This window comes from Campylobacter sp. IFREMER_LSEM_CL292 (genome assembly GCF_025771615.1).
GTDB classification, from domain to species: domain Bacteria; phylum Campylobacterota; class Campylobacteria; order Campylobacterales; family Campylobacteraceae; genus Campylobacter_D; species Campylobacter_D lari_D.
The window spans coordinates 229,393-287,063 of the sequence record NZ_JAKMQP010000001.1; the positions used below are offsets into that span (position 1 = coordinate 229,393).

61 protein-coding genes (2 of these 61 only partly in view) are annotated in these 57,671 nt (G+C 29.2%); 12 read left to right on the forward strand and 49 right to left on the reverse strand.

Annotated features, from left to right (window positions below):
- The 8 genes from ilvA to L8T82_RS01185 all read right to left on the reverse strand — a co-directional run.
- Positions 1-37: the 5' end (the start) of a threonine ammonia-lyase gene (gene ilvA / locus L8T82_RS01150; protein ID WP_263725696.1), read on the reverse strand. It extends 1,175 nt beyond the left edge of the window; 37 of the gene's 1,212 nt are visible here — the first part of the coding sequence; it begins with the start codon at positions 35-37; its stop codon lies off the left edge, out of view.
- Positions 30-401, reverse strand: coding sequence for a CoA-binding protein (locus L8T82_RS01155; protein WP_220567274.1), 372 nt, complete (start codon positions 399-401; stop codon positions 30-32). Before L8T82_RS01155 ends, ilvA begins: the two co-directional genes overlap by 8 nt.
- A 74-nt stretch (positions 402-475) precedes the next feature.
- On the reverse strand, positions 476-1,648 hold the full coding sequence (locus tag L8T82_RS01160) for an MFS transporter (RefSeq protein ID WP_263659077.1): 1,173 nt from the start codon (positions 1,646-1,648) through the stop codon (positions 476-478).
- 13 nt (positions 1,649-1,661) lie between these two features.
- Positions 1,662-1,985, reverse strand: coding sequence for a MarR family winged helix-turn-helix transcriptional regulator (locus L8T82_RS01165; RefSeq protein ID WP_133318774.1), 324 nt, complete (start codon positions 1,983-1,985; stop codon positions 1,662-1,664).
- 803 nt (positions 1,986-2,788) lie between these two features.
- Positions 2,789-3,826: a tRNA (uridine(54)-C5)-methyltransferase TrmA gene (gene trmA, locus L8T82_RS01170; RefSeq protein ID WP_263660093.1), complete on the reverse strand. Its 1,038-nt coding sequence runs from the start codon at positions 3,824-3,826 to the stop codon at positions 2,789-2,791.
- Positions 3,827-5,539 (reverse strand): Na+/H+ antiporter NhaC family protein, encoded by a 1,713-nt coding sequence (locus L8T82_RS01175; RefSeq protein WP_263725697.1) that lies wholly within the window; start codon positions 5,537-5,539, stop codon positions 3,827-3,829.
- Between the two features lie 16 nt (positions 5,540-5,555).
- Positions 5,556-6,302 (reverse strand): SDR family NAD(P)-dependent oxidoreductase, encoded by a 747-nt coding sequence (locus tag L8T82_RS01180; protein WP_263659074.1) that lies wholly within the window; start codon positions 6,300-6,302, stop codon positions 5,556-5,558.
- Complete coding sequence (locus L8T82_RS01185; protein ID WP_412175055.1) at positions 6,299-7,546, reverse strand: ankyrin repeat domain-containing protein; 1,248 nt, start codon at positions 7,544-7,546, stop codon at positions 6,299-6,301. Before L8T82_RS01185 ends, L8T82_RS01180 begins: the two co-directional genes overlap by 4 nt.
- A gap of 108 nt (positions 7,547-7,654) precedes the next feature.
- Here L8T82_RS01185 and L8T82_RS01190 point away from each other — a divergent pair, with 108 nt between their 5' ends.
- Both L8T82_RS01190 and L8T82_RS01195 read left to right on the forward strand, forming a co-directional pair.
- On the forward strand, positions 7,655-8,107 hold the full coding sequence (locus tag L8T82_RS01190; RefSeq protein WP_263725698.1) for a methylated-DNA--[protein]-cysteine S-methyltransferase: 453 nt from the start codon (positions 7,655-7,657) through the stop codon (positions 8,105-8,107).
- Between the two features lies 1 nt (position 8,108).
- On the forward strand, positions 8,109-8,987 hold the full coding sequence (locus tag L8T82_RS01195; protein WP_263669813.1) for an EamA family transporter: 879 nt from the start codon (positions 8,109-8,111) through the stop codon (positions 8,985-8,987).
- Here the strand turns inward: L8T82_RS01195 and truA are convergent.
- The 7 genes from truA to glmU are packed head-to-tail and all read right to left on the reverse strand — an operon-like array spanning position 8,941 to position 15,182.
- Positions 8,941-9,675 (reverse strand): tRNA pseudouridine(38-40) synthase TruA, encoded by a 735-nt coding sequence (truA, locus tag L8T82_RS01200; protein ID WP_133318766.1) that lies wholly within the window; start codon positions 9,673-9,675, stop codon positions 8,941-8,943. The genes L8T82_RS01195 and truA overlap by 47 nt on opposite strands.
- A complete protein-coding gene (locus tag L8T82_RS01205) occupies positions 9,675-10,700 on the reverse strand; it encodes an LptF/LptG family permease (protein WP_214100351.1) in 1,026 nt (341 codons plus the stop codon). The genes truA and L8T82_RS01205 overlap by 1 nt, the downstream gene beginning before the upstream one ends.
- Positions 10,697-11,446, reverse strand: a complete 750-nt coding sequence (locus L8T82_RS01210) for a prepilin peptidase (protein WP_220567266.1) — start codon at positions 11,444-11,446, stop codon at positions 10,697-10,699. Before L8T82_RS01210 ends, L8T82_RS01205 begins: the two co-directional genes overlap by 4 nt.
- Entirely contained in the window at positions 11,443-12,111 is a 669-nt protein-coding gene (uppS, locus tag L8T82_RS01215; protein ID WP_263725699.1) for a polyprenyl diphosphate synthase, read from the reverse strand. Before uppS ends, L8T82_RS01210 begins: the two co-directional genes overlap by 4 nt.
- Before the next feature lies 1 nt (position 12,112).
- A complete protein-coding gene (locus L8T82_RS01220; protein WP_263725700.1) occupies positions 12,113-12,733 on the reverse strand; it encodes a hypothetical protein in 621 nt (206 codons plus the stop codon).
- Complete coding sequence (gene coaBC, locus L8T82_RS01225) at positions 12,730-13,893, reverse strand: bifunctional phosphopantothenoylcysteine decarboxylase/phosphopantothenate--cysteine ligase CoaBC (protein WP_263725701.1); 1,164 nt, start codon at positions 13,891-13,893, stop codon at positions 12,730-12,732. The genes L8T82_RS01220 and coaBC overlap by 4 nt, the downstream gene beginning before the upstream one ends.
- Positions 13,890-15,182: a bifunctional UDP-N-acetylglucosamine diphosphorylase/glucosamine-1-phosphate N-acetyltransferase GlmU gene (gene glmU / locus L8T82_RS01230; RefSeq protein ID WP_263725702.1), complete on the reverse strand. Its 1,293-nt coding sequence runs from the start codon at positions 15,180-15,182 to the stop codon at positions 13,890-13,892. The genes coaBC and glmU overlap by 4 nt, the downstream gene beginning before the upstream one ends.
- A gap of 161 nt (positions 15,183-15,343) precedes the next feature.
- On the opposite strand from glmU, the gene L8T82_RS01235 reads away from it, so the two are divergent.
- The 6 genes from L8T82_RS01235 (at position 15,344) to L8T82_RS01260 (ending at position 23,355) form a co-directional block, all read left to right on the forward strand.
- Positions 15,344-17,689 carry an autotransporter outer membrane beta-barrel domain-containing protein gene (locus L8T82_RS01235; RefSeq protein ID WP_263725703.1) on the forward strand — a complete coding sequence of 782 codons (2,346 nt, stop codon included), beginning with the start codon at positions 15,344-15,346 and terminating at the stop codon, positions 17,687-17,689.
- A 145-nt stretch (positions 17,690-17,834) separates the two neighbouring features.
- Complete coding sequence (fliP, locus tag L8T82_RS01240) at positions 17,835-18,569, forward strand: flagellar type III secretion system pore protein FliP (RefSeq protein ID WP_133318758.1); 735 nt, start codon at positions 17,835-17,837, stop codon at positions 18,567-18,569.
- A 65-nt stretch (positions 18,570-18,634) separates the two neighbouring features.
- On the forward strand, positions 18,635-20,383 hold the full coding sequence (locus L8T82_RS01245) for a bifunctional anthranilate synthase component I family protein/class IV aminotransferase (RefSeq protein ID WP_263725704.1): 1,749 nt from the start codon (positions 18,635-18,637) through the stop codon (positions 20,381-20,383).
- Positions 20,380-20,946 carry an anthranilate synthase component II gene (locus tag L8T82_RS01250; protein WP_263725705.1) on the forward strand — a complete coding sequence of 189 codons (567 nt, stop codon included), beginning with the start codon at positions 20,380-20,382 and terminating at the stop codon, positions 20,944-20,946. The genes L8T82_RS01245 and L8T82_RS01250 overlap by 4 nt, the downstream gene beginning before the upstream one ends.
- A gap of 95 nt (positions 20,947-21,041) precedes the next feature.
- Complete coding sequence (locus L8T82_RS01255; protein WP_263725706.1) at positions 21,042-21,299, forward strand: hypothetical protein; 258 nt, start codon at positions 21,042-21,044, stop codon at positions 21,297-21,299.
- 22 nt (positions 21,300-21,321) lie between these two features.
- The gene (locus L8T82_RS01260; protein ID WP_263725707.1) at positions 21,322-23,355 is read left to right on the forward strand and encodes an autotransporter outer membrane beta-barrel domain-containing protein; all 2,034 of its coding nucleotides are present in this window, start codon (positions 21,322-21,324) and stop codon (positions 23,353-23,355) included.
- 53 nt (positions 23,356-23,408) lie between these two features.
- On the opposite strand, the gene L8T82_RS01265 is transcribed toward L8T82_RS01260, so the two are convergent.
- From L8T82_RS01265 to L8T82_RS01350, 18 genes are all read right to left on the reverse strand, one after another.
- Positions 23,409-23,738 carry a Spx/MgsR family RNA polymerase-binding regulatory protein gene (locus tag L8T82_RS01265; RefSeq protein ID WP_263725708.1) on the reverse strand — a complete coding sequence of 110 codons (330 nt, stop codon included), beginning with the start codon at positions 23,736-23,738 and terminating at the stop codon, positions 23,409-23,411.
- Positions 23,732-25,072 carry a class II 3-deoxy-7-phosphoheptulonate synthase gene (locus L8T82_RS01270; RefSeq protein WP_263725709.1) on the reverse strand — a complete coding sequence of 447 codons (1,341 nt, stop codon included), beginning with the start codon at positions 25,070-25,072 and terminating at the stop codon, positions 23,732-23,734. Before L8T82_RS01270 ends, L8T82_RS01265 begins: the two co-directional genes overlap by 7 nt.
- Positions 25,073-25,125: 53 nt before the next feature.
- A complete protein-coding gene (locus tag L8T82_RS01275; RefSeq protein WP_263725710.1) occupies positions 25,126-25,479 on the reverse strand; it encodes a cupin domain-containing protein in 354 nt (117 codons plus the stop codon).
- 1 nt (position 25,480) lies between these two features.
- Entirely contained in the window at positions 25,481-25,837 is a 357-nt protein-coding gene (gene rplS, locus L8T82_RS01280; protein ID WP_012661698.1) for a 50S ribosomal protein L19, read from the reverse strand.
- A gap of 11 nt (positions 25,838-25,848) precedes the next feature.
- The gene (trmD, locus tag L8T82_RS01285; RefSeq protein WP_133318752.1) at positions 25,849-26,553 is read right to left on the reverse strand and encodes a tRNA (guanosine(37)-N1)-methyltransferase TrmD; all 705 of its coding nucleotides are present in this window, start codon (positions 26,551-26,553) and stop codon (positions 25,849-25,851) included.
- Positions 26,550-27,074, reverse strand: coding sequence for a ribosome maturation factor RimM (gene rimM, locus L8T82_RS01290; RefSeq protein ID WP_133318751.1), 525 nt, complete (start codon positions 27,072-27,074; stop codon positions 26,550-26,552). Before rimM ends, trmD begins: the two co-directional genes overlap by 4 nt.
- Positions 27,064-27,309, reverse strand: coding sequence for a KH domain-containing protein (locus L8T82_RS01295; protein ID WP_043019956.1), 246 nt, complete (start codon positions 27,307-27,309; stop codon positions 27,064-27,066). The genes rimM and L8T82_RS01295 overlap by 11 nt, the downstream gene beginning before the upstream one ends.
- A 2-nt stretch (positions 27,310-27,311) precedes the next feature.
- The gene (gene rpsP, locus L8T82_RS01300) at positions 27,312-27,539 is read right to left on the reverse strand and encodes a 30S ribosomal protein S16 (protein ID WP_012661702.1); all 228 of its coding nucleotides are present in this window, start codon (positions 27,537-27,539) and stop codon (positions 27,312-27,314) included.
- Between the two features lie 71 nt (positions 27,540-27,610).
- Entirely contained in the window at positions 27,611-28,948 is a 1,338-nt protein-coding gene (gene ffh / locus L8T82_RS01305) for a signal recognition particle protein (protein WP_220566836.1), read from the reverse strand.
- A gap of 64 nt (positions 28,949-29,012) precedes the next feature.
- Positions 29,013-29,765 carry a pseudouridine synthase family protein gene (locus L8T82_RS01310; RefSeq protein ID WP_263725711.1) on the reverse strand — a complete coding sequence of 251 codons (753 nt, stop codon included), beginning with the start codon at positions 29,763-29,765 and terminating at the stop codon, positions 29,013-29,015.
- On the reverse strand, positions 29,746-30,930 hold the full coding sequence (gene waaA, locus L8T82_RS01315; RefSeq protein WP_263725712.1) for a lipid IV(A) 3-deoxy-D-manno-octulosonic acid transferase: 1,185 nt from the start codon (positions 30,928-30,930) through the stop codon (positions 29,746-29,748). The genes L8T82_RS01310 and waaA overlap by 20 nt, the downstream gene beginning before the upstream one ends.
- The gene (locus L8T82_RS01320) at positions 30,927-31,646 is read right to left on the reverse strand and encodes a zinc ribbon domain-containing protein (RefSeq protein ID WP_133318747.1); all 720 of its coding nucleotides are present in this window, start codon (positions 31,644-31,646) and stop codon (positions 30,927-30,929) included. Before L8T82_RS01320 ends, waaA begins: the two co-directional genes overlap by 4 nt.
- Positions 31,647-31,657: 11 nt before the next feature.
- Complete coding sequence (locus L8T82_RS01325; RefSeq protein WP_263725713.1) at positions 31,658-32,383, reverse strand: Nif3-like dinuclear metal center hexameric protein; 726 nt, start codon at positions 32,381-32,383, stop codon at positions 31,658-31,660.
- Positions 32,373-33,233, reverse strand: a complete 861-nt coding sequence (gene glyQ / locus L8T82_RS01330; protein ID WP_263725714.1) for a glycine--tRNA ligase subunit alpha — start codon at positions 33,231-33,233, stop codon at positions 32,373-32,375. The genes L8T82_RS01325 and glyQ overlap by 11 nt, the downstream gene beginning before the upstream one ends.
- Positions 33,230-33,736: a DUF3972 domain-containing protein gene (locus tag L8T82_RS01335; RefSeq protein WP_263725715.1), complete on the reverse strand. Its 507-nt coding sequence runs from the start codon at positions 33,734-33,736 to the stop codon at positions 33,230-33,232. Before L8T82_RS01335 ends, glyQ begins: the two co-directional genes overlap by 4 nt.
- Before the next feature lie 9 nt (positions 33,737-33,745).
- A complete protein-coding gene (gene purE / locus L8T82_RS01340; RefSeq protein ID WP_133318743.1) occupies positions 33,746-34,240 on the reverse strand; it encodes a 5-(carboxyamino)imidazole ribonucleotide mutase in 495 nt (164 codons plus the stop codon).
- Positions 34,237-35,493 (reverse strand): peptidase U32 family protein, encoded by a 1,257-nt coding sequence (locus L8T82_RS01345; RefSeq protein WP_263659058.1) that lies wholly within the window; start codon positions 35,491-35,493, stop codon positions 34,237-34,239. The genes purE and L8T82_RS01345 overlap by 4 nt, the downstream gene beginning before the upstream one ends.
- Positions 35,490-36,197, reverse strand: coding sequence for a protein phosphatase CheZ (locus L8T82_RS01350; protein WP_263659057.1), 708 nt, complete (start codon positions 36,195-36,197; stop codon positions 35,490-35,492). Before L8T82_RS01350 ends, L8T82_RS01345 begins: the two co-directional genes overlap by 4 nt.
- 214 nt (positions 36,198-36,411) lie before the next feature.
- Between L8T82_RS01350 and glnA the strand changes: the two genes are divergently transcribed.
- A complete protein-coding gene (gene glnA, locus L8T82_RS01355; RefSeq protein WP_133318740.1) occupies positions 36,412-37,842 on the forward strand; it encodes a type I glutamate--ammonia ligase in 1,431 nt (476 codons plus the stop codon).
- Between the two features lie 24 nt (positions 37,843-37,866).
- On the opposite strand, the gene purU is transcribed toward glnA, so the two are convergent.
- The 14 genes from purU to L8T82_RS01425 form a co-directional block, all read right to left on the reverse strand.
- Entirely contained in the window at positions 37,867-38,694 is an 828-nt protein-coding gene (gene purU, locus L8T82_RS01360) for a formyltetrahydrofolate deformylase (protein ID WP_133318739.1), read from the reverse strand.
- A 2-nt stretch (positions 38,695-38,696) separates the two neighbouring features.
- On the reverse strand, positions 38,697-39,800 hold the full coding sequence (locus L8T82_RS01365) for a CCA tRNA nucleotidyltransferase (protein WP_263725716.1): 1,104 nt from the start codon (positions 39,798-39,800) through the stop codon (positions 38,697-38,699).
- A complete protein-coding gene (gene ciaD / locus L8T82_RS01370) occupies positions 39,769-40,206 on the reverse strand; it encodes an effector protein CiaD (RefSeq protein WP_220566843.1) in 438 nt (145 codons plus the stop codon). The genes L8T82_RS01365 and ciaD overlap by 32 nt, the downstream gene beginning before the upstream one ends.
- Positions 40,203-40,451, reverse strand: a complete 249-nt coding sequence (locus L8T82_RS01375; protein WP_087691144.1) for a hypothetical protein — start codon at positions 40,449-40,451, stop codon at positions 40,203-40,205. Before L8T82_RS01375 ends, ciaD begins: the two co-directional genes overlap by 4 nt.
- Positions 40,452-40,512: 61 nt before the next feature.
- Positions 40,513-41,685 carry an MFS transporter gene (locus tag L8T82_RS01380; RefSeq protein WP_263661822.1) on the reverse strand — a complete coding sequence of 391 codons (1,173 nt, stop codon included), beginning with the start codon at positions 41,683-41,685 and terminating at the stop codon, positions 40,513-40,515.
- A gap of 2 nt (positions 41,686-41,687) precedes the next feature.
- Positions 41,688-41,855, reverse strand: a complete 168-nt coding sequence (locus L8T82_RS01385; protein ID WP_087699327.1) for a hypothetical protein — start codon at positions 41,853-41,855, stop codon at positions 41,688-41,690.
- A gap of 2 nt (positions 41,856-41,857) precedes the next feature.
- Positions 41,858-42,193, reverse strand: coding sequence for a chaperone NapD (locus L8T82_RS01390; protein ID WP_133318735.1), 336 nt, complete (start codon positions 42,191-42,193; stop codon positions 41,858-41,860).
- Positions 42,180-43,106, reverse strand: coding sequence for a WD40 repeat domain-containing protein (locus tag L8T82_RS01395; RefSeq protein WP_263659052.1), 927 nt, complete (start codon positions 43,104-43,106; stop codon positions 42,180-42,182). The genes L8T82_RS01390 and L8T82_RS01395 overlap by 14 nt, the downstream gene beginning before the upstream one ends.
- A 4-nt stretch (positions 43,107-43,110) precedes the next feature.
- On the reverse strand, positions 43,111-43,629 hold the full coding sequence (locus L8T82_RS01400) for a nitrate reductase cytochrome c-type subunit (RefSeq protein ID WP_133318733.1): 519 nt from the start codon (positions 43,627-43,629) through the stop codon (positions 43,111-43,113).
- Entirely contained in the window at positions 43,619-44,410 is a 792-nt protein-coding gene (gene napH / locus L8T82_RS01405) for a quinol dehydrogenase ferredoxin subunit NapH (protein WP_263659051.1), read from the reverse strand. The genes L8T82_RS01400 and napH overlap by 11 nt, the downstream gene beginning before the upstream one ends.
- Complete coding sequence (napG, locus tag L8T82_RS01410) at positions 44,407-45,156, reverse strand: ferredoxin-type protein NapG (RefSeq protein WP_133318731.1); 750 nt, start codon at positions 45,154-45,156, stop codon at positions 44,407-44,409. Before napG ends, napH begins: the two co-directional genes overlap by 4 nt.
- Before the next feature lie 2 nt (positions 45,157-45,158).
- Positions 45,159-47,933: a periplasmic nitrate reductase subunit alpha gene (napA, locus tag L8T82_RS01415; RefSeq protein WP_263725717.1), complete on the reverse strand. Its 2,775-nt coding sequence runs from the start codon at positions 47,931-47,933 to the stop codon at positions 45,159-45,161.
- 168 nt (positions 47,934-48,101) lie between these two features.
- Complete coding sequence (gene flgG / locus L8T82_RS01420) at positions 48,102-48,896, reverse strand: flagellar basal-body rod protein FlgG (RefSeq protein WP_133318729.1); 795 nt, start codon at positions 48,894-48,896, stop codon at positions 48,102-48,104.
- A gap of 16 nt (positions 48,897-48,912) precedes the next feature.
- Positions 48,913-49,725: a flagellar hook-basal body protein gene (locus tag L8T82_RS01425; RefSeq protein WP_133318728.1), complete on the reverse strand. Its 813-nt coding sequence runs from the start codon at positions 49,723-49,725 to the stop codon at positions 48,913-48,915.
- A 134-nt stretch (positions 49,726-49,859) separates the two neighbouring features.
- Between L8T82_RS01425 and rpoD the strand changes: the two genes are divergently transcribed.
- Positions 49,860-51,737, forward strand: a complete 1,878-nt coding sequence (gene rpoD / locus L8T82_RS01430; RefSeq protein WP_133318727.1) for an RNA polymerase sigma factor RpoD — start codon at positions 49,860-49,862, stop codon at positions 51,735-51,737.
- Between the two features lie 21 nt (positions 51,738-51,758).
- Here the strand turns inward: rpoD and L8T82_RS01435 are convergent, their stop codons facing one another.
- A complete protein-coding gene (locus tag L8T82_RS01435; RefSeq protein WP_263664387.1) occupies positions 51,759-53,852 on the reverse strand; it encodes an RNA degradosome polyphosphate kinase in 2,094 nt (697 codons plus the stop codon).
- Positions 53,853-54,079: 227 nt separating this feature from the next.
- On the opposite strand from L8T82_RS01435, the gene nrfH reads away from it, so the two are divergent.
- Positions 54,080-54,574 (forward strand): cytochrome c nitrite reductase small subunit, encoded by a 495-nt coding sequence (nrfH, locus tag L8T82_RS01440; protein ID WP_039618639.1) that lies wholly within the window; start codon positions 54,080-54,082, stop codon positions 54,572-54,574.
- Positions 54,575-54,590: 16 nt separating this feature from the next.
- Positions 54,591-56,408, forward strand: coding sequence for an ammonia-forming cytochrome c nitrite reductase subunit c552 (locus L8T82_RS01445; RefSeq protein WP_263725718.1), 1,818 nt, complete (start codon positions 54,591-54,593; stop codon positions 56,406-56,408).
- A gap of 27 nt (positions 56,409-56,435) precedes the next feature.
- Here L8T82_RS01445 and thiC read toward each other — a convergent pair whose 3' ends face one another.
- A protein-coding gene (gene thiC, locus L8T82_RS01450; protein ID WP_263725719.1) for a phosphomethylpyrimidine synthase ThiC crosses the window boundary here: on the reverse strand, positions 56,436-57,671 show its 3' portion. 63 nt of this gene lie beyond the right edge of the window; the window shows 1,236 of its 1,299 coding nt (coding positions 64-1,299); its start codon lies beyond the right edge, outside the window; it ends in the stop codon at positions 56,436-56,438.

Below are 57,671 nucleotides of genomic sequence, written 5' to 3' on the forward strand. Positions count from 1 at the left end.
TTTGCTTTGCTTGATAAATTTTATTTAACTCAATCATGATTTACCTTTTTATCTAATTCTATTTTAATACAACGATCTTGAACGCAATTTATACCAAATTTTTTACATTTTTGCATTATTTCATCGTTAATAATACCAAGTTGCATCCAAAAATTTTTAACATTTTTAGCTAAAAGATCTTCAAAAATTTCATTTGCGTAACTTGCTTTTCTAAACATTACAACCGTGTCAATTTCAGAAGGAATTTCCCTTAAATTTCTATAAACTTTCTCGTTTAAAATAAAATCTTCTTTAGGATAGATAGGATAAATTGTATAAGATAAATCTTGTAAATATTTGCTTACAAAATACGAAGGTTTTTCTTGATTAGGACTAAGTCCTATAATGGCGATATTTTTCATAGAACTTAGTATTTTATGAGTATCACACAATGCTTTTTCCTTATTTTTAAAAAAGCATTGTATCTAAAATAAAATTAACAAAAAGTTTTTTTAACTATTAATAAATAATATAAAACAAGAGCAAACAAAACAAGTACAGCACAAAGTGCATAGACATTAGCAAAACCTATACTTGGTTCAACAATACCCAACAAATAAGGACTAACTCCTATGCCAAAATCCAAAGATAGAAAAAAAGTAGAATTAGCTAACCCCATTTTTTCTTTAGGAGCTAGTTTGATAGCCAAAGCTTGTGCACTTGAAGTAGCATTTGCATAACCTAGTGCACAAAATATACCGGCGATAATAATCATATAAAAATTTTTTGCAAACGCAAGTAAAAGTAAACACAATATAAAACTAAATAATGAAAAAATTATTACAATATTAGCTCCATGTTTATCAAATACCTTTCCAGCAAGAGGTCTAAAAACTATAGAAAATCCAGCATATATTACAAAAAACATAGATCCAGCAAAGCTTAAATTTAAACTTTGAGTATAAGCACTCATATAAGCTATAATAGCTCCAAAAGGACATGCGATCAAAAAAGTAATCAAAGCCAAATTTAAAACTGATTTTTCAAAGTAATTATAAATACTAAATTTTCTTTTTACATGATAATGTTTTTTAAATCTTCTTACTTTTAAAAAAATTGATAAAACCAATGCAAAGATAATACTCACACTTGCAATTAAAAAGCTTAGCTGAAATAAGTTGATAGAGTCAAGCTTTATGGCCAAAAAAGGCCCTAAAGCTGAAGTTAAAACAACACTCGTAGCATAATACCCTATACCAATTCCTCTTTTATTGCTAGGTATTATTCTAGCAATAGCTGCCCCACAAGCACAAGAACAAATTCCATAGCAAACTCCAGCTAAAAAGCGTATCAATACCAAAAAATACACATTATAAAATTTCAAATACATTAAATTAATAAAAAGATAAAATAAAAGTGAAAATATAATCACTTTTTTTATATTAATACCATCAATAATAGAACCAAAATAAAGTCTAGAAAGCAAAGCACCTATAACAAAAGCACCCATTATAAGTCCTGCGGTGCTAGTTTGAAGATTTAAAACACCCAAAACATAATCTGTACTAGAAATAGTACTCATATAAAAAACAAGACAAATAACAAAATTTATCCCAAAAATACAGAAAAAATTTATATTAAATAAATTATATTTCTTACTAAGACCCATGAAAAAACCTTTCTTAAATTTTTTCATTGATATAATCAAGTAATTTTAAAAGCACTTCTTGATCTTGTTCATCTAATATATCTAAGATTTCTTTTTCATATTTTCTTATACAAACATTTGCATCAAAAAAAATTTCTTTACCCTTGGCACTTAAAGTAATGATCTTTTCTCTTTTATCATCAGCTTTTAAAAACTCTATATATTCAAGTTTTGCTAGTTTGGAAACAACTCTAGAAAGTATAGCTTTATCCATTTGATAAAATTCACATATTGGAGCTAAAGTGCTATTTTGATGATGGCTTAAATAAACAAAAACTCTCCAATCACTTGATTTCAATCCAAATGGCTTTAAAATTTCATTGACTTTATAGAGTATTTTTCTATTTGTATAAGTAATTTTTTGAAAAAATATGAGAAATCCTTTGTAAAAATTAATTGATTAAATCAACTATTTTAATAGTAACAAAGATTACATAAATTCTAACTTATATAAGTTTTTTCCTTAAATACATTCTGCATTTAAGATAAAAAATATCAAAAAATTAAAGCTTGTAACTTTGTTATAATATTTTAAATTTACAAATATTTGTAGTATTGACAAACTCAATTTAGCTTAGATTAAACTATGACATTAGAGACTTTATTTATACTAATAAAACTTGCATTATTATTTTATAATGCTTAATATAATTTAACATAAGTCAATAAATTTTACCACTGAGTATTGTAAAATATTAAAAATTATCGCAATAAAGGTTGTAATCATGATCGATATTTATCCTTATATACTAATAATACATTTATTTTGCGCTATATTTTTTATAGGATTTTTATTTACCGATGTATTCTTATTAAGAAAATTAAATTTGGATATAAAAAATACAATTAAAATAATGCCACCTATTGTATTGATTTTATTTCTTAGCGGTTTATATTTAGCTCATTTTCACTTAAATTCATTAAATTGGATATTTATTTGCAAAATATTCTTTGCTTTATGTATTTTTATATTAATACTATTTTCTCTTTTTTATAAAATAATCTTAAAAAAACAAAATCCTTTTCATGCATATATTCATCCTATTGTATTTATTTTTACTATAATTATTGTAATATGTGCAAAATTAATGTTTTATATTGTTATTTGATTTTCAAATAAACACCACATTCAAGATGATTTGTGTTTGCAAATTGATCAAAAAATGCAAATTTGGATATTTTATGAGTTTTGCATAATTTCTCAAGGTTTTCTTTTAAAGTGATAGGATTGCACGATATATAAATGATATTTTCATAATTTTTAATAAGTTCAATCACACTTAAATTAAGTCCTGCTCTTGGAGGATCAACTAAGACATGAGATATTTTAAAACCATCTAAATCTATGTCTTTTAAGCGATTAAATTCCCTTTCTTTTTTCAATGCTTGACTTAACTCTTCACTAGAAAGCCTTGTAAAAGTTATATTTTCAATAGAATTTAAAACGCAATTTTTTAAAGCAAACTCAATATTTTTCTTAGAAATTTCAGTTGCTAAAACTTTTTTAAAATTTCTTGCTAAAGCTATGGTAAAATTTCCATAACCACAATAAAGCTCTAATAAATCTTGCTTAAAATCACTCTCTATACAAGATACAACCCATTCGATCATCTTTTCATTAATAAAAGTATTGGGCTGGATAAAACAATCATTATTAAACTCATATAAAAATTCATTTGTATTGATGTTTAAAATTTGTCTTAAATTTTCTCCATTAAATACAAGTTTTTTACCCCTACTTCTTGCTATGAGCTTGAGATTTAATTTTTCTGCTAATTCTTGTAAATCTTGTGTGATTAGCTCTATATTTTTATGGAAAAGTAAAGTTATACTTAAATCTAATTTTGTAGCTAAAAACTCTACTCCAAAAAGCTTTTCTTTTAAATTTTCATTTAGATTATTTAATAAAATAGGCATATATTTTTGAATTTTTTCATCTGCTATATCAAAATTTTCAATAGGAATTTTTTTCTTATTTTCAAACATTGCATAAGAAATTTTCCCATTTTCATGATGATATATAGAAAATTCCGCCCTAGTTCTATAAGCTTTTAAAGGTGATTTAAAGCACTGAATTTCTCCATCATATAAAGAAGAAAACAATGCTTTGTTTAAAGCAATTTTTTCTTCAAAATGCATTTACGCATCTACCTTTTTGCCAACCACAAAAAGTAAAACTATCATAGCTAAGATTCCAAAAACAAGTCCTAGCCACACATTAAGTCCTAATGCTACCGGTAAATAACCACAAAGTATACTAATAGCACAAACACTCAAAGCATAAGGCATTTGTGTACTAACATGAGCTAAAAGATCACACTTACTTCCCATAGACGAAAGTATAGTTGTATCAGAAATTGGCGAGCAATGATCTCCAAAAATAGCTCCTGTTAAAACCCCTGAAATATTAATAATCATATATTGGTGTAACTCTGCTCCGCTTAATTCATTATGAACCCCAACAGCCATAGCTAAAGGAATAGCCAAAGGCATTAAAATACCCATAGTTCCATAACTAGTTCCCGTTGAAAAAGAAATAATAGAAGCAAAAATAAAAATTGCTGTAGGAAGCAAATAAAGAGGTGTTTTATCTGAAAATAAGTCAATTAAATATTTAGAAGTTCCCAAATCTTTAATCACAGAAGCTAATGACCATGCACAAAGTAAAATAATCACAGTCATAATCATAGTTCTCCAGCCATGAGTCCAAACCGCAATAGCTTCTTTTAAAGTAAATATTTTTCTATACATTCCCAAAATAATAGCTACTATAGTAGCTAAAAGTGCTGCTTGAAATAATACAACTGAAGCATCAGCTGCGCCAAAAGTCTCTCTAAAAGCAAATAAACTAAGCGGTGCTGCATCAATTTGTGCTTTAACACTCACATCATCTAAGGCATTATAACCACTAAAATAAAAACCTATAAATGAAAACACAATCAAGACAGCCAAAGGTATAATAGCATTAGAAGCTTGCAATTTTACATGCTCTTTTGGCTCTAAGACCTTATCTTCTATATTATCAATTTGTTCATGACCATGAGAAAATTTACCCGCTCTAGCTCTAAGCTCAGCTTTTAACATAGGTCCAAATTCCCTACCTGTATAAATAGTCAAAACAACAAAAATCAACATAAAAAGATTATAAAATCTATAAGGTAAGGTTTGTACAAAGATTTCAAAAGCGTTAATTTCTTCTTTTACTACACCTAAATGTGCAAAAGTTGCATTATCAATTAGATCATATCCGCTGCGAATTAAAGAAATTTCAAGTCCTATCCAAGTAGAAATGATAGCAAGACCGGTAATTGGTGCTGCAGTTGCATCCATTATAAAAGCAAGCTTTTCACGGCTTACTCTAAATTTATCTGTTACCGGACGCATGATAGGACCTACGATTAATGAATTGGCATAATCATCAAAGAAAATAAAAATTCCCATGCACCAAGTAGCAAATTGTGAGCTTTTTGCTTGTTTAGCTTTAGTAGAAAGCCAAATAGCTACTGCTTTTGTCCCCCCTGTTTTGGTAATAAGAGCTACAACACCACCTATAGTTAAAACTTGCAATAAAATTCCTGCATTACCCGGACTTGCCATGGCATTTACCACTTTGGAAATAAAGCCTGTAAAAGAAGCAATGATAGCATGGTAAATACTATTTTCAATAAGTCCTAACATAAAAGTACCACTTAATGCACCAATAAATAACGAAAGTACTACATCTTTAGTAACAAAAGCTAAAATAATAGCTATCACCGGTGGTAAAAGCGTCCAAGCTCCAAAAAGTTCTGCATTTGCTTGTGCATCAGCAAATAACAACAAAGGAGCCAATAATAAATAAAAAATTTTCATATTTTTCCTTAAGTTTTTATATTTTTTCGCTAAAAGTTCCTGCCCATGTTTGAGTCACAGGCATAAGCTCTATTTCATTAATATTAATATGCTCAGGTAAGCTAATGATAAAAGTAATAATTTTTGCTATATCTTCAGCTTTGATATATTTAGTATTTTCATAAACCTCATCAGCTTTTTTAATATCACCTTTAAATCTCACTTCACTAAATTCAGTTTTACAAAGCCCTGGAGCAATATTTGTTACTTTTATATTGCTTCCGCGCAAATCCGTTCTTAAAGCTTTAGAAAATTGTGCCACAAAAGCTTTCGTACCACAATAAACATTACCTCCATAATAAGGTACATTAGCTGCAATTGAGCCAAGATTAATTATGTGGGCATTTTTTACTTTTCTAAGTAAAGGTAAAGCAGCTCTTGCTACATATAAAAAGCCTTTGATATTAGTATCTACCATGGCTTCAATATCTTCAATATCCAAAGAATCAAATTCATTTAAACCTAAAGCAAGACCTGCGTTGTTAATAAGCAAAGAAATATTGCCAAAATCTTGAGGTAAATTTTCAATTGATGCAAAAACTGCTTGTTTATCTCTAACATCAAGTTCTATGGGATAAATTTTATCCCCATAAAGCTCTTGTAGTTTTTCTAATCTATCTTTGCGTCTTGCTATAGCTATAACTTTATAATCAAGTTCTATTAAAGCTTTTAAACTCTCTAGTCCAAAACCTGAACTTACTCCAGTTATTAAAGCAGTTTTCATGGTTGTGTCTCTTCATATAGCATCAAATTCTCATTTTCCTTTAAACCAAGTTTTTTTAGATATTTAATATTTTGTTCTTTTTTTGCAATTATGGCAAAATCAAGAGCGTTAAATCCCAAATCATCAATTTCTTTATAATTTGCTTTGTAATCTATAAGTAACTTAAGCATTTTTACATCTGCATAGTTTGCTCCATGCATAAAAATATTTTTAGAAGTATGCTCAAGTGCACATAAAGTAATGAAATATGGCGTATTACTTCCCATACTAGCAATAGAAAGTTTTTCATTATCGTTAATGTATTTTTGATTTACATTAGCTCCATTTTCTAATAAAACTTTTGCAACCTTATAATTGTTGTATTCAACTGCATAAAACAAAGGTGTTTTTCCAAAAGAATTTCTATAATCAATAATAGCCCCATTTTCTAATAAAAGCTTGACATTATCTGCACTATCTAATGCAAAAAACAAAGCAGACTCATAACCTTCATTTATTTTTACACCTAATTTTATAAACTCACTTATAATTTGACTTTCTCTATTGTTTAACAAAGCAGATTTAAAACCATTATTTAATTCTAAATTGCTAATTTTTTTAGAATAAATATATTCTTTTATTTGTTCTAAAGAGTTGTTTTTATTAGCCACAAATTTTTCAAAGTCCGAAATATCTTTAAAGATTTTAGTCTCGCCAACTGCCCAATTTAAAAATTCATTCAAAGCATTACTAGCAAAGTAAATAGCACTTGCTTTATCTAGATTAAATTCGTTTTGAAAATATTTTGTTAAAGGATTAATCGCATTATTATATTCTTTCCAAAATTCCTTAAAGAGCTTAAAATTTCCTATACTTTGATAAGCCCAAAATCTAAAATAAGCTTTTAATTTTGCAAATTTTTCTTCAAGTATTATAGGATCTTGTAAAGTTTTTTGATAAACTTGCGGATCAAGCGCAATTTCTAATAATTTAAAATCAAATTTTCTCAAATCGCTAAAATATTCCCCTCCCATACAGGCACTATTACTTCCTCTAATTTCATTAGCAAGCTCATATAATCTTTTTGTAATTTGACTATTTTTTAAAGAAAAATCGCAATTTAAATCTACTTGAGCAAAATCTTGAGAAACTTGTGGTTTAAACTCTTTAAAAAAATCCATCTTATTTTCTTTGACATACCCACAAGTGTAATCTAAAGCTAATGCATTTAAACTTATAATCAAACTAAATAATAAAATCCTCAAATATTTTCCTTTGATATAAATTAAATCACTATTTTAACTAAATTTTTGCTTTAATAACAATTAATTAATTTAAAATTCATACAATGATTATTTTAAAATGAGGAAAAAATGTATCAAAGTTTTTACAAAGCTAGTTTTGCTTATATTCTTTTGCAGAGCAATGAAAATAAACTTATCAATGTTGATTTTATAACATATAAGCCCAATTTTACTAAAGATAAACACGCTATTTTAGAACAAGCCTTAGAAGAGTTAGACCTTTATTTTAATAAAAAACTTTTTTTCTTTAATACACCCCTAGCTCTTCAGGGGAGCGAATTTGAGCAAAAAGTATATAAAGCTTTAATTAAAATTCCCTATGGACAAACTAAAACTTATCAAGAAATTGCTTCTTTTGTCAATCATCCAAAAGCTTTTAGAGCGGTAGGTAATGCAAATTCTAAAAACAAACTTGCAATTTTTATACCTTGTCATAGAGTGGTAGCTAAAAATCACTTAGGCGGATACAATGGTGGTTTATTTATCAAAGAAGCTTTACTTAAATTAGAAGGTGTGCTTTAAAATGCCAAGTTTATTACTAGCAAGTTTTATTTGGGCTTTTTCTTTTCCATTAATTGGGCATTTTATAACCTTAGAAATGGATAGTTTTTTTGCTGCATTTGCAAAAGTTTTTTTGTCTTTATTAGTATTTTTACCTTTTTTAAATTTTAAGCTGAATTTGCATTTAAAACTAAAACTCATAAGCATTGGAGCTTTACAACTTGGTGTGATGAATTTATTTTATTATCATTCTTTTTTATATTTAAGTGTAAGCGAAGTGGCACTTTTTACGATTTTTACACCTTTTTATGTTGTACTTTTTTATGGGCTTTTTTCAAAAAATCTTAGATATTTATATTTTATAAGTATTTTTATATGTATTGTAGGTGCTTTTGTAGTTAAATTTGATAATATTAACTCTAATTTTTTATATGGCTTTTTACTTATTCAAGGAGCTAATTTAGTATTTGGCACTGGACAAAGTTTTTATAAAATTTTATTAGAAAAAAATACAAATTTAAATCAAAAAGAAGCTTTCGCTTATTTTTATTTAGGCGCAACCAGTATAACCCTACCTGCTTTTTTATTTTTTGGAGATTATAATAATTTACCATCCAATTTAAGTTCTTGGATAGCTTTGATTTATCTTGGGACTATTGCTTCAGGACTTGGATATTTTTTATGGAACAAAGGCTCCACTGAAGTAGATAGCGGGGTTTTAGCCTTGATGAATAATGCTATTATACCTATAAGTATTTTTATCAATATGAGTATTTTTGGAGTAGATGTAGAGCTACTACCTTTTTGCATAGGAACCTTGATCATTCTTTTTTCATTTTTTATACATAAAAAAATCATGCATTATTATAATAAGAAATCTTACTCAAATACAAACCACTAGCAGGAGCTAAAAATCTACAATGAGCTTTTTTGGCATTGATTTGATCTAAAAGCTCATTTTTGCTCATTTTTCCTTCTAGTACTTTTAAAATACTTGCCATCATCATTCTAATTTGAGATCTTAAAAAACCATTTGCTTCAAAATAAAACACAGTGTAATTTTTATAAGCATAAACTCTAGTTTTATACATTTTTCTTATACTTGTTTTATTATCAGAGCCTTCTTTTTGAAAGAGTTTAAAATTATGCTCTCCTTCAAATAAAAAAGCAATTTCCTTGGCTAATTTAATATTTATTTTTGGATAAAAATACACATATGAGGCTAAAAAGGGATTATATTTTCCATGACTTATAATATAGCGATATGCTCTTTTTTGCACATCAAAACGCACTTGGAAATTTTCTTGCATTCTTTGGATATGCTTTATATGTATAAATGGGTGTGCAAAATGATTGATTTTATTTTTTAAATATACAAAATCTTTAAAATGTTCTCCCGCTTTTACGCAAGCGACTGCATTAAATGCATGCACACCTTTATCAGTTCTTGAAGCAAATAAAGGCTTTTCATAAATACCCAAATGCGACAAGGCCTGCGCTAAGGTATCTTGAACACTAAGCTTATGTGGCTGGGTGGCTGAACCTTGAAATTTAGAACCATCATAAGAAAAAGTTAATTTTAAAAGCATTAATACTTACTTGCAATTTTTGCTTTAAAATAAAACAAAGAAGTAATTAAAAAGCTTGAAAAAATCACAGCAATAGCTACAAAAGGAGGATTATAAAAACTAATCAAAAGCGTAAAATAAGCAAAAATAATCACAAAAATTCCAAAATAAGCAAAACCTTTTTCATAACGATAAGTTACTATACCAAAAGAGAGTGCAAAAAGCACGCTAGCTAAAGGAAATAAAGCTATAAGAATATAAATAACAAATTCTTTTGCTTTTTCTTTATTGCTTGTTACATCAGACCAATACCCATAAAAACTTTGAGTATTTAATTCTTTAGAAGAAAGTTTGCTTTTAATTAATAAATTTTTAAAACTAGAAATATGCCAATCTTCTTCTTTAATCTCATAAGCTTTTCCTTCGTCTAGTTTAAAAGTAATAACACCATCATTTGTTTCTAACTTTCCTTCTTTGGCTAAAATCACTTGTTCTTTATCTTGTGGGTTTTTCTTTGGATGATACATTATGATATTTTTATAAGTTTCATCAGAATTTTTAGCATCAATAAAAACAAGCCATTCTCCATATCTTTGTCCAAATTCCCCTGTTTTTATACTTACTTTAGCACTAATTTTTTTATAATCTACAAAATTATCAAAAAGTTCAAAAGATATAGGTATAAAAACCAAAACCACCACAAGCATAAAAGCACTTACCAAAGCTGCAATTTTTGCAAAAAAACTTGCTATCATGCTTGGAGCTATACTCAAAGCAAATAACACTGTGCTTTCATTTTCCCTAGAAAGCCTATAAAAGGCCAAAGTCAAAGCTATGAAAAAAGATATGGGTAGAGTAAAAATTAATATCTTTGGTAAAAGAAAAATATATAATTTGATTAATTCAAAAAAAGTAATTTCAATATAAGCAGTAATTTTAGCAAGTTGTATAAAAAAAATAATCGAAACAATAATAAATAAAGTAAAAAATAAAGATAACATTGTGCTTAAAAACTGATTAAGCAAATACTTATAAACTAGTTTCATAATATACTTTCTACACTTAGATTAATCAAAATTCCACAAAATAAAAAAGGAATCATAGGCATTTGATAATCTTTCTTGGCTATTTTTATAAACATCAAAAGACTTAAAAAACTTGCAATAAATAAAATCAAAAAGCCTTTTTCATAGCCAAAAATTCCAAAAATCAAAGCTATTATTATAACATCACCTTCCCCTAAACTTTCTAAAATTTCATCTCTTTTTTTAAAATTTTTAATAAAATTAATCACACTTTTTAGTATGAAAATTAACCCCGCCCCAAAACACACTCGAAACAAAAAGCTATCTTGAAAATCCTCTAAATTTAAACCATTTTGCAAAAAATCAAAACAAAAAGCTAAAACAAACAAAATCCAAAGCCAAAGCTCACTCACTGCTTTTAGATAATAATCCATCCAAGAAAGTGCTAATAATACAGCTAGCATACAAGCAAAAATTAAAATTTGAAAAACATCTTCGATTAAATAAAAAGCAAAGACAAACAAACACGCACAAATAAATTCATTAAAAGGATAAATCAAAGAAATTCTTTCTTTACAAAAAGCACATTTGCCTTTTAAAAATACAAAAGATAACAAAGGAAAAAGATGATAAAATTTCAAAGTTTTAAAACACTTAGGGCATTTTGATCTTGGGCTTATTATGCTTTCTTTATTAATCGTTCTTAAAATCAAAACATTGACAAAAGAACCCACACAAAGCCCTAGTAATAAAAATAAAAATATCATTTACCAAAGGTTCTTTTGCGTTTTTTAAACTCAGTAATGATATTTGTGATTTCTTTTTTAGTAAGTGCAGGAAATAAGGTTTGACTAAAATAAATTTCTGCATAACTTGATTGCCATAATAAAAAATTTGAAATTCTTTTAGCACTCCCTACCCTTAAAAACAAATCCACATCTTCACTTAAGTCAAGATTTGCTTGTATATTTGCTTCATTAATTTCAAGATTTTTTTCAATCACCTTTTTAACCGCTCTAACTATTTCATCCTTACCTCCATAAGAAATAGCTAAATTTACGCATAATTTTGTGTAATTTTTAGTTTGCTCTTGAAAATTTTGTATTTTTTTCAAGGTTAATTCATCTAAAAGACTTAAATTTCCTATAGCCTTAAAACGCACTTCATTAGCTATAAATTTATTTAAAGATTCATCAAGATATTTATTTAATAGTTTAAAAAGAAACCCCACTTCTTCTTTTGGTCTTTGCCAATTTTCTGTACTAAAAGCATAAAGGGTTAGATTTTGAATTTTTTCATCTATACATACTTCTATAATTTTTTCAACAACTTTAGCACCTTGACTATAGCCAATTTTTTCTAAAAGTCCATTTTTTCTAGCCCATCTTCTATTGCCATCCATTACTACAGCAAGATGCTTTAGCTCATTCATTCTATCCCTTTATATCCATCAATCTTTTAAAAACAAACATAGGATTGAGCGTATTAATTACTTCAAATTTAAAATACTCGTTTAAAAAATGTGCTACTTTGGCAAAAGGTGTTTGTATGCGTATGATTTTACCATTATCAATTATAATTTTTAAAGCACCAAAAATTTCAAAATACAAATATACCTCTAAAATATTTCCATTTTTCTTAGCTTCAAATAAAGCTCTATTTCCCTCATAAACAAAAGGTATATGATAAATTCCTTCAAAAAATGCAAAAAACATTTCCTTATAAATTTCAAACTCATATGCGCTTTTGCTTTCCATAAGTTTTTGGATAATGAATTTTTTATACCAAGCTTTTTCATCACCTTCTTGTAAAAGCTTTTCTATAAGTTCAGCTCCCTCTTCAAAAAGTCTAATTTTAGGCTTTTTTAAAAGATTTTTAAAAGAAATCACGCCTTTATCTTCATAAACTTCAGCTAAATACTCCTCCCCTACTTCAAGCTCTATCAAACTTTTTGTTTCAAGCTTTTTAGTGTTTAAAAGCAATACATAGCGATTATATGCGCGTTTTTCTAAAATTTGCATTCTTACAGGTAAGGTTGAGTTGATGATATTCACCAAAGTTTCCTTAATTCTTGTGCTAAAATAAAACCAAGTTTTTCTTTGCTTTGTTTGGAACTTTGAGAGATACTATCTTTAGTGATAAAACAAATGCTATTTTCATCACTTCCAAAGTTCATTTGCTCATTTAAGACATTTAAACACACCATATCTAAATTTTTACTAACTAAAGATTTTTTAGCATTTTCTAAAGCATTTTGCTCATCAAATTCCATCTTAAAGCCTATTTTTTTGCCTTTAAAATCTAAATTTTTTAAGATATCCTCATTAAGCTTTAATTTTAAATCAAGTCCGTTTAAATGCTCATTTTTCTTAATCTTACCCTTGTAAGCCTCAAGAGTAAAATCACTCACAGCAGCAGCCATAATTAAAGCATCAAAATCTTTGTATTTTTGCAATTTTTCTTTTAGTTCTAAAGAAGATTCAAATTTTTCTAATTTATAAGGTGTTTTAAACCCTACTGAGCTAACTAACACTACTTTAGCACCTAAAAAATACAAGGCATCAGCAACCGCCTTTGCCATTTTTCCACTTGAGAAATTACTAATACATCTTACATCATCAATTTTTTCTTTAGTGCCACCACCACTTACAATAAAACTTTTATCTTTAAAAAAATCTTCTTGCATTAGACTTCTTTTTAAAGCATTTATAATACTATCAAGCTCAGCTAAAGCTCCTAGGCCCTCATCTTTACAAGCTAGAGTTTTAACCATAGGATCAATGATAATATAACCTTGCTCTTTTAAATTTTTTAAAGAATTTTGAGTGCTAAAATGTAAATACATGTTTGTATTTGCAGCGGGTGCGATTAAAAATGGTTTATTTTTATCTACTGCTATTAAAGTTTGAATAAATAAATTATCTGCTATACCATAGTTTAATTTATTAATAGAATTTATACTAGCAGGCGCAAAAAGCACACAATCGCAAGTCTTGCTAAAAGCTATATGATTATTAGTATTTTGCCAACTTTCATTATCTTCACATAAAATTTCATCCGCTAAAGCTTCAAAGCTAAGCTTAGTGCCAAATTTTAAAACTCCCAAACTTAGTAAAACTTTAACCCTAAAACCTTCTTTTTTTAATAAAGAAATCAGCTCATAAGCTTTATAAAAGGCTATGCTTCCACTTACTGCTAGTAAGATTGTTTTCATTTTTTACCTAGTTTTTTATAGTAAAAATCTTCTATAATTTGCGTCTTTGCTCTATTAATATACAAAGAGCCTTTTTCTACATCCTTACACACGGTGCTTCCTGCTGCGATGATTACCTCATCTTTTATCTCAACCGGAGCGATAAATTGCGTATCTGAACCTACAAAAACATTTTTACCTATTTTGGTCTTATGTTTTTTAACCCCATCATAATTACAAGTGATAGTACCACAACCTATATTAGTTCCCTCGTCTATCTCACAATCCCCTAAATAACTCAAATGTCCTGCTTTAACTCCATTTAATAAAGCATTTTTACATTCTACGAAATTTCCTATATGGGTATTTTTAAGCTGGCATTTTGGACGCAAATGTGCTAAAGGCCCTACATCGCTATTTTCTACTATACTATCTTCAATCACACTTGAACTTTTAATGATAGAATTAATGATTTTTGATTTTCCTTCTATACGCACATTTTCATACACCTCACACTCACCTACAAACTCAACTTCATCTGAAATAAAAGTCGTCGCAGGCATGTGAAAAATCACTCCTTGCTTCATCCATTCTTTTTTAATCGCTTCTTGCATAAGATCTTGAGCTAGGCAAAGCTCAATTTTATCATTTACCCCCATAAAATCTTGCTCATTTACAAACACCGCATCGATTTCATAGCCCTTTTCTTTTGCTAAATAAACCGCATCGGTTAAATAATACTCTTTAGCTTTATTATCATTTTTTATCAAAGGCAATACTTCTTTTAAAATTTGTGCTTTTATAGCATAAACACCACTATTGCAAATGTTTATAGTAAGTTCTTCTTTGCTTGCATCTTTTGTTTCTACTATTTTTTGAATTTTATTTTCTTTTAAAACTATTCTTCCATAACTTTTTGGATCTTTTGCCTTAAAAACTGCCACATTAAAATCACTCTCATTTAAAGCTATTTTTTCTAAATCATCTGCTTTAACTAAAGGCATATCGCCACATAAAATCAACACTTTTTCATGCTTACTCTCATAATTTCTTAAAGCCCCTGCAGTACCTGGAAAATTTTGCAAGTCTTGTTCTAAAAAGCGTGTATTTGGAAAATGCTCTAAAACAACTTGTTCAACCTTTTCTTTTTGATGAGAAAGCACCACACATACATCATCACTAATTTTATATGCTTGTTTTAAAACATGTAAAATCATTGCTTTTGAGCAAATTTTTTGAAGCACTTTTGGATTTTGTGATTTCATACGCGTGCCAAGTCCAGCAGCCAAAATAAGCACAGAAATTTTCATAATTTACCTTTGTTTTAAAAATTATTGCTTATTTTAACAAGCTAAAGTAAAAATTCTTACTAGTTGTTATTTGTTTTTTACAGATTTTCATTTACTTTAAACTTAAATTTATGGGGGGGGTATAATGCTTTTTTCAATTTAAATTTACAAGGAGTAATCAAATGAAACTTTCTTATTACACAAGTAAAGTTTTAATGGGAGTTAGCATTAGTGCTTTATTAAGCAGTGCTGCTTTAGCTCAAGAAATAAATCATGAAAATTTTTCTAGTTATTTTAGTTATAAAGATGGAATTTGGAGTTTAGATTCTAAACAAAACATAGAATTAAAAATAAGCCCTTCAGATATTCAATCTTATTATATTGGAGAAAATAATGATAAGCCTATAAATGAATTTAATATCAAAACAAATGGTGTTTTAACCATAGGATCTGATTCAGATTGGGTAGATCTAGGTGAAACTTCAACTAATGAAGCACGATATGATTTATATAGTGTTAATTTAGAAGCAAAAGAAATTATTTTAAATAAAGATCAAACTTCTTTAAAAGCAAATAAAGCTTTTAATATAAAAGGAAATGTTACACTAAAAGGTAGCTCACCTATAACAAATGATAATATAAGCAACGAAGAACTTGATAGACCTAGTTTAGATGTATGGAATGGATATGGCGAAAAAGATGGCTATATGAGCATACAAGGAAATTTAAATGTAAATAATTCTTTTATTGGTATATTTGATGCAAATAAAAAAGGTGGCTTAATCTCTGTAGATGGAGATGTAAATATAAAAGATTCAGCTATAGGTATAAGCACAAATAGTGTTTCAAATTTAGGTATAAACAACTATGTAGCTATAAAAACAACAGGCAATTTTAACCAAGATATAGATAAAAACTTAGTAACGGCACTATATACTAAAGATATAACGAGCATGCTTGAAACAAGTAATTTACTTCCAAAAAATGTATTTTTTGAAGATACTGATTTGGCTCAATTTACAGATTATAAACTTAGTGTTTCTAATGATGGCAAAAGTCTTTTAATTAGCGGTGGTGCTAATGAAAATGTAAGAGATTTATCAAAAATATTAAAATCTGAAATTGATATTAGAAAAGAAGCTTTAGATAGCTTTAATAATATAAAAGAAGATATTAAAAGAAATGAAAATTTAGAAAATTCTGGATTTGGAACCTACCAAAAACCAGGATATATTGGCGATGATGCTATGCTTGAGGCCATAGCACAAGCAGAAAAAGAACTGCAAGAACAAATTAAAAAATTAGAACAACAAATCCAAGATATACAAGATAATGGTGGAAAATTTGATGGTGGTGATTTAGTTGAAAATATGAAAGATATTAGCTTAGAAAATAAAAATTTAGCTGTAAATATGCTAAATAGTATTTTAGATTCTAAACTTAGCAATGATGCTATCGCAGCACTCACTCTAGATACCACAGGAAAAAATCTAAACACACTTACCACAAATACAAAAGCAAGTGCAAAAGCTATAGTAAATAATGCTCAAAATTCTTCTGTTAATTCATCTATAGGTGTAGCAAATGACCTAGCAATTGGAACAAGAATAGCAAAACTTTCAAATCCTTATCAAGATAAAGCTTTAGTAGAAAAATTTGCTACAACCCATATAGCAGCACTAGCAAGCGATGTTTATAATTATTATGGAAATTCTTCATTTAATAATAGCTTTTGGGGTAATGTTTTTGGTGGTGCAAATATCATAGATGGAGATAGTGGTGCTTTATATGGATTTACACTAGGTGCTGATAGAAAAATCAATGATAATGCTTTGCTTGGTTTTTACTTTACTTATGCTGATTCAACTATCAAAGATGGAGTTATGGAACAAAAATCAGATAACTATCAATTTGGTATTTATTCTTTAATTAATCCAAACGATCAATGGGAAATTAATCTAAGAGCTTACGGGCAAATTTCTCCAACAGATCAAAGTGTTGTAATGTTAAATGATTCTAATAAGGCTGATTTTGATAGTAAATTCTTTGGTTTAAGTGCTAATGCCGGTAGAATTTTTAATCCAAATTCATCATCATTATTCATCAAGCCTTTTGCTGGTATAAATTACTACTACGCACACACTCCAAGTTATAAAGAAAGTGGTATGTTTGCAAAAGATGTTCAAAGTATGACAAATAATTCCATATCTTTAGAACTCGGTGCTGAATTTAGAAAATATATGAGCGAAACATCATATTTATTTATCACTCCAAAAATAGAACAATATGTAATGAATAATGGAGATGATTATGTAGCTGGATTTGTTGGATCAAATTCAAATTTTATCATCAAAGGTAATGATAAGAAAAAAACTTATGGACAAATCATCATAGGTGGAAATGTAGATATTAGTGAGCAATTTAGCTTAAATGCAGGTGTTGGAGCTAAACAAATACTAGCTGGTAAAACAGATGGTAAAAATGAAACTTATGTAAGTGGTCAAGTAGGTTTTAAATACAAATTCTAAAAAAAATATTTTTTGAGAAACTCCTAAATGCTAGAGTTTTTCACTCTAGCATTTTAAAAATAAACCATTAATTCAATCATATAAATTGCATTTTTAAGAGTAAAATTGCTAAAATAATGCTTTTAATTTTAACCAAGGAAATATTTTGAGGGTTTTACTAGTTTTATTTTTATCAAGCCTAGCTCTTTTTGGCGCTGAAGCAACTATACCAACTGTAAATTTAAGCCTTAGTGCCCCAAATAGCCCTCAACAGCTCGTAACAACTTTAAATATAATTATAGTTTTAACTATACTAGCACTTGCTCCAACTATCATCTTTGTAATGACTTCATTTTTAAGACTTATAGTAGTTTTTTCTTTTCTAAGAACTGCTCTTGGCACACAAACCATGCCTCCGAATACTATCTTAGCGACACTAGCTTTGATTTTAACTTTTTTTATTATGGAACCTGTTGCTACAAAATCATACAATGAAGGCATAAAACCCTATATTGCTGAACAAATAGGCTATGAAGAAGCCTTTGCTAAAGGCGTTAAACCTTTTAAAGATTTCATGTTAAAAAATACCAGAGAAAAAGACTTAGCACTTTTTTATAGGATCAGAAATTTAGAAAATCCAAAAACCATAGATGATGTTCCTTTAACGGTTTTAGTGCCTGCTTTTATGATAAGTGAACTCAAAACTGCTTTTGAAATAGGCTTTTTGCTTTTCTTGCCATTTTTAGTTATTGATATGGTAGTAAGCTCAGTGCTAATGGCTATGGGTATGATGATGTTACCACCTGTTATGATTTCCATGCCTTTTAAATTGCTTATTTTTGTTTTGGTAGATGGATGGAATTTGCTTATACAAAATCTCGTCAAAAGCTTTTTAACTTAGCAATTTAGAGCAAAAATATGTGTATTACTAGCTTTATTTGTATTTTTCTAAATCAAAGATTTTAAATGGCATTTGCTATATTTGGAAAATACCTTTATGATGATCTTGCCTTCACTCTTAAAGCTCACACTCAAAAAGAAAGTAAAAAAGCTTTCAAAATCATAGAAAAATATAAAAATCAATATTATTTTTTAGGCTATATTCAATATGAATTCTATAAATATCTAGAAGATAAAAATTATAAAAGCAAAGAGCCTTTTTTATATTTTTTTGCTTTTAAATCAAAAAAAATCTTTACAAACGAAGAAAAAAATTTAGACTTTTATCCAAGTTTTTCATCCAATTTAAACCAAGAAAAGTATTTTGAAAACTTTGACAAAGTCAAAGAAGCCATAGCTAAAGGTCAAAGTTATCAAGTTAATCTTACTCAAGAACTACATTTACAATCAAATCTTAATGTGTATGAGAGTTTTTTAAGCCTTTATCCTAAGCAAAATACCCCATATAAAGCTTATATGAAAAATGAATTTTTAGAATTGGCTTCATTTTCACCTGAACTTTTTTTTAAAATCAAAAATAAAAAAATCATCACAAAACCCATGAAAGGCACAATCAAACGCTCAAATAATCCAAAAGAAGATGAAAGTCTAAAAAACTTTTTAAAATGCGATGAAAAAACTATTAGTGAAAATGTAATGATAGTTGATTTATTACGCAATGATATTTCAAAACTCATCAAAAAACATTCTTTAAAATGCGAACTTTTTAAGGTTAAAACCTACCCTACCTTACACCAACTCATTTCAAAAATAAGTGGGAAATTAAAGCCAAAAAATGATTATTTTAAAATTTTCAAAGCCCTTTTTCCATGTGGATCTATCACAGGTGCACCCAAAATAGAAACTATTAAACTCATAGAAAATTTAGAGCAAAGAAAACGCGGGATTTATTGTGGAGTGATAGGTTTAATCCATAAAGATAAAGCAAAATTTAGCGTAGCCATACGCACTTTAGAGAAAAAAAATAATGATGATTTTTTAAGATATGGTGTGGGAAGCGGACTTGTATGGGACTCACAAAAACAAGATGAATTTGAAGAATTAAAACTAAAAAGTAAAATTTTAAAACCTAATTTTTATTTATTTGAAACAATGTATTATAAAAATCATTCTATTTTATTTTTCAAAGAACATTTGACAAGAATTTTAAACTCAGCTAATTTTTTTGGCTTTGATACTCAAAGATTAAAACATGATTTTAAAAATATACTAGAGAGCAAAGATAAAAAATTCCATTTTAAATCTTTACAAAATTTTAACAATTTTGTTTTCAATCATCATCATTTTTTTACAAAAAGTAATTTTACTCAAAAAGGCTCAAAGGCTATTAAATTAAAACTTTTTGAAAATGGCCTCTATGAGTTTGATTTTAGCAATATACAAGAAAATTCAAGCAAAAAACTACTCATAAATAAAGACATCATAAAAGTAAATCTTTTAACACACCATAAAACTTCTCTGCGTAGTTTATATGAGACAAATTCTCATCTATGGAAAGAAAATATTTGCTATGACATAGTTTTTTTTGATGAAAAAGGCATACTTTGTGAGGGTTCAAGAAGTAACATTATTATAAATTTAAATGATGAGTATTTTACCCCTTATGCTAAAAACTGCCTAAATGGTATTTATAGACAAACACTCTTAAAACACAAGCTCATCAAAGAAAAAGATATCACTAAAGATGAGCTTTTAAATGCTAAAGAAATTTATGCTATTAATTCTTTAAGAGGCTTAAAAAAGGTATTTTTGTGAAAGTTTTGATTATAGATAATTATGATTCTTTTACCTACACCATAGCCTTTTATTTAAAAGAATTAAACATTGCTTATAAAATTATTAAAAACGATAAAATCAAAAATCCAAAAAAGCTTAAAAAATATGATTTTACTCATCTTTTAATCTCCCCTGGACCAAATTCTCCAAAAGAATCAAAGTTAAGTTTAAAAGCTATAAAGTATTTTAAAAAAGATAAAAAAATTCTTGGAATTTGTCTAGGACACCAATGCATAGCACATGCTTTTGGTGGTAAAATTTCTAAACTTCCAAATCCAACTCATGGTAAGGTAAAAACTATAAAATTTAAACCAAACCCACTTTTTAAAAACCTTGAGCAAAATTTTAAAATTTGTTTATATCACTCTCTTTATGTTAATCATATAGGTGAAAAATGTGAAATTTTAGCCCATAGTGAAGATAATATCATCATGGCTTTAAAACATAAAAAATACGATATTTATGGAGTTCAATTCCACCCTGAAGCCATACTGAGTCAAAATGGCAAAAAGCTACTTAAAAACTTTCTTACTTTGCAATAATCTAATATTTATATTTTTTTCATTTACTTTAAACTTAAATTTATGGGGGGGGGGTATAATGCTTTTTTCAATTTAAATTTACAAGGAGTAATCAAATGAAACTTTCTTATTACACAAGTAAAGTTTTAATGGGAGTTAGCATTAGTGCTTTATTAAGCGGTGCTGCTTTAGCTCAAAATATTGACATACAATATACAGGTTTTGATCAAAATAATGCTAAGAATTATTTTAATGAAGAAACCAATGGAAATTTTACATTAAAAAATGAATACACCAATAATGATTTAACATTAAATATTAAAATATGGGATATTCCAAATGAATTATTAGAAAAAAAACTCTCAATTATATGATAAAGCTGGTGTTAAAATTGACTTGGGAAATAACAATCTTACAATCAACAACATAGATATGCATTCTAACACTTCTACAGATGAAGATAAAGCTGCTTATATAGGAAATTTCAATATTAGTGCAAAAAATATTTATGCAAATGATATTATTTTTCAAGCATTACATAAAGAATCTGTTATCAATGGAAATATCTATTTACAGGGAAGTAAAGATGTTGATATAAAAAATATAGCTGGTGCTCATGATGATAGACGAGGTTCTACTATTTTAATAGGAAATGGTATAGCTGGAACAAGTGGCTCCTTAAGTATAAATGGAGATCTAAATGCAGATAAGACTGGTTTTGTTTATCAAAGTGATAATAGAAATCAAGTAGCTATAAAGGTTAATGGCAATGTTAATATCACAAATTCTATTTTTTCTGTGGGAACATCTAGCTTTAGCAATCTAAAATTAGATAACTTTACCTTTATACAAGCAGACAACTTCAATAAAAACATCATAGAAAATCAAATAACAGCTAGCCTTGGTAAAGATATTTATAGTGTTTTAGAAAATAAAGAAAAACTTGAAATAGATGAAACACTTGTGCATATATTAGATTTAAGTAAATTTGTTAATTACAACCTTTCTATTTCAAATGATGGAAAACATCTTTTAGTAAATGGAGGAGCCAATGATAATATAAACAATAACAAAATGATTTTAGAATCTGAAAAAGAATATTTATCTTATTTCAAAGAAAGACTAAAAGAAGAATTAGAAAGTGATAAATGTAATAATGATATAAAAAAATGTGAAAATATTTATAACGCACTTAATGAAATTAAAAATAAAATACAAAATATTAATGAAATTATAGCAAGCAATAGCAATGTTGGAAGTGGAGAAATCTCTAATGATGATTACATTAAAAACGATTCTAGTGTTTCAACTTCTAACAAAGACTTTGTTTCTAAAATTTTAGATGGACTTAAAATTGGTGGAGATTTAAATGCAATAGGTAGTATTAAATTTGATAAAGTCGGAGAACAAGTAGCAAATGATATAAAAGATTCAGCTAAATCTATCTCGAATGTAAATCAAGCCTCATCGGGTATAAACTCGACTATCAATGTATCAAATGATGTATCCATAGGTTCTCGTGTAGCTATGTTAAATAATCCTTATGGAAATTACGCTACAAAATTATCTCAAATAAGATTTGCTACTAATGATTATAGAGGAAATTATGTTGATAATTATAATAACAGCATTTGGGGTAATGTAATAGGCGGTGCAAACATCATAGATGGAGATAGTGGTGCTTTATATGGAGCCACTATAGGTATGGATAGAAAAGTCAATGATGATGTTATTATTGGTGCTTATTTTACTTATGCAAACGCTGATATAAAAGATAATCTTTTAACCCAAAAATCAGATAATTTCCAATTTGGTGCTTATTCTAATATCCATATAAGTCCAAAGGTAGAAGTTAATGTTAAGGCTTATGCTCAAATTTCTCCAACAGATCAAGATATTGTAAATAGAGGATTTAACACTACAAATAGTGCTGACTTTAATAGAAAATTCCTTGGTTTGAGTGCTAACATGGGATATATTTTTGATTTTAGTAATAATACCTTATTTATCAAACCTTTTGCCGGAGCAAACTACTACTATGCATATACCCCAAGCTATAAAGAAAATGGAATTGCAGGAAAAGATGTCAATAGCGCTAGCAATAATTCTATTTCTTTAGAACTTGGTGCTGAATTTAGAAAATATATGAGCGAAACATCATATTTATTTATCACTCCAAAAATAGAACAATATGTAATGAATAATGGAGATGATTATGTAGCGAGTTTAAATGGAGTAGCGCTACCTAGCGTAAAAAGTGATGATAAGAAAAAAACTTATGGACAAATCATCATAGGTGGAAATGTAGATATTAGTGAGCAATTTAGCTTAAATGCAGGTGTTGGAGCTAAACAAATACTAGCTGGTAAAACAGATGGTAAAAATGAAACTTATGTAAGTGGTCAAGTAGGTTTTAAATACAAATTCTAAAAAAAATATTTTTTGAGAAACTCCTAAATGCTAGAGTTTTTCACTCTAGCATTTTAAAAACTCTCATATTCTTTAGCTATAAAAACTTCATCATCTTTTACAATTAATGGGCGTTTTATAAGCGTTGGATTTTGCAAAATCATCACTTTAATTTCATCTTGGTTTAAATTTTGAAGTTTTTCTTTATTTAACCCTAATTTTCTAGCACTCATACCCGCTGTATTTACAAGCTCTAAAACACTCTTTTTACTAAGCCAAAAATTTAAAGTTTCTTCATCTAGCTTTTTAATATCTAAAAATTCAAATTCAATTTGCTTAGAATTTAAATAATCCATGGCCTTTTTAACACTATTACAATTTTTAATACCATAAAATTTTAACATTTTCTTGCCTTTTTAACTAAGTCTGCTATGATAAATGCTAATTCTAAAGCTTGGTCAGCATTTAATCTTGGATCACATTGTGTTTCATAGCGTTTGGAAAGTTCTTCTTGAGTGATATTTAAAGAGCCTCCTACACATTCTGTTACATTTTGCCCTGTCATTTCCAAATGTACCCCACCAGGATACGCTCCTTCACTCATAGCTATCTCAAAAAACGCACGCACTTCTTGAATAATTTTATCAAATTCTCTTGTTTTAAAATTACCTGATTTAACCGTATTTGCATGCATAGGATCTATGCTATAAAGTATATTAAACCCTTCTTGTTTTAACTCTTTAAATAATTTTGGCAAGGCATTTTCTATCTTATCACATCCCATACGGATGATGAAATTTAATCTTCCTGCTTCATTATGTGGATTTAAAATACTTACTAGCTTTTTTATCTCACCTAAATCATAATTAGCACTAAGCTTAACACCGAGTGGATTTTTTACTCCACTTAAAAAATGTACATGTGCTTCATCTGCTTTTCTAGTACGCTCACCTATCCAAAGCATATGTGCTGAACAATCATAAATTTCCCCGCTTAAACTATCTACTCTAGTTAAAGCTTCTTCATAAGGCAAAAGCAAGGCTTCATGAGAAGTATAAAAGGCTGTTTGAGAAAGATTTGGGGTATCAGTGATACCACAAGCTTGCATAAAAGCTAAAGCTTGAGTGATTTTTTCACTAAGTTCATTATATTTTTTCCCAAGCTCTGCTTTTTTTAAAAAACCCAAATTCCACTTATGCACTACTCTTAAATCTGCTAAACCACCTCTTGAAAAAGCTCTTAATAAATTTAAAGTTGTAGCACTTTGATAATACGCTTCTAGCATTCTTTTAGGATCGGCTATTCTTGATTTTTCATTAAATTCAAAACCATTAATAATATCCCCACGATAACTTGGAAGTGTTACTCCATCTACTTCTTCAAAATCACTACTTCTTGGCTTTGCAAATTGTCCTGCAACACGCCCTACTTTAACAATAGGACAAGATCCTGCAAAAGTAAGTACTATGGCCATTTGAAGCATAACTTTAAACATATCTCTTATATTATCAGCACCAAAATTTACAAAACTCTCTGCACAATCTCCTCCTTGGAGTAAAAATGCTTGAGAATTTACAACCTTAGCAAGGGATTTTTTTAACTTATCTACCTCACCTGCAAAAACAAGTGGTGGTAATTTTTCTAATTTTTTAACAACATCTTGTAATTCATTTTCATCAGGATATTGCGGCTGTTGCTGAATTTTATAATTTTTCCAAGAATCTTTAGTCCATTTCATAGCTTAACTTCCTAATTTTAAGTAAGCTAAAATTATACAAAATGAGACTTAAATTAAGATTTCAAAACGCTCTCAACGCGTTCAAGGCTATCTTGTTTATATAGAGTTAAACGCACTATAGAATCTTCTAGTGCTAAAAGATTATGAATTTCATTAGCTTTCAAACTAATGCTATCTAAAGATTTAAGTAGAATTTGCTGATTTAAAACTCCAAAATCAATAGAGCCTTTTAATACTTGTATAGTAATATCAAAAGGTGCTTTATGATCTTTCATAAAGCTATCCTTTGACATATTTATGCATATTTCCTTAGCATAAGCATTTTCTATTTTTTTAGATATATTTATGCCATTTTCAATTTCTTGTTTCCAAGAAATTACTTCATGCATTTGAGTTCTAAATTTCATTTTATTTTTTAAGTTCTTTAATACGAGCAGCCTTACCTCTTCTATCTCTTAAATAGAATAATCTAGCACGGCGTACACGACCTCTTCTTAATACTGTAATACTTTCTAAACTTTCACTATAAATAGGGAAAATTCTTTCAACACCTACATTGTTAGCGCCTATTTTACGCACAATGAAAGTTTCATCTACACCATTTCCTCTACGCGCTATACAAATACCTTCAAAATTTTGAATTCTTGTTTTATCGCCTTCTTTAATGCGAATAGCAAGTCTTAAAGTATCTCCAGCACGAAATTCTGGAACATTTTTACCTTCAATTTGTTTTTGCTCAAATTGCTCAATGTATTTATTTTTCATAACGATATTCCTTAAAATTTGCGTTCATGCTTTTGATACAAATCAGGACGAAAATATTTCGTTTTGCAAGACGCCAAAGTAGTTTTTAAAGCTGTGATTTTAGCGTGATTTCCCTTTAAAAACTCTGAAGGAACATAAAATTTTTTATTTTCCTTTTCAAAAACAAATGGCTTAGAAAATGATGGTGCTTCTAATAAATCATTTTCAAAACTTTCTTCACTTAAACTTTCACTATTTCCAAGAACATCTTGAATATTTCTACTAATAGCATCACACATCACCAAAGATGCTAACTCTCCACCTGTAAGTATAAAATCTCCTATAGAAAACACTTCATTAGCAAATTCTTCCACAATACGCTCATCTAAACCCTCATATCTACTACATACAAAACAAATATGCTCTTTGACGCTTAATCTTTTAGCATCTATTTGCTTAAAAGTTTTAGCACATGGTAAAAGAAAAATAAAATGCGTATTTTTATCTTGGCTTTTAATATGCGTTAAACAATCATATAAAGGCTGAGCTTGTAATAAAAGTCCCGCACCACCGCCTATTTTATAATCATCTACTTTTAGATGTTTATTTGTAGTAAAATTTCTAGGATTAACAAAATCAAATTCTAAAATTCCTTTTTCTTTTGCCCTTGCCAAAATAGAAGTTTTAAAATAAGGCTCAATAAGCTCTGGGAATAAACTTACAAAAGTATATTTCATGAATTTTCTAAAATATCTAAAGCAGATTGTGTGAATATTTTTTTATTTTCTATATCAACTTTTTGAATATATTTATCAACATAAGGAATATAAAAGTTTTTAACCTTTGTCTGTAGTTTTTCATCGCATTTTATACAGAATAAAAATCCAGCTCCATTTTCTAAAATATCTTCAACTATACCTAATTTTTGTTCATTTTCAAAAATTTCACAGCCTATAATATCAAAATAAAAATACTCATCTTTTTTTAACTTACAAGTTTCTTTTGTAGTTTTTATGCTTTGAAATAGTGTAATATTAGTTAGTTTTTTTGCAGATTCTAAATTCTCAAAATCTTCAAATAAAACCAAAGATCTTGTTTTATCGAAAGCTTTTATGGTGTAAATTTTTTGATTACCATCAAAAAATTTAGCACCTGCTTTAAACTGCTCATAAAAATCACTTAAATTATGTAATTTTACATAACCTTTCAAACCAACACTTTTCCCAAGTTTAGCAACTTGGACCAAATCATTCTTCAATAGCTTTTACCGTTATACGATATGAAGTTGCATCTTTAACTTTATAAGCCATAATAACTGTTTTTATTGCGTTGATTAATTTCCCATTTTTTCCGATCAACTTACCAGTGTCAGTTGGATCAACATAAATGATAATTTCAGCAAAATTGTTTTCTAAATTTTGTTTTTGTATATCAACTTTTTCAGGAAAATCAACAATTAATTTTGCGTATTCTCTTAAAAAATTTTCAACCATTTTTACTTGCTTGTAATAGCTGCTACTCTATCGCTTAATTTAGCACCTACGCTCTTCCAATAAGCTAAACGCTCAGCATCAAATTTTACTACTTCAGGTTCAACCATAGGATTATAATATCCAATGCTTTCTATCCAACTACCATCGCGTCTTTTTCTACTATCAGTTACAACTATACGATAAAATGGTCTTTTTTTGCGTCCCATTTTTGTAAGTCTGATTACTGTCATTTTAATACTCCTAAAAAAATTAAAATTTTGTTATAGATATTTTAACTCATATATCCATAAAAAAGCTTTAATTATTGCGGTCTTTTAGCTTGCTGCAACATATTCATAAAATTTTCCATTCCTTTTTTGTTTGAAAATTTCTTTGCCAACTTAGCCGCATTACTAAATTGTTTTAAAAAGCGATTTACTTCCATTTGAGATAAACCAGCACCCTCTGCAATACGACGCTTTCTTGCGTTGTTTAACAAATCAGGATTTTCTCTTTCTTTTGGCGTCATTGATGAAATCATTGCTTTAATATGAATAATTTCTTTAGAATTATCCAAATCAATATCTTTAATATTTGCTGCCATAGATGATAAACCAGGTATCATACCAATGATTGATTTCATACTACCAAGTTTTTTAACACTTTCCATTTGATTTAAAAAGTCATTGAAATTAAATTCACCTTTTTTGATTTTTTTATTAAGTTTTTTTGCTTCTTTTTCATCTATAATAGCGGCAGTTTTTTCAGCCAAAGTCGCCAAATCACCTTCACCCATGATACGATTAACAATCCTATCAGGGATAAATACTTCTAAATCAGCTACTTTCTCACCAACACCAATAAATCTTAAAGGCACACCAATTTGTTTAGCTATACCTAGCGCAACACCACCTTTAGTATCTGCATCAAATTTACTTAAAATAACCCCAGTGATTTCTAAAGCTTCATTAAAGCTACTTGCTGTTTTAACTCCATCTTGACCACTCATAGCATCAGCTACATAAAATACTTCATCAGGATTTAAAATAGCTTTTACTTCTTTAAGCTCATTCATCAAAGCTATATCAATTGCCAAACGGCCGGCAGTATCTACAAGCAAAACATCATACATAGAATTTTTTGCTTTTTCTAAAGCTTGTTTAGCTACATTTAAAGGATTACTTTCATTTTCTATGAAAAATAAATCAAGCTCATTAGCTTGAGTGAGTTGTCTTAATTGCTCTACCGCAGCTAATCTTTGCAAGTCACATGCAGCAATTAATACTTTTTTATTTCTTAGCTTTAAGTAATTAGCAATTTTTACCGTAGTAGTAGTTTTACCACCACCTTGCAAACCACACATCAAAACAACCGTAGGTGGCTTACTAGCAAATACAAAACCTTGATTTTTACCTTTAACACTAAGAATTTCTTCTAAATTTTTCTTAATTGAGTCTAAAAATTGCTTTTGGCCTATGCCATTAGTTTTTACATCATTTTCTACCAAAGTAAGTAATTCTTTCGTAACTTTATGATGTACATCTGCTTTTAAAAGGGCTTTTTTTAAAGTGTCAAGAGCATTTTTTAAAGCTTTTTCATCATCAACAAAACGAAGTTTATTAACCGCGGATTTAAATGACTCACTAACTATTTCAAACACTTTATTTTCCCTTTATTAAAATTTTAAAAAGCTAAATTATAAACCCTTTTAGCTTTAAACGCCTTTAAAAATTTAAATTTTTTATTTCAAAACCATAAGCATTAAAACTCTCATCAAGTAAAGCTTTAAATTGATAATTAAAAATATGCGTTTCATAAGAATGCAAATACATTCTAGGAGAGCTATTTTTTGCATATTTTTCATCGCCAATAATACCATGTTTTATATGATTTAAATGCACTCTGATTTGATGTGTTCTACCTGTTTTAATGACTGCTTTTATTAAAGTTTTTTTTGCATTTACCATTAAAGGTATAACCTGAGTATGAGCTTCTAAGCCAAATTTATCGATTTTACTAAAAGCTCCGGATTTATTTTTTATAGTAGTTATTTTTTCACAAATTTCAAGTTCTTCAGCAATTACTCCATCGACAATAGCTAAATAGCTTTTATAAACATTTTGTTTTTTATACTCTTGAATGCATTTTAGTCTAAATTCCTCATCTTTGCTTAAAAGCAAAACTCCACTTGTTTCTTTATCAAGCCTGTTAATTAATTTAGCATTATAAACACCTTCTAAATTCTCGCTAATTTCCCCATAAGGCTTATTTAAAACTATGATTTTATCATCTTCAAAAAGTATTTTTGCTTTTTTTATTTTTTGCACGACAAATCTTGTTTTTGAGCTCATCAAAGCTCTAGCTATAACAACCTTTTTTCCCATAGCAAAAACACAACCTTTATCAATCAAATCTTTTGCTGCATTATTAGAAATTTTTTCTTGCATTGCAAGCAATTTATAAGCTTTTTCTTGCATCTAAACCTTCTTTTATACTTAATATAATTTCATTTAAATCATTTTGCTCTTTGACTCGTGCTTGTGATAATTTTTGCTTTAAAAAATCATTTATATCTTTTACACTCTCACAAATATACAAATCATCAACTTCTTGATATAAACTTTCTTGATTAAAATAATATTTCCCCGAGATAATAACATTATTCCATCTAGCCGCTTCTATAGGATTATGCCCACCTATATTATTTAAAAAAGAGCCGCATAAAAAAACCACATCACTAATCTTATAAAAACTTTCTAGCTCACCCAAAGTATCTAGTAATAAACACTTGGTCTTAAAAAAATTTGCAAAATCATTTTCACTTAAAGTAAAGTCTGAAAATTTTTGCATATTATAATGATTTTTTTGGCAAAAATCTTTTAAAATCCCCTCAACCTCGCCAAAACGCTCCGGATGTCTTGGAGCGATAATTAATCTATCATTTTCTTCTAGTTTAATCTCATTAAGCAATAATAGTTCTTCATTTTCATGCGTACTAGCAAATATAATAACCCTAGCCTTAGGTTTTGAATAATTTTTCACTTGTTCTTGTTTTATATATGCTTTGATATTTTTATATGCTGCAACATTTTTAGCACCCAAACACTCTAACCTTTCTTTGTCTTTTTGACTTTGCGCAAACACAACATCAATATATTTAAAAATCAAACGATAAAAAAAGCTAAAACGCTTGTAGTTTTTTAAAGATCTATCACTAATCCTAGCATTTAATAAAATAACTTTTGCATTATAAAATTTAGCCATCAATACAAGCATAAGCCAAAGCTCTGCTTCAAAAATAATCAAAACTTTGCAAGGTTTCATCCAAAATGGTATAAAAATTTCAAATGGTAAAAAATTTACTTTTTTAGAATGTCTTAAAGCTTCATTAAATCCGGTTTGCGTGATAGTTGAAATTTTACAAGTTGGAAAAAGTTTTATTAAGGGAACAATGCTTTTAATCTCCCCAAAGGAGCAAGCATGAAAATATATATCTCCTTGTTCTTGTTTTAAGTTTTTGTAAAGAAAAAATCTAGATTTTAGAGATACTTTATATTTTTCTTTACAAAAACTTAAAATCAACAAAAAAGGAACTGCGATTACATATATAATCACAGCAAAAATGTAATAAAAAAAAATCAATTTTGATTTTCTTCTTTTTCTTTATATAAAATTCTTCCACAATGCGGACAAGTTACGATTTCATCACCTTTTAAAACTGCTAAATAAGTTTTATCATAAATTCTCATAAAACAGCCATAACAAGCATGTTTTTTCACAGGAACTACAGCACTATTTCCCGCCCATTTTCTAATTTTCTCATAAAAAGTTAAAACTTTTTGATTTATTTCGCCAACCAGCTTTACTTTTTTATCATAAATCTCTAATCTTTCTTTTTCAATATCAACTAATACAACTTTTGTTTGAGCATCTATTTGATCCACTTCATTTTCAAGTTCAGTTCTCTTAGTTTGCAATTCTTGTATAAATTTTTCTTTGTTTTCTAAAATTTTATCTAATCTTTCTATCTCTTCATTTGCTGCATCAAGTTGCTCTTTAGCTATATCTTCTTCGATTTTTAAAGCATTTGCTTCTTTTTCAGTTTTCACTGCAGCACTTTTTTTGGCTATTTCTTTAATTTTCACACCAAATTCTGCAATATGGTTATTGTTTTGTATTTTTTGATTTTCTATATCTTTAATATCTTTTTCAAAACCTGCAATTTCTTCTTCAGTTTTATCAAGCAAATTACGCTTTTCTTTTAAATCCTTTGTAGCATCTTCTACTTTATTTGCAAAACCATCTAACTCTTTATCAATTTGCGATAAAGCTATAAGTTGTTCTAAATATTTATTCATTGATTTTTTCCTTAAAAATATTGAAATGGATTTTTTGAAACTGATATTATAACTTCTAAATGAAATTTTTGCAAATCTTTTGCTAAAATTTCACCAAAGTATGACTCACTTTCATAGTGACCTATATCAATCAAATTGAGTTTATTATGATAACTTTCTAAGGCCTGATGATACTTAAAATCTCCACTTAAAAAACAATCTGCTTTTACACTAGAAATCAAATCTCCACCACTGCCTGTACATATTGCTAAAGTTTTTATTTTTTCTTGATGAGCATTAACAACCCTAATATGATTAAGCTTTAAACACTTTTTAACATGATCAACTAATGTATCTAATTGAAAATCTACATCACAATAGATCAAAAATTCATTTTGTTCTTTGATCTTAAAACCCAAAATTTCGCTAGTAAAATAAGTATTTAAATGACTTAAATCAAAATTTGTATGCATAGCAATCAAGGCTATATTTTTTTGTATCATTTTTGTAAGAAGATTTTGCGGATAAAGCACTCCACTTAAATTCTTCAAACCTTTAAAAATTAAAGGATGATGGACTATAAAAAGTGAATTTTCGCTTGCATTTTCAATTGAATGCATATCTACATCAAGCGCAAGATAAATCTTATTTACATCTTGATCGAAATTTCCAAGCAATAAACCACTATTGTCCCATGAACTTTGCGTATTAAATGGACTAATAGTATCTAAATAATCATAAATTTCTTTAATTTTCATCTAAACTTTCTTTATATACTAAAGCACAACTTTTAGATAACTCTCTAATTTTAAGCATAAAATCTTGTCTTTGAGTTACTGAAATAGCTCCTCTTGCATCAAGCAAGTTAAAAGTATGTGCTGCTAACATACAATAATCATATGCTGGTAAAGCAAGTTTTGCATATAATGCATTTTTACACTCATTGTAAGCATTTTCAAATTGTACATTTAAAGTTTTTACATCACTTACTTCAAAATTATATTTACTAAATTCAAACTCGCCTTGCTTATGAACATCTTTATAGGTAATTTTTTCGCCGTTAAATTCATTCCAAACTATGTCATATACATTATCTACATCTTGTAAATACATTGCAAGTCTTTCCAAGCCATAAGTAATTTCAGCACTAACTAAATCTACGCTTATACCACCAACTTGTTGAAAATAAGTAAATTGTGTAACTTCCATACCATCAAGCCAAACTTCCCAGCCCAAACCCCAAGCACCTAAACTTGGACTTTCCCAATTATCTTCAACAAAACGAATATCATGTGATTTCAAATCAAAGCCTAAATTTTCTAAACTTTTTAAATATAATTCTTGGATATTATCAGGACTTGGTTTAATTAAAACTTGAAATTGATAATAAGCACCCAACCTATTAGGATTTTCACCATATCTTCCATCAGTTGGTCTTCTACTTGGTGCTACATAAGCAGCCGCCCAAGATTTTTTACCTAAACTTCTTAAAAAAGTTGCCGGGTGAAAAGTCCCTGCACCTGCTGGAAAATCATAAGGTTGCATAATAGCACAACCTTGCTTTTGCCAAAATTCTTGTAAATTTAAAATCATTTGAGAAAAAGTCATTTTTCTTCCTTTAATTCTTCAGACTTCTCAGGCGAATTTGCATATAATTCCACTGTTTTATTCCACATCATTTTATATTTTCTTTTTAGAAATTCAACTTCATTACGCGCATATTTAAGTTGCTCGTTAAGATTTTCTATAGTTTTTCTATCCTCATCATAAAGCTCTTGCATAGAATAAAGAGCATCTTTTAAAAATTTATTTTCACCCTTTAAAGCTTCTAAGGTTTCATCCTTAGCATCAAGAACTTTTTCATGTAAATTTAAAATAGTCCCTATAGTTTTTTCTACAAAACTTTCTCCTGCCAAGGTCATAGAATTTACCATAGCAGGTTGCTTTGAACTTGAAGGAACTACGCTAAAAGTACCTTGATTAGCTTCTATATAAATTTTACCTTCTTCTTCTTTGAAATTTAAAGCACCATTTGCTATCATTCCTTTTACAACATCTTCGGATAAATGAACTAACTGACAAAATTCTTTTAATTCCAAGTAAGTTTGCATATACGCTCCTTAAAGAAAAACTTCAATTGTATTAGAATCTTGGATTAATTTTTCTTGTTGTTTTTGTCTATCTTCTAATAATTTTTGTGCTAAAGACTCATCTTCTATTGCTAAAATTTGCACTGCCAAATAAGCTGCATTAATAGCCCCTGCTTTACCTATAGCCACAGTTGCTACAGGAATTCCACTTGGCATTTGCACAGTAGAAAATAAAGAATCCATGCTAGCTAAATTACTTCCTGGCATAGGTATACCTAAAACAGGTTTTGTTGTATGTGCTGCAACAGCTCCTGCTAAATGAGCTGCCATACCCGCTGCAGCAATAAATACTTTTGCGCCTTTTTCTTCAGCATTTTTGATGTATTCTTGGGTTCTTTGAGGGCTTCTATGAGCTGAAGTGATCAAGACTTCATATTTTACATCAAATTTTTCCAAAATTCCTAAAGCTTCTTTTACTATATCATAATCACTCTTACTTCCCATCAATATGGAAACAAATTTCATTCAACACTCCTTCTTAAAAAGCTAAATTCTGGAAGTTTAAATGGCAAAGTAATTTCATTTTCATTACCACTATGAATTTCACTAAATTCTTTATTGTTTTTTGCTAATAATTGTTTAAACACTATGAATTTTTTTCCTTCATTTTCATATACTAAACCTAGTTTATTTTCCCCTAATTCTATATTAGAATCAACCGGAGCTAGAATTTCATATTCTTTGTTTAATTCTATCTTACCCTTACATTTAAAAAATTCACCATCTTCGCTAATAGCATGCACTTGATGGGTTCCTTCTTCTATGCTTGTATTATGATTTATTGAATCGGTTTTTTCATAAGCTCTTGAAACTAAATATCCATCTGTAAAACCTCTGTGTTTTAAAGTATAAATTTCTTTTTCATACTTAGCCGCATCAAAAGTATTTTGCAATACATCTTGCACTGCCATTTTATAAGTTCTTGTAGTCAAAGCTACATAATACTCACTTTTCGTTCTTCCTTCTATTTTAAAAGCATGAATGCAATCTTCTTGCATAATTTTTTGAATATACGAGCTTAAATTTAAATCTTTAGAATTAAACACATGCGTGCCATTCTCATCTTCTTCAAGTCTAAAAAGTGTATTAGTTTCTGGGTTCTTTGCATAAAGTTCATAGTTAAATCTACAATCATTTGCACATGATCCACGATTACTCATGCGTCCACTTTGCACTGAGCTTATCAAACATCTGCCAGAATACGCAAAACACATAGAACCATGGACAAAACTTTCAAGTTCTATGTCACAATTATTTTTCAAATCTTTTGCATCTTTTAAACCAAGTTCCCTTGCTATAACAACACGCTTAGCTCCCATATCTTTATAAACTTGAGCGTCTAAGTAATTTAAAATATTAGCTTGGGTTGATACATGAAGATTGATTTCAGGTGCAAGCTCTTTAACCAAACGCATAGCACCTACAGAAGCTACTATAAAAGCATCGGGTTTCATTTCTTTTAATTTTAAAATATGCCTTTTCAAACCTTCAATTTGTGAGCTAAAATGAAATCCATTAATCGTTACATAAATTTTTTTTCCTTTTGCATGCGTGTACTCAATAGCTTCTTTAAAAGTTTCATAATTAAAATCTCTAGCAGTTCTTGCTCTTAATGAAAAATTACTCACTCCTGCATAAACAGCATCAGCTCCATAAGCTAAAGCTATTTTTAATTTTGTAAAATTACCTGCAGGAGCTACTATTTCAGGAATAATCATTTTTTTCCTAAACTTGCGATTAATGCCTCAATATCATCATTACTTACAACATCTGCAGTTGTATCTCCTTCGATATGCACAGCAGATCCCACGCGTTTTTCATCATCAATTTTACCTTCAAACAAACTACTCATATATCTACTTAAAGCTCTCATAACATTAATAACACGCTCAATTTTTTGACGATGAATATCTTGATATTGCATAGCATCCATTGCCATCATAACTTCATCTTGTCCAGTTTGCAAACAACCTGTAATCTCATCTATGATATTTTTAGCATTGTTATTTATTTCAATAGCTTCTTTAAAGCTTACCACATTAGGAAATTTTGCATTTAATTTTTCAAAAATTTCTATATTTTTATTTAAAGCATCACTGATTACACAAAGATCACTCTCAGAATTTGCAAAAAAGTCGTTAATAGCTTCTAATTTTTCCATCATCTCTGTGGCTTTTATTTCACTATCTCTTGTAACATCATCAAGTTGATGTACAACTTTATGTTCTTTACTAGGTGGTGGTGGTGGCCAAGCCATATCCGCTCTTGCTTTATAATCACCATTAATCATATCATTAACAATTTGCTTATTTTTTTCCTCATCTTCATAATCTGTATCTGGTTTTTCTTCTGTTTCTTCTACAGAATCAAGATCTAAGTCTTCAGTGCCATTCATTAAAGCATCTAATTCTTCTTGAGTCATTGTTACACCTTTTTTAATAAAAAAACTAATGCGAGATTATATTACAAAAAAATATAAATCAACATTAATTTTACCAATTAATTATTTTTTTACACAAAATAATCTTTTTTTTAATTTGATTATAAAAAAAATATTAATTTAAACTTAATTTAAAAAAAATATACTACAATCTATAAAATAAATTAAAAAACCCAAAAAATAAAAAGGAGAAAAAATGGGTAAATTTGTAAATAACATTGATGAGTTTTTTAGTTATTGTCAAGAACATGAAGTTTTATTTGTTGATTTTAGATTTACTGATATGATAGGCACTTGGCATCACATCACTTATAATATAAAAGCAATTGATGATAAAACCTTTGAAAACGGAATTCCTTTTGACGCAAGCTCTTTGCATGGTTGGCAGCCTATAGAAAAATCAGATATGATTTTAAAACCTGATGTGGAAAGTGCGTTTTTAGATCCTTTTACAGCTGATCCTACTATCATAGTAATTTGCGATGTATATGATATTTACAAAGATCAAATGTATGAAAAATGTCCAAGAAGTATTGCTAAAAAAGCAATGCAACACTTAAGCACAAGCAATATCGCTGATACTGCTTATTTTGGTCCTGAAAATGAATTTTTTATTTTTGATAATGTAAAAATAGTTGATTCTTCTCACTGTGCAAAATATGAAGTAGATACCGAAGAAGGTGAATGGAATGATAATAAAGATTTTACAGATAGTTACAATAGTGGACATCGCCCAAGAAATAAAGGTGGATATTTTCCTGTAAGTCCTATTGATTCTAGTGTGGATATTAGAGCTGAAATGGTACAAGTTTTAGAAAGAGTTGGTTTAAAAACTTTCGTACATCATCATGAAGTAGCACAAGGACAAGCTGAAATTGGTGTAGAATTTGGAAATTTAGTTGAAGCTGCTGATAATGTACAAATTTATAAATATGTAGTTAAAATGGTAGCACATTTAAATGGAAAAACAGCGACCTTTATGCCAAAACCACTCTATGGAGATAATGGAAGTGGTATGCATGTACATATGAGCCTTTGGAAAGATGGAGTAAATTTATTTTATGATAAAGAAGGATATGGAAAATTAAGTGAATATGCGATTAATTACATCGGTGGAATTTTAGCTAATGCAAGAAGTGTTGCCGCATTTACCAATCCTAGTTCAAATTCTTATAAAAGAATAGTTCCAGGTTTTGAAGCACCTTGCATACTAACTTATTCTTGCCAAAATCGCTCTGCAAGTTGTCGCGTGCCTTATGGTATTAATGAAAAAAGCGCAAGAGTTGAAATAAGATTTCCTGATAGCACTTCCAATCCTTACCTAGCTTTTACAAGCTTGCTTATGGCAGGACTTGATGGTATTAAAAATAAAACCATACCGGTAGGTCCTATGGATGAAAATTTATTTGCACTAACCCTAGATGAGATTAGAGAAAAAGGTATAGAGCAATTACCTCACACTTTAAGAGGATCTTTGGAAGCACTCATTAGAAAAAATGCCTTCTTAAAGCCTGTTATGAGTGATGTATTTATTGATGATTATCAACATATGAAATTTGAAACCCAAGTATGGCCTGTAGAAGCTAGACCAACTGCATATGAGTTTAAAACTTGCTATTCATGCTAATCTTGATGCTTTTTAGCATCAAGATTAAAATACTATTGTTTTATTATCGTATATAAAAATCCTATCATCAAACACTAAATCCAAGGCCTTAGAAAAAACATTTTTTTCTACATTACGCCCTGCTTGTTGCATAGCTTGCCAAGAATATTCATGAGTAACTGGTATAACATCTTGGGTAATAATTGGCCCCTCATCTAAGTTATTATTTACAAAATGTGCTGTTGCACCTATGATCTTTACCCCTCTTTCATAAGCTTGCTTATAAGGATTAGCTCCTATAAATGCAGGTAAAAAAGAATGGTGGATATTAATAATCTTCCCCTCAAAATTCTCTACAAAAGATGGAGATAATATTCTCATATATTTTGCTAAAACAATATAATCAAACTCATATTGTTTTAAACACTCTAGTAGTTTTTTTTCATGCTCTTGTCTGCTTAAATCCTGTGCTAAAATAGTATGAAAAGGTATGTTAAATTTATCCACTAAAGGTTTTAATACATCATAATTTGCAATAACTGCCTTAATATTTGCATTAAATTCTCCACTAAATTGACGGATAAGTAACTCACCTAAACAATGAGTTTCTTTAGTAGCTAAAACAATAATATCTTTTTTTCTTTTTGAGGTAATTTCAATTTGTGCATTATCAGGAAGCATAGCTTCAAGCGTTCCTTTAAAAGCTTTTATATCAAGCTCACCTTCTAAATGCGCCCTAAAGAAAAAACGATTTTCTCCAACAAATTCATCATTTTTTATAATATTAATTCTATATTTAAAAATAACATCTGAAATTCTATAAATCAATCCTTTTTCATCGCTGCATGAAATTTTTAAAATATACTCATTCATTTTTACTCCTTTATATAGTTTTTTAATTCTTGTAATTTTCTTTTTTCAAGTTCAATTCCAAGTTCTTTCCCGCTAAATCCTTCCTTTAGTAAGTCATTGGCGCTAATTTTACTTTCAAAAGCATGATAGTATAAATTTATTTTTTTTGCTTGTGTTATACGCTCATTATTCCAAAGTCCAAGCCATTTGCAAAGTGGTATTTTTAAAGCAATTTTAGCTAAATTAAAATCATCAATTTTACCTAAAATAAATTCTTGTTCACATTTTTTTAAAAGCTCTTTTTTTAATTTTGTTTTTTTAAAAAATTCCTCTTTATTTATATGAAAAAAATTCAAATACAAATACAAAAACAAAGCCTCATCACAAATTAACTTTTGGCTATACTCTAAAAGTCTCTCAAATTCTTTATTACAGCTTTGATAAAAAAAGATTTTTTCTTCTAAATTTAAAATTTTAAAATACTCATAAGCTTTATTCAGTCTTGAAGTTTTAAAAATTTTATAAAGTTCATTATTAATACGCTCTTTAGATAAATCGCTTATATCCATAGTTTGCATTAATTTTAAACTTTCTTTTGCAATTGTTAAATCAAACCTACATGCAAAAGAAATTCCACGAAGCACTCTTAAACTATCTTCAATAAAACTTTTATCATCAATATGTCTTATAATCTTTGCTTGCAAATCTTGCAAACCATTAAAAAAATCCAAAAATTCAAAATCAAAAATATTTACCATCAATGCATTAATGGTAAAATCTCTTCTTCTTGCTCCTTCTTGCTCATTATTACAAACTTTAACTTCAAAACCTCTATGGCCTGTAAAAATTTTATTTTCATAGCGTGCTAGAGCTAAATCAAATTTTTTATATTTATATACAAAAAAACTTTTTCCTACTCCATTTGCACCAAGTTTTTGCATAAGCTCATCAAAAAGCATAGGCTCAATATCATAAATTTCTATATCATAATCATCACTAGATAAATCTAAAAAAGAATTCCTTACACAACCACCTACTAAATAAACCCTTTGTGTGTAAGGCTTAAGTATATTTTTAATTCTTAAAAAATCTTGGTCATTTTTTAAGTCTATCTTCAATCTTTGCAAGTAAAAACTCTAAAAAAGTAATGGTCATATCTAGTCTTTTTTCCATATGCTCATCTTTGGTATTTTTTAATCCTTCAAATAAAACCAAAATACGCTCTCTAAGATTTTTCAAGAAAAATTCTTCATTATTTATAATGCTTTCTTCTTTTTCTTCTAAAGCTTCAACCTTAATAGCGACATTTTGTTTATCATCTTTTACTTTTACTTCTAAATCATCTAGTTCTTGGATTAGCTCTTGTGCAACCTTACTAATTTCTTCTTTGATTTTTTTCTCTTGAGTATTAACATTTTTTTCTTGAGTAATTTCTTCTACCATAGGGGCAAATTCATCGTTTTTATTTTTTTTATTATCTAACTCTGAATTAACTTCACTAATAGCCATTTTTGCTAAATCTTCTATATTCATAGTTTTATCAACCACCTTTTAAATTCATTAATTTCTTCTTCACTTTTCATATTGACAAAAAAATCAAGCATATCATAATTTAAATCTTCATGATTTGAACGCAAGCCACTCAAACGCCTTATAGCATCAATGGCATTTTTATTTTGCGGATCTTGTTTTAATATATTTTTATAAATCTCCAAAGCCTCATCTTTTAAGCCTTGTGCTTCATAAATAGAAGCCTCTGTTACTGTATATCGCATTATTAACTCACAAAAATAAAATCCTAAAATTCTAACAAAAAAGGCTTTAATTTATTTTTAATTTTCACTTAATCACAGGAGCCTTATATGCCAAAAATACAAAAATGTTAAGTATTATAGCTACTATAATAAGCATAATAAAGCCTGAAGTGAAATTTCTAAAATTATCATGAAGCATGCCTATAATCCAAGGTGATTGAGCAGCTATTAAATACCCTATACCTTGTGACATAGCAGAAAGTTTAGCCGCTATGATAGAATTTGAGCTTTTGATAGCAATAAATAATAGCGAAATTGTAAAAACTCCACTAGAAGCAAAACCTAAAAAAATAGCCGCTAAAAACAAAATCGCTTTTACTTTAAAAAGAAAAATCATCATAAAACTTAAAAAATACAAAAACCCTAACATCACTATAGCAAAACTTTTAGCACGAGATCTAAGCTTTCCTAAAATGATAGGTAGTAAAAATGCCACGGGCATTCCTATGATTTGAGATAATAATAAAACATTAGAACCAAAGTCAATTCCAAAGCCCTTTTCACTAATCATCACACTAAGCCATGCAAAAAGACTATAAGATAAAAAACTTTGTAATCCCATTACAATAGTAACTTTCCAGGCTGTTAAGTTTAAAAAGATATTTACTTTATTAATATTTTTCTTTTTAGGGCGTAATAATCTTTTATTTTTCAAATGCGGAAAATAAAAAATCAAAGCAATTAAAGCCAATATAGCCCAAAAAAACATAGCTTGAGGTACATCAAAAAATTTAAGCAAAGGAAGCGATAAGGCCACGCCAGCAATTGAAGATAAGCCTATAATTGATCCATATAAACCCATTATCTTATAAGTATTTTTAGAAAATTTTTCTTTTACAAAAGAAGGTAATAAAACATTAGCTATTGCAATGCCTGCTCCTATCAAAAAAACCCCAGAAAATAAACCTATAGTTCCCCCATAACTTCTAATAACTTCTCCAAAGACAATCAAAATTAAGGCAAAAAACAAAGCTTTAATTTGTGAAAAATACGCTACAAAAAACGATATAAGACCAAAAGCTATTAAAGGTAAGGTTGTTAGCATACCTGCTAAAGTAGAATTGATATTGTAATATTCTTGAATATGTTCTATCATAGGACCTATGGAAGTTATAGGTGCTCTTAAATTTAAAGCAAGAGTAATCACAACTAAAATATTAATCCAAAAGAATTTTTTATATGAAATTTGTGTGTACATGATTATTTTTGATTTAATATATTTTCAAGATATCTTTGTTTATCAGAATCGGTATTTTTTTGCACTACTTGTTTTTTTTCTTTTACAACTTCATTCTCTTTGGAAAAATAAAAGTGATCAATGATAAAAATAGAAGAAATAATCACAATTAAAGGAATTAAAAAAATCATAATCAATACTTTCTAAAAACATTACCATAGTATTCTAAATTATCTTTTTTTAAATTTTCGTCAAAAGTATTTGCCTCAAAATTTGCTTTTAAAATTTTTTCTCTTTCTTCATCCAAATCTTGATACGAAAATACCATATTAATACTTATCACCCCATCAAGCTGTTCTAATTGTTTATATGCTTTTAATTCATCATCTAAATTTTCACTTTCTATTACCACTATAATTTTTTCTTCTTGAGCTAATTCCACACTACAACATGGTGTTTGTTGAATTTGTTCTTTAAGTTTTTCTAATTTTTCCTCTTTAGTTAAAATCAATACACTAGAAAGATTCATCTATACTCCAAAATATAATTTTATCTTCATAACCAGCACTAATAAATTCATGCTCGTTTAAAAATATAAGATATTCTAGCAAAAAATCTTTATTTTGGAATTTTTTTATTGTTTTTAAATTTTTAGTATCTATAAGCTCTATAATATTTTTTTCATTATCTCCAAAAACCGCTATAGAACCACTTTTATTTAGACTACAAGCATATATTAAAAAGTCTCTTTCTATGCTTTTTTCTTGATCATTTCGCACTATGCCTAATTTTCTATCAGTGCTACAACTTGTAATAATTGCATTTTTAAAATCAAGTTGATAAATATTATCTTTATGAAGATTTTTATAACTTTTTATTTTTTGCCACTTTTTCACATCAAAAAGTACTATTTCACCACTTTCAAAACCTGCTACTAATTGAGTTTTTGCCTCATTTAAAACCACATCACTTAAACTTGAGTTAGAGAAAGTAAAATTTTTTATAATATTTTTTGTTTTTAAATCAAAAAGCTCTATATTAGAACCTAGCAAGGCTAATAAAATAGTATCATCATCTAAAAACAAAGCTTTTTTTACTCCATCACTTAAAAGCTTATAGTTGTAAAGTTGTTTATTTTTATAAATACTAAGCCTTTTACTACCAAAATCACCTTCACTTAAAATCAAAATAGCCCCATTTAAGTAATCAATACTATAAATTCTAGGGCTAAGATTTTCTTCATAAAAATTTTTAATCTTATCAAGTTGAGTGATTTTTTGCATTTTTTTGTCTTTAATAAAGTACTGATTTAATTCTCCATTATCAAGTCCTATAAGCAAACTACTATCAACAAGTTTTAAGGCATTTAAATTTGAATCAAGTTTAAGCTCATAACTAAATACATATACACTCATTAGTAAGATTAAAAATATTTTTTTCATAGTTTTATTTTACGCCTTCATTTAAAACATCTAAAAGATTAGATTTTTTCTTTAGTTCCTCATTTTTAAATTTAGCTTCAAAACTATTTCCTACTAAAGGTTTTGCATCGCTTTGTGGCACATGGCATTGTGTACAATTAAACCTTGCATCACTTATCATATCTTTAGTAGATTTGTTTTTTCTTAAGTCAAAATAATGGCTACTTGGAAGCGGAGTGGCTCCAACATCTTTAGCTATAGCTTTATCATGACAGCTTAAACAAATATTATTATCCTTAGTAATTGGAAGCATATCCTCTAAAGTATGTGGAATTAATGGCGGAGCATTTTCAAATGATCTCTCAATTAAAACAGATTCTCCAGCCATTGCTTGAGAATACTTTGCATCCAATAACTCTACATTTTCACTTTCTAAACTTGTTTTTCTTAAACCTATATCTTTTGAATCAACACTTTTAACAGCAAGTCCGCAAGCACTTATTAAAACAGCTGCTGCTAAGGATAAAAAGATTTTATTTTTCATTTTCTCTCCTTAAATTTATTATACTAAAACCTAAAGCATCATCACCGCAAACATCAACACATTTTCCACATCTTATACACTCACCTGATTTTACATCTTGATTTTCTTTACCTATCATCCAAAGCACTTGCTTTTCAGGGCATACTCCAAGGCATTTGTAACACTTGGTGCATTTTTGTAAGTTATATCTTACTTTTAGTAATGAAAAATGCGAACTTAAAGCCCAAAAAGCTCCTAAAGGACAAAAATGCGAGCAAGTAAATCTTGGACTAAAAAATGTATCTATACAAAAAACAATCAAAGCTACAAAAAGCCAAGAAATACCGCCGAAAATAATTCCTCTTTGGATTATTCCTATATAAGAAAATTCCTCAAAAACAGGAAAGGAAAAAAGAAAAGAAAAAATCAAAACAAAAGCCAAAACATAATAACGCAAATTTTTATTTACATTAAAAATCCTTGCTTGATTAAAACCTAATTTACTTCTAATAAAATAAGCAAAATCAGTAATGATATTTACAGGACAAACCCAAGCACAAAACGCTCTTCCAGCAAAAATAGCATAAAATAAAAATACTATCAAAGCACCACTTAAAGCCATTAAATCTACTTGCAAACTTGCTAAAGCAAGTTGAATAAACGCAAAAGGATCACTTAGCGGCACCGAAGAAAATAAAACTGAAGAGCTTAAATTTCCTTTTAATATAAAATTAAATACACCAAAAGAAAAAAAAGTTAAGATAGACAATTGCACTATTCTTCTTAAAATAAGATATTTCATAACAATTCTCCATCATTAAGATAATCTTTAGCCTTGTTTTTATTGAAATTTTTATCTGTGTTTACATCTTGCAAGCGTTTTTCATCTTTTTCATCCCAACCTTTGATGTAATTATCCCCAGCTTTTCCCAAGACAAATTCTCTAGGTAAAACTCTAATAGCAGCTTTTTGCGTTATACAGGCTTTCTCACAAATCCCACATCCCACGCATACTTCATGATCTACTACAGGTAATAAAAATGCGTGCTTTGCAGTTCTTTCATTGCGTTTTATTTCAAGCTTTAATGCCTTATCTATCAATGGACAGGCTCTATAACAAGCATCACATTGAATTCCCCAATAAGCAACACAACTTGCACTATCAATTATAGCTATACCCATTTTTGTTTTATAAATTCCATCATTTTGCTCTAAATATTTATGATCTAGCGCATTTGTAGGGCAATCTCTTATACAAGGTATATCCTCGCACAATCTACAAGGATTTTCTCTTGCTATAAAAAAAGGTGTGCCATTTTTAGCACTATTTTCTAAATTTGCTAGTTTTAAAACATCATAAGGACAAGCTTTTACACAAAGTCCACATCGTATACATTTTGATAAAAATTCTTTTTCATCATCTGCCCCAGGAGGTCTTAAAAAATACTCCTGATTTGAGCTAAATGCTAAACTTGCTAAAAATGCACTTCCGCTTCCTATACATAAAAGCTTAAAAGTAAAGGCTAAAAATTCTCTTCTATTTTTCATTTTTATGCTTTAGTAATTTTTACGGCACATTTTTTGAAATCTGTTTGATTAGACAATGGACAAGTTGCATCTAATGTAACTTTGTTTATATATACATTTTCATCAAACCAAGGCACATACACAAGCCCTTTAGATGGTTTATTTCTACCACGAAAATCTACTCTAGCTTTTACTTTACCACGGCGTGATTGTACCCATACGATATCACCTTGATTAATTTTCATTGCCCTAGCATCATCTTCATTCATATAACAAAGTGCTTCAGGTACTGCACGGAAAAGCTCAGGAACTCTCATAGTCATAGTTCCACTATGCCAATGCTCTAAAACCCTACCAGTACATAACCAAAATGGATACTCTTCGCTCGGTCTTTCAGGAGCTTTCATAAATGGTCTAAAGAAAATTTTCACTTTGTTTTTCAAGCTATATTTTTCTTTAGTCTGCGGAGCCAGTAAATCTCCTTTTGGTAGTTCTTTAGCGAATTCACCATAAAATGCAAAATCTGAATTTGGAGCTGCTTTTTTAGCATAATAATCAAATTTAGTATTAAATCTCCATTGTGTTTCTTTACCATTTACTACAGGCCATCTTAAACCTCTTACTTTATGATAAGTATCAAAATCCGCTAAATCATGGCCGTGTCCTAAACCAAATTTACGGTATTCTTCCCAAAGGTATTTTTGAACGAAAAAGCCATAGCCGGTAAATTCTTTACCATCACTACCTATAATTTTTCTTTCATCGCCATTAACATCACTATTATCAAATCCTTTTGCAATAGAATCGTTTGCTTTGAAAGATTTTGCTTCTTTGTTTGCAAATAATACATCATATAAAGTGTCATCTTCACTATAACCCATAGCTTTAGCTTCTTCTAAAACACTTGGCAGAGTAAGTTTATCATTTACCTTAGTTTCACCCCAAACTTCTTTTAATTTAAAGCGTTTTGCAAATTCCATAATTTGCCAAGTATCACTCATAGCCTCACCTACAGGCAGCACTTGCTGTTTCCAGTGTTGAGTTCTTCTTTCAGCATTACCATAAGCACCCCATTTTTCATAAATCATAGCACTTGGTAAAATTAAATCTGCCACCTTAGCACTAATTCCTGGGTAGCAATCACTCACAACGATAAAATTATCCATTTCTCTAGCCGCTGCTATCCAGTGATTTGCATTAGCAGTGTTTTGCCAAGGATTATTTACTTGCACCCAAGCAAATTTGATATTTCCATCTTCTAAATCTCTCATGATTTTTAAGTATGGAGCACCTGGTTTAGGATTGATTGTTTTTGCCGGAACTTTCCAAATTTTTTCGCTAATTTCTCTGTGCTTAGGATTTGCAACGACCATATCAGCAGGTAAACGATGCGAAAAAGTCCCTACTTCTCTTGCAGTTCCACAAGCACTTGGTTGCCCTGTCAATGAAAACGCACCGCTACCTGGCTTAGCTTGTTTACCAAGTAAGAAATGCACCATATAAGCTTGTTCATTCACCCAAGTACCTCTTGTGTGTTGATTAAAGCCCATAGTCCAAAAACTTACAACTTTTCTATTTTTTTCTATATATAAATTTGCTAATTCTTGAAGTTTTTTCTTAAATTCTTCAATGCTTTCATCTTCATTACCTTTAGCAACTTTAGCAACATAATCAAGCGTATAAGGCTCTAATGCTTTTTTGAAATCTTCAAATGAAATTTCCCAATGCGCATCAGGAGCACTTTGGTGTTTCATTTCAAATTTATCACCTGCTTTTACTCCTAAATAAGCCAAAGATACCGCTTCTTCTTCATCTACAATAATAGCATTTTGTTTTGCTACTGTATCTTTCTCACTTGCTTTAAATTTAGGATGGTTTGGATTATTTCTCATTCCATAACCAATATCAGCATAGCCTGTTGCAAAGATACAATGTTTTTCAATAAATTCTTTATCCATAGCTTCAGGATGATTATAAACAATCTCTCTAGCGATATAATTCCAAATAGCTAAATCAGTATTTGGCTTGAAGATGATTTCAGTATCTGCTATATGAGAAGTTCTATTAGAAAAAGTAGATAAATTTACAATTTTGACTTTATCTAAATTACTTAATTTTCTATCACTTACCCTTGACCATAAAATCGGATGCATTTCTGCCATATTTGCACCCCAAGTAATAATAGTATCAGTAAGCTCTATATCATCATAACAGCCAGAAGGCTCATCAACTCCAAAAGTTTGCATAAAACCAACAACTGCACTAGCCATACAATGGCGTGCATTTGGGTCTATATTGTTTGATCTAAAACCAGCTTTTACTAATTTTGCAGCAGCATATCCTTCTTGTATAGTATATTGACCGCTTGCAAAAATTCCAATTCCTTCAACACCTTTTTCTTTGTAAGCTTTTTTAAATTGTTTTTCCATTTCATCAAAGGCTCTTTGCCAAGAAACTTGTTGAAATTTTCCATTTTTATCAAACTCACCTTTTGCATTTACGCGAAGTAAAGGTGTTACTAAGCGATCTTCTCCATACATAATTTTTGCATTAAAATAACCTTTAATACAATTTAATCCACGATTTACAGGAGCTGCTGGATCTCCTTTTACAGCAACAATTTTACCATCTAAACTTGCAACTAAAATTCCACAGCCTGTACCACAAAATCTACAAACAGCCTTATCCCAACGCCATTTATTCTCAGTATTAGCAAGTACACTACTTGGAACACTAAGACCTGCAACACCACAAGCACTAGCAATAGCGGTGTTTTTAATGAAGTCTCTTCTGTTCATTATATCCCTCGTTATTGTTTATTCAATGTATTTTAATACATCTAAAAAATATTACTACATTAATGATAAAATTTAAATTATAAAAAAGAATATTTTATAAGTATTTATAAATAGGAGTTTTTTAGTATATTTTTAAATATTTTTACATATTATAAACGCTAGTTAATTCTAGCGTTTTAATTGATTTACAATTCCAAGCATATCATCACTTGTAGTGATTGCTTTTGAGCCTGCTTCGTAAGCTCTTTGTCCTGTAATAAGATCAGTCATTTCCTCTACAAGTTGAACATTACTAAGCTCCACAAAGCCGTGTTTGATGACAGAAAAACCGTTCTCGCCCGCTATACCTGCAATAGGCGCCCCACTTGCATCAGTTTCTACTAAAAGATTATCCCCTAAAGCATGTAAACCTGCAGGATTGATAAAATTTACAAGTTCAATTTGTCCTATTTGAGTTTCAGCTGTATTTCCTGGCTGCATTACTGAAACTGTCCCATCGCTTGCAACATTTATAGCAATAGCATCTTCAGGTATAGTCATTTCCGGTAAAAGTCTATAACCATCTGAATTTACTATGTTTCCTTCAGCATCTTTAGTAAATTGACCATTTCTAGTATAAGCTATAGTTCCATCAGGCATTTGAATTTGGAAAAAGCCATTATTACCAGCAATTGCCATATCAAGACCTGAAGTTGATGTTTGTTTTAAACTACCTTCACTAAAAATTTTACTTACAGCTGTTACTCTTGCTCCAAGCCCTACTTCAATGCCGCTTGGATGTTTTGTGGTGCTTGAGGTTGAAGTTCCTGCATATTTCATCGTTTGATACATCAAATCTGCAAATTCTGCACGCGATTTTTTATAACCTACTGTATTAACATTTGAAATATTATTTGAAGTCACATCAATTTGTGTTTGTTGCGATACCATCCCTGATGCTGCTGTGTATAATGATCTTAACATTTTATCTATCCTTAGTTTATTTAGTACTTGCTAATTTATTAATAGCTTCTTGATTTAAATCATCCATATGAGATGTCATAACTTTTTGATACATCTCAACCATTCTATTTGCCTCAATTAATCCTACCATTTCTGTAACTGGATTAACATTTGATCCTTGAGTAAAACCTTGCTTAATGGCATTTGAATTTGGTAAATCTCTAATCTTGTTTAAATTATCAATTTTATACATATTATCGCCATCTTTTTGTAAATCTCTTAAATCATCAACTTGTGCTACAAATAATCTTGCAATATTTTGATTAGCTGCACTGATGATTCCATTTTTATCCACATTAATAAAAGAAGTGGAATCTCCTATGCGTATGCCATCATTTTCGGGATTATTAAAATAATCACTACTTAAAACTCTGTATCCTTGACGATTTACCAAATAACCCTCATCATCAAGTTGGAAATTTCCATCTTGACTTAATCTTATTTCACCATTATTTGTTTTAATCAAGTAAAAAGTATCTTCGCGAGTAAGAGCTAAATCCAAAGGATTATGCGTCATTTTCATAGAACCTACGCTAAAATTTGTATAGACATGATTAACCTGCGGAACTCTATCTATAGTTGTATTAACAAATCTTGCAGCATCTCTTGTGTGATTTTGTATAGGTAACTCATCTTGAGTTTCTTTAAAAATCCTTTTAAAATCTGCAATAACAACATTATCTCTTTTATAGCCACTTGTATTTACATTTGCTAGATTGTTAGTTACAACATCTAAACGGTTAAATTGCGTAACCATAGCACCGGTGGCTTGATAATACCCATTTTGCATTATTTTTCCTAACTAAAATCTTAATTTTTCACTAACAAAGCAAAAGTCGTTCCAAAATATTTTTATTTGTTTTTAATTAATTTTTAGGCACAATATTTAGTTTTACACTCATTACTTAAATACAAGGGGTATCCATGGCTAATGAAACTAATGTTTTAGAAGAACTTTTCAAAGAAAATTCTAAAGATTATATCACATATGAAAAACTTGTCAAGTATTTTGCAAAGCTTCCAAACGCAACAAGTGCAAAAAAAATCCGTGATCTAATGGATAAATATAAAGTAGAATTAATCTCTTCAGCTGAAATTGCCAAAAAAAGAAATTTAGAAGAAGCAAAAAAGCTACAAGAGGAAAAACAAAAATTACAAGATACAAGTTTGGAAAATGAATTTGATTTAGCCAATGAAAATGATTTACTTGAGTGGAGCAGATCAGACTCTCCTGTAAGAATGTATTTAAGAGAAATGGGACAAATTGCTCTTTTAAACAAAGATGAAGAAATTGAAATTTCTAAAAAGATTGAGCTAGGCGAAGATATTATCATCGATGCTTTTTGTTCTGTGCCTTATTTGATTGATTTTATACTTGATTATAAAGAACCTTTAATTAATAGAGAAAGAAGAGTGAAAGAGCTTTTTAAAAGCTTTGAGGATGATGATAAAAGCGATGATGATAAAAGCGATGAAGAAATAGATTCTGAAGAAGAAAACGAAAATGAGGAAAATGAAAATTCTAATGAAAAAAAACCTAAAAAAACAAATAAAAAAGAAGATGAAAGAACTTTAAAAGTCATAGAAAGCTTTAAAGCATTAGAAAAAGCAAAAAAAGAATGGTTAAAAACTATATCTACTATTAATGCAGAAAAAAATGATGATGAACTATTAGATAAACTCATAATTGCTTTTAAGAAAAATATACTAAAAGAAAAACTAATGGATCTAGGTCCAACATCAAAACTTATTTCTGAAATAGTAAAATCTATGGAAACAGCATTAAAAAGTGATGAGGAATTTGATAAAGAATTAAAACGCTTGGAGTATCGCTTACCGATGTTTTCAGAAGAATTAAAACAAAGACACCAAGATATTTTAAAAGATATTACCAAACTTAGCAAAGAAGAAATAGCCGAGCGTGCTTTAGAAACTACCATGGTAAGCACTTATATGGAGATTAAAAAACTTATTCAAACTAAAGAAGCTAGTCAAAATTCTTTTGATTTAGAAAAAGATCAGTTAAAAGAAATTCTAGAGCAAATCAAACGCGGTAAAAAAATATCTGATGAGGCTAAAACTAGAATGGCAAAATCAAATTTACGCTTAGTTGTAAGCATTGCCAAAAGATATACTAACCGCGGATTACCATTTTTAGATTTAATCCAAGAAGGCAACATAGGCTTAATGAAAGCGGTAGATAAATTTGAATACAAACGCGGTTATAAGTTTTCAACCTATGCAACTTGGTGGATTAGACAAGCTATTTCAAGAGCAATTGCTGATCAAGCAAGAACTATAAGAATTCCTATTCATATGATAGAAACTATCAATCAAATCAATAAAATCATTCGCGAGTATTTACAAAAAGAAGGTAAAGAACCGGATGTAAGTATTATTGCAAAAGAAGTAGGACTTAGTATAGATAAAGTAAAACAAGTTATTAAAATTACTAAAGAACCAATTTCCCTAGAAGCACCTATTAGCAACGAGGATGATGGTAAATTTGGAGATTTTGTAGAAGATAGAACCTCAATTTCACCTATGGATCACATCTTAAAAGATGATTTAAAAGAACAAATTGATGAAGTTTTAGATCAGCTTAATGATAGAGAAAAGGCTGTTATTAGAATGCGTTTTGGCTTAATGGATGATGAAAGTGATAGAACTTTAGAAGAAATCGGTAAAGAACTAAATGTCACAAGAGAAAGAGTAAGACAAATAGAAAGCTCAGCTATAAAAAAACTTAAACACCCAAAAGTTGGTAGAAAACTTAAAAACTACATAGAAGGTTGGAAATAATCCTTGCCAAAAAAGCAAGGATTAGCTATCCCTAAAAAGCTTCGTTGCTAAGTGCGTCGCCCTGCTGTGATCAGTATCTTTTTTCAAGGTATTAAAAATTCTACTAATATACTCTTCTAAAGTTTGTTGAGAATTGTTGATTTTTTCTGTCTCATTTAAAATAACCTTACGATATCTTCCCTCGTTGTCTAACTCATAAGCTAAATCATTGTCGCTTAATTGTAGTTTTAAAATTTGAGCCAATTTTGCACGAGAATGCTCATCAAAAATAGGAGTCATTAATTCTAGTCTTCTTTCTAAATTCCTTGGCATCCAATCAGCGCTTGAAATAAAATAATTTGGTGTTGTATGTTTAAAATATAAAATTCTAGCATGCTCTAAATATTTTCCCACTATACTTCTAACTCTTATATTTTCACTATATCCTTTTACTCCAGGTCTTAAACAACAAATTCCACGCACAATAAGATCTATTTTAACACCTTTATTTGAAGCCTCATATAAAGCTTTAATCACATCACCATCTACCAAAGCATTCATTTTGGCTATGATTACTCCATCTTTTCCATAGCTTGCTTCAGTAGCTATCATATCTAAAATTCTTTCTTTGATTTGCTTTGGACTCATTGATAAAGTCTTTAAACGACGACTTTTGCTATATCCTGAAAGTATGTGAAAAAAAGTTGTAGTGTCTTGAGAATATTCTTCTTTTGAAGTAAAATAACTCACATCAGTATAAATTTTAGCTGAACTTGCATTGTAATTACCCGTACTTAAATGATTATAAATTTTTAATTTATCCCCTTCTTTTCTAATCACTTGAGCTACTTTTGCATGCACTTTAAAACCAGTGATTCCATATACCACATGAGCCCCTGCATTTTCTAATGATTTTGCCCAATGCAAGTTATTTTCCTCATCAAAACGCGCTTTTAATTCTACCATTACAGTAACTTGTTTGCCATCGCTTGCTGCATCAATTAAAGCTTGAACTATGTTTGAATTTTTTTCTACTCTATAAAGAGTCATTCTTATAGAAACAACCTTAGGATCTTTACTTGCCTCTTTGATAAATTGATATACAGGCTCAAAACTCTCATAAGGCTGTATAGCCAAAATATCTTGTTTATCTATTGCACTAAATATAGATACATTATCCCCAAAAGGTGGTAAAATTTTTGGTGTATACATAGGATTTAGCAAATGTGTAAATTCTTTGTTGGAAATGATTTGCCATAATGAAGCTAAATTTAAAAGTATATTATACTCATAAATATCTTTATGAAAAATATTCATATGAGAACTTAAAAATTCAATCAACTGCTCATCTGCGCCTTTTTCTATTTGCAAGCGTATAAAAGCACCTTTTCTACGAAGTTTTAAACCCTGCTCTAAAATCAACATAAAATCATCAGCTTCTTCTTCTTCTATTTCCATATCTGCATTTCTAGTTACTCTAAAAGCAGCAGAAGATAAGAGCTTATAGCCAGGAAAAATATGCTCAGTATGATAGCGTACTATACTTTCTATAGGCACATAAATATTAGAACTTACTTGATAAAATCTTGGTAAAACCCTAGGTATGCGTATCATGCCAAATTTTAAAAGTTCAGGGTGCATAGGATCACAAAGTTTTACCGCTAAAGAAAATGAAAGGTTATTTAAATGCGGAAAAGGATGAGTTGCATCAACTGCAATAGGCACTATCACAGGAAAAATATTAGAAAAAAAATGCTCATTACATTGCTGTTTTAAATCCTCATCAAGTTCTTCGTATGAGCGAATAAATAAATTTTCTTTTTCTAAATCTTGGGTAATTTTAGTAAAATACTGCTCTACTACATATTTTTCTTCATGTAGATAATTTCTAATAGCTTTAAGTTGCGCAAGAGGAGTCATTTCATCATTGCTTGTTGTGCTTATTCCTGCCACAAAAAGTTGTTTTAATCCAGCCACTCTTATCATATAAAACTCATCTAAATTTGTACAGTATATAGCAATAAATTTAAGTTTTTCAAGCAAAGGAAGATCTTTAGAGCATTGATCTAAAACACGAGAATTAAACGCAAGCCAAGAAAGTTCTCTGTTAATATACATTGATGGTTGAATTTGCATGATATACCTACCTTTATTTCTAGATATTTATATTTTAGTATTTCTTTCATTAAAATTTATTTTATTTGTATAATAGTAAATATAATTATATAAAAAAATAACACTTTTTTTATCTTATTAAAAAAATAATAAATGATTAATAAATATATATTTACTTTTTTACCTTTATGGTGTTATATAATTATACACAAGTTCTTGTAACTTAAACTTCATTCAAAGGAGAGACTTTGAAAAAAGCAAACTCAAAACTTTTTGCTGTTTTCCTCTTCTTACTTGTAATTTTAGCAGGAGTTGGAATGTATACTTTCCATAATGCTAAGGGCACTTCTTATTTTAGCGATGCTAGTGAAAGCTGTAATAATTGCCATATTATGAACGAGGTTTATAATGATTATTTAAAAGCTTCGCACTCTAAAGAAGTTGATGGTAAACCAAGAGCAACCTGTAATGATTGCCATTTGCCACATAGCTTTTTTGAAAAATGGATTGCTAAAGCTCAAAGTGGCTTAGGACATGCTTATGCATTTACTTTCAAACTAGATTCTTTACCTACACATTTGAGTGCAAATGCAAAAAGTAAAGAAATAGTCCAAAATAACTGTATAGAATGTCACAAAGAAATTGCGAGTAACACTATCAACCCTACCCTAGATCCACATAAAGATAATGCTTTAAGTTGTGTATCTTGCCACCAAGGTGTTGGTCATAAGAGAGGATTTTAAATGAAAGGAGTATTTAATGAATAACAAAGGCATTTTATATAGTGCTATAAGTGCTACTATAGTAGCTATTGCAGGTGTATTATGGCTTAATCAGGACATTACAGCTAAAACAAATGATTCAGTAGGTGGGATCATTTCACAAGAAATTGTAAAACTTGGTGATGAAAATCCTACTTTTGATTACTGGGGAAAGAACTTTCCTGATTATTTAGACATGCACACAGCAGTAGAAAAACAAACACCTAATGCAACAGAATTTGGTGGAAATTTAGCTTATTCAAAGCTTATTCGCTATCCACAACTAACTGTTCTTTGGGCAGGTTATCCATTTAGCATTGATGCCAATGAAGAAAGAGGACACTTTTGGGTTCAAGTAGATCAAATGGATACAGCTAGAAATAATAAAGATTTCTTAAATGCACATGGTTTTACAGGATTTGGCGGTCAACCAACAGCTTGTATGAACTGCCATAGCGGATGGACTCCATGGCTTTTAAACAACACTGCAAAAGGCGATTGGGTAGCATTTAACTCTGCAAAATATTGGACTATGGTTAAAACTATCCCAGCTGTAAATGGAGCTAAAGAAAACTCACCTGAACACAGCGGACCTCATGGTGGAAAAAGAATGGGTGTAACATGCGCAGATTGCCATAACCCAACAGATATGAGTTTAAGACTTACAAGACCAGCTTTAATTAAAGCATTAATTTCAAGAGGTTATGAAGCAGACGAAAAACAAGGCATTAAAGCTTCAAGAAGCGAAATGAGAACTTTAGTATGCTCTCAATGTCATGTTGAATACTACTTCAAACCAACAGGCGCTAAAGTGAAAACTATAGGCGAAAGTATTGCTAATGATAGTTCTAAAAAATGGTGGAATGGCACTCAAAAAACTTATGATGAGTTTGATTCTTGGAGAGATGGTAACAAGCCAGTTGAAATCGAAGTTGATGGTATAGAGCTAGCATTTCCATGGAGTGAGTGGAAAAAAGGCGAGCCATTTAGAATAGAAATGATTGATGATTATTATGAAAAAAATAGAGAAAATTTTCCAAGTGATTGGGTTCATAAAATCACAAAAGCACCAATGATTAAAATTCAACACCCAGAAAGCGAACTTTATAGTGGTGGAGTGCATGCTGCAAATGGTGTAAGTTGTGCAGATTGTCATATGCCTTATATTAGAAAAGGTGCAAAAAAAGTTACTAACCACAATATTACTTCACCTTTAGTTGATATTAACTCAGCTTGTAAAACTTGTCACACTCAAAGCGAAAGCTATCTAGCTAAACAAGTAAAAGATATTCAAAATTCAGTAGCTCATGATTTAAGAACAGCTGAATATTCTTTAGTAAGCTTGATTAAAGATGTAGAAACTATTCGTGCAGAACTTGGAAAAATGCCTAAATTTCAAACTGATAGCAAAGCAGATGATGCTAAAATTTCGGCTGAATTAAAAGAAGTATTAGAACTACATAGAAAATCTCAAATTAGAGCGGACTTTGTAGGTGCTGAAAACTCAACAGGTTTCCACAATCCTAGAGAAGCTTCAAGAATGCTTTTACAATCAGTTGATATGTCAAGACAAGGACAAACTAAGCTAGCAGAAATTGCGGCCAAAAATGGCATTAAAGATTTCAAAACTTCAAATTTAGGTTTTGAAGATATTCAAAAATTAAATCCAGGTGAAATTCACTATAAAGTAGATCTAAATGGCAATAAAGCAGGTGATCGCTACTATAAACACCAAGAAGTAAATGGTAATCCACCAGCAAAACTTCTTGAAGATGATAAAAATCTAAAACCTTATAATTATAAAGTAATAGATTAATCAAAATAAACCCTCACAATCGAGGGTTTATTCTTTTATCAAACTTACATCCTCACCTTTTAAAATTTTATTCATAGTATTCATAGCACACATTTTTCCACACATTGAACAAGAATTAAGCTCTTCAGGTTTTCTTTCATTAAACATTTTCTTAGCCTTTTCTCCATCAATTGCTAATTTAAACATTTTTTCCCAATCAATATCTTGTCTTGCTTTACTCATTTCATCATCTATTTTTCTTTCTTTGGGAAGCTTGGCTATATCTCCTGCATGAGCTGCTATTTTAGTTGCTACTATACCATCTCTTACATCTTCTAAATTTGGAAGTCTTAAATGTTCAGCAGGAGTTACATAACAAAGTATATCAGCGCCAGCTGCTGCTGCAACTGCTCCACCAATTGCTCCACTTATATGATCATATCCTGCACCTATATCAGTAACTAATGGTCCTAAAACATAAAATGGAGCTCCATTGCAAATTCTTTTTTCAAGTTGCATATTAGCTTCTATTTCGTTAATAGCCATATGACCGGGTCCTTCTATCATCACTTGTACATCTTGAGTCCATGCTCTTTTGGTTAGCAATGAAAGTTCTATAAGTTCAGCAATTTGAGCTCCATCACTTGCATCATGAGTACAACCAGGTCTTAGTGCATCACCCAAAGAAAGTGTCACATCAAATTCCTTACATATAGCAAGCAAATCATCATAATATTCATAGAATGGATTTTCAGCATCATTCATTTGCATCCAAGCATAAAGAACTGAACCTCCTCTTGAAACTATATTAGTAATCCTATCACACTCTTTAAAAACCCTAGCAGCACGAGAATTTATCCCTGCGTGAATTGTCATAAAATCCACTCCACTTTTAGCATGATGATATACTACATCTAAAAAATCTTTTGCTTTAATATCTTTTAAATCTTTTTCTAAAAAACCTACCGCATCATAAACAGGCACAGTACCTATCATAGCTTTTGAAGTAGCAATTAGCTCATCTCTAAAACGACTAGTTTTACCATAATTACTAAGATCCATAATAGCTTCTATATTAAATTTGTGAGCCAATTCTACCTTTTTCATCTCTTCACTATAATCTACACAATCATTTGAAACACCTAAATTCACATTTACCTTTGTTTTAAGTCCATAGCCAATACCATTTGGATCTAATGCTTTATGGTTGATATTTGCAGGAATGATGATTTTTCCACATGCTATATTTTCAAGTAAAAAACCTTCACTTACTTGTTCTTTTTG

Coding starts and splice junctions, on each gene's coding strand:
- L8T82_RS01155 (WP_220567274.1), bottom strand. CDS start 401: ATGAAAAATATCGCCATTATAGGACTTAGTCCTAATCAAGAAAAACCT.
- L8T82_RS01160 (WP_263659077.1), bottom strand. CDS start 1,648: ATGGGTCTTAGTAAGAAATATAATTTATTTAATATAAATTTTTTCTGT.
- trmA (WP_263660093.1), bottom strand. CDS start 3,826: ATGCATTTTGAAGAAAAAATTGCTTTAAACAAAGCATTGTTTTCTTCT.
- L8T82_RS01175 (WP_263725697.1), bottom strand. CDS start 5,539: ATGAAAATTTTTTATTTATTATTGGCTCCTTTGTTGTTATTTGCTGAT.
- L8T82_RS01180 (WP_263659074.1), bottom strand. CDS start 6,302: ATGAAAACTGCTTTAATAACTGGAGTAAGTTCAGGTTTTGGACTAGAG.
- L8T82_RS01190 (WP_263725698.1), top strand. CDS start 7,655: ATGTATCAAAGTTTTTACAAAGCTAGTTTTGCTTATATTCTTTTGCAG.
- L8T82_RS01195 (WP_263669813.1), top strand. CDS start 8,109: ATGCCAAGTTTATTACTAGCAAGTTTTATTTGGGCTTTTTCTTTTCCA.
- truA (WP_133318766.1), bottom strand. CDS start 9,675: ATGCTTTTAAAATTAACTTTTTCTTATGATGGTTCTAAATTTCAAGGT.
- L8T82_RS01205 (WP_214100351.1), bottom strand. CDS start 10,700: ATGAAACTAGTTTATAAGTATTTGCTTAATCAGTTTTTAAGCACAATG.
- L8T82_RS01210 (WP_220567266.1), bottom strand. CDS start 11,446: ATGATATTTTTATTTTTATTACTAGGGCTTTGTGTGGGTTCTTTTGTC.
- uppS (WP_263725699.1), bottom strand. CDS start 12,111: ATGAATGAGCTAAAGCATCTTGCTGTAGTAATGGATGGCAATAGAAGA.
- coaBC (WP_263725701.1), bottom strand. CDS start 13,893: ATGAAAACAATCTTACTAGCAGTAAGTGGAAGCATAGCCTTTTATAAA.
- glmU (WP_263725702.1), bottom strand. CDS start 15,182: ATGAAAATTTCTGTGCTTATTTTGGCTGCTGGACTTGGCACGCGTATG.
- L8T82_RS01235 (WP_263725703.1), top strand. CDS start 15,344: ATGAAACTTTCTTATTACACAAGTAAAGTTTTAATGGGAGTTAGCATT.
- L8T82_RS01245 (WP_263725704.1), top strand. CDS start 18,635: ATGGCATTTGCTATATTTGGAAAATACCTTTATGATGATCTTGCCTTC.
- L8T82_RS01255 (WP_263725706.1), top strand. CDS start 21,042: ATGAAACTTTCTTATTACACAAGTAAAGTTTTAATGGGAGTTAGCATT.
- L8T82_RS01265 (WP_263725708.1), bottom strand. CDS start 23,738: ATGTTAAAATTTTATGGTATTAAAAATTGTAATAGTGTTAAAAAGGCC.
- L8T82_RS01270 (WP_263725709.1), bottom strand. CDS start 25,072: ATGAAATGGACTAAAGATTCTTGGAAAAATTATAAAATTCAGCAACAG.
- L8T82_RS01275 (WP_263725710.1), bottom strand. CDS start 25,479: ATGAAATTTAGAACTCAAATGCATGAAGTAATTTCTTGGAAACAAGAA.
- rplS (WP_012661698.1), bottom strand. CDS start 25,837: ATGAAAAATAAATACATTGAGCAATTTGAGCAAAAACAAATTGAAGGT.
- trmD (WP_133318752.1), bottom strand. CDS start 26,553: ATGAAATATACTTTTGTAAGTTTATTCCCAGAGCTTATTGAGCCTTAT.
- L8T82_RS01295 (WP_043019956.1), bottom strand. CDS start 27,309: ATGGTTGAAAATTTTTTAAGAGAATACGCAAAATTAATTGTTGATTTT.
- rpsP (WP_012661702.1), bottom strand. CDS start 27,539: ATGACAGTAATCAGACTTACAAAAATGGGACGCAAAAAAAGACCATTT.
- L8T82_RS01310 (WP_263725711.1), bottom strand. CDS start 29,765: ATGCAAGAAAAAGCTTATAAATTGCTTGCAATGCAAGAAAAAATTTCT.
- L8T82_RS01320 (WP_133318747.1), bottom strand. CDS start 31,646: ATGAATAAATATTTAGAACAACTTATAGCTTTATCGCAAATTGATAAA.
- L8T82_RS01325 (WP_263725713.1), bottom strand. CDS start 32,383: ATGAAAATTAAAGAAATTTATGATTATTTAGATACTATTAGTCCATTT.
- glyQ (WP_263725714.1), bottom strand. CDS start 33,233: ATGACTTTTTCTCAAATGATTTTAAATTTACAAGAATTTTGGCAAAAG.
- L8T82_RS01335 (WP_263725715.1), bottom strand. CDS start 33,736: ATGCAAACTTACTTGGAATTAAAAGAATTTTGTCAGTTAGTTCATTTA.
- purE (WP_133318743.1), bottom strand. CDS start 34,240: ATGAAATTTGTTTCCATATTGATGGGAAGTAAGAGTGATTATGATATA.
- L8T82_RS01345 (WP_263659058.1), bottom strand. CDS start 35,493: ATGATTATTCCTGAAATAGTAGCTCCTGCAGGTAATTTTACAAAATTA.
- L8T82_RS01350 (WP_263659057.1), bottom strand. CDS start 36,197: ATGACTCAAGAAGAATTAGATGCTTTAATGAATGGCACTGAAGACTTA.
- glnA (WP_133318740.1), top strand. CDS start 36,412: ATGGGTAAATTTGTAAATAACATTGATGAGTTTTTTAGTTATTGTCAA.
- purU (WP_133318739.1), bottom strand. CDS start 38,694: ATGAATGAGTATATTTTAAAAATTTCATGCAGCGATGAAAAAGGATTG.
- ciaD (WP_220566843.1), bottom strand. CDS start 40,206: ATGAATATAGAAGATTTAGCAAAAATGGCTATTAGTGAAGTTAATTCA.
- L8T82_RS01380 (WP_263661822.1), bottom strand. CDS start 41,685: ATGTACACACAAATTTCATATAAAAAATTCTTTTGGATTAATATTTTA.
- L8T82_RS01385 (WP_087699327.1), bottom strand. CDS start 41,855: ATGATTTTTTTAATTCCTTTAATTGTGATTATTTCTTCTATTTTTATC.
- L8T82_RS01390 (WP_133318735.1), bottom strand. CDS start 42,193: ATGAATCTTTCTAGTGTATTGATTTTAACTAAAGAGGAAAAATTAGAA.
- L8T82_RS01395 (WP_263659052.1), bottom strand. CDS start 43,106: ATGAAAAAAATATTTTTAATCTTACTAATGAGTGTATATGTATTTAGT.
- L8T82_RS01400 (WP_133318733.1), bottom strand. CDS start 43,629: ATGAAAAATAAAATCTTTTTATCCTTAGCAGCAGCTGTTTTAATAAGT.
- napH (WP_263659051.1), bottom strand. CDS start 44,410: ATGAAATATCTTATTTTAAGAAGAATAGTGCAATTGTCTATCTTAACT.
- napG (WP_133318731.1), bottom strand. CDS start 45,156: ATGAAAAATAGAAGAGAATTTTTAGCCTTTACTTTTAAGCTTTTATGT.
- napA (WP_263725717.1), bottom strand. CDS start 47,933: ATGAACAGAAGAGACTTCATTAAAAACACCGCTATTGCTAGTGCTTGT.
- flgG (WP_133318729.1), bottom strand. CDS start 48,896: ATGTTAAGATCATTATACACAGCAGCATCAGGGATGGTATCGCAACAA.
- L8T82_RS01425 (WP_133318728.1), bottom strand. CDS start 49,725: ATGCAAAATGGGTATTATCAAGCCACCGGTGCTATGGTTACGCAATTT.
- rpoD (WP_133318727.1), top strand. CDS start 49,860: ATGGCTAATGAAACTAATGTTTTAGAAGAACTTTTCAAAGAAAATTCT.
- L8T82_RS01435 (WP_263664387.1), bottom strand. CDS start 53,852: ATGCAAATTCAACCATCAATGTATATTAACAGAGAACTTTCTTGGCTT.
- L8T82_RS01445 (WP_263725718.1), top strand. CDS start 54,591: ATGAATAACAAAGGCATTTTATATAGTGCTATAAGTGCTACTATAGTA.